Below are 55,855 nucleotides of genomic sequence, written 5' to 3' on the forward strand. Positions count from 1 at the left end.
CTGAGCGGCGATCGCCGAGTTCGACCGGCCCTCGGCCATCAGCTGAAGCACGTCACGTTCCCGCTCGGTCAGGGCGCTCACCGTACCCCTGGCATCGCTGCGGCGCAGCAGCCGGACGATGACCTCCGGATCGAGCACGGTCCCACCACCAGCCACCCGCCGGACCGTGTCAAGGAACTGCTCGGCGTCGAAGACCCGATCCTTGAGCAGATAACCGATCCCGCCGGCGCCGTCATCCAGCAACTCGCGGGCGTAGAGCTGCTCGACGTACTGCGACAGGAGCAGAATCGGCAGGCCAGGATGGCGGCCCCGGGCGGCGAGCGCCGCCCGCAGCCCCTCGTCGGTGAACGACGGCGGCAACCGGACGTCGACGACCGCCACCTCGGGAGGATCGCCGAGCAGCAGGTCAAGAAGCTCAGGGCCGTTGTCCACCGCGTCGACCTCGAACCCGTGCTCCCGCAGCAGCCGGGCCAGCCCGTCCCGCAGCAGAAACAGATCCTCCGCGATCACGACCCGCACGGAACCTCCAATTCGACCACCGTCGGGCCGCCCGCCGGGCTGTCCACCCGCAGCGTCCCGTCAAAGGCCGCCAGCCGCCGTTGCACCCCGCGCAACCCGCTCCCTCGATGCAGGTCCGCGCCACCGCAGCCGTCGTCGCGGACCCGGACACGCAACAGCCCTCCGCCCAGTGCGATGGCGACGTCGACCCGACCCGCCCCGGAGTGCTTAGCCGCGTTGGCCAACAACTCGTTCACGGCGAAATAGACCGCCGACTCCAGCGGCGGCGGCAACCGGTGCGCCAACCGGGCATCGACCTCAACGTCCAGGGGAGTGTCGAGGGCGAGCGCCCGCACCGCATCCGGAAGACCACGATCGGCGAGCACCGGCGGGTGGATACCCCGGACAAGGTCGCGCAGCTCCCGCAACGCCTTCGACGAGTTCTGGCGCACCTCCGCGACCAGGGCGCGCGCCGCCTCGGGATCACGCTCGATCAGCCGCTCGGCGTTGCTCAGGCTCATGCCCATGGCGACCAGCCGGGCCTGCGCGCCGTCGTGCAGATCCCGCTCGATACGGCGCAGCTCGGCAGCCGAACTGTCCACCGCCGCAGCCCGGGTCCCGGCCAACTGCTCGACCCGGCGGGTCAGCTCCTCGGTCCGGTCCACGGTGAGCAACGCCCGGGTCAGCCGGGCATGCACCCGCAGCAGCCACGGTCCGTACCAGAGCCCGAACACGGTGACCGCCACTGCGATCGGCACCGCCAGCAACGCCCGGGCCCACGTGTTGACGTGGACGACCATGTACCAGTTGCTCCCGCCGGCGCGGTCGATCGGCTGCCAGACGAACGGCTGCACCAGCGCGCCGAAGACACCGTAGACGACGAGCGAGAACGGGACACCAGCGACGAACGCGCCAGCGATCGGATCGATCAGGGACCAGCGGTACTCGTACCAGAACTCGCGGTCGGTGAGGGTTTGCCAGCACCAGCGGACCCGCCCCAGCAGCCCAGCGGGCACAGCCGGCCGGGCCGGCCCGAGGCGGACCACCGCCACCGCGGACCACCGCCCGGCATACCGGCGAGCGCGTTCGGCCAGGCCGGACAGCCAGAACACCGAGGGCGGGAAGAGATACAGCCCGATGCCGAGCGGGATCAGCATGGCGGTGGCCGCGACCACGCAGGCGGCGACCGCCTCGACCAGTGCCAGGCCCACCAGCAGGAGGCCACGCCCGGGAGCGGCGAGCCGGGCGCGCCAGCCAACACGCTCCACGGCAAGGATGTCGTTCACGCCCGGTCTCCTCCCACGACTCCGGTGAGCGCGATGCCCCGCCGCGCGGCAACGAGGAGCACGCCGCACACCGTAAGCACGCACGCCGCGGCGAGGGACACCTGGACGGCGGCGCCGTCGGAGTCGCCGGTCAGGAGCAGCATGCCGATGTTGACGAGCATATGGAAGCCGCCGGCGATGATCAAAACTCCGTCGCGGGACCGCTCCTGCAGCACGGCCAGCATGATCGAAAGCGCGACCGCCATGGCCAGGAACCCGGCGGTGAACACCAACCCCCGACCGAACACCTGGACGTGCCACACCCCCCACAGCAACCCCACCAGGGTGCCCGAGGAGACCACCCCGAAGCGGGCCCGCAAATACGGCTGGAGGAAACACCGCCAGCCGAACTCCTCGCCACAGGCACCGATCAGTTGCGCGGCCAGAATCAGCCAGAACGGATACGGCAGCTGCCCCGGCAGGACGCCGTGCCGCGAGACACCGGCCAGGCCGGTGATGCCCACGAACCCGGCGAAGATCACCACCGCCAGCACGACGAGGACGCCCAACCGGACCAGCACCGGCCGGGACAGGCCGAACCGGGTGGCCAGCGGAGGCCGCCAACGCCGCCAGAGCAGCAACACCGCCAGCACACCGACAGTAGGGCCGAACTGGTTGAGCTGAACGATCAACGGATCGATCGCCAGGGTGGGCTGCACCAGCCCGAACAGCCCCGCAGCCACGCAGGTCACCAGGTAGAACCAGAAAACCACCAACAACATCCGAGGGCGCGCCGCATCCGGTCGGGACTCCGGGTACGCCAGAGAGGACGCCGTCGTCGTTCGCTCATCGATCATGCCTCGACGATGCCGGCCAGGCCCGCTCTACGCGCTGCACCCAGCCACCCGTTTCCACTGCACTTTTCTGCACCTCGGCCTGAAGCGGGCGATGCCGCCCACGCCATCCCGTCCCCGTCGCGCGGTCGGCCCGTCCCAGTGAAACGTCAGGGCCGGCCCAAGACAGTGAGAACTCAGCGCATCAGCTCTTCTCACCATCTTGAGCCGGGTCCAGGTTCGTCGTCCGACACCCGAGATGCCGGCCGCTACCGTCGACGGCGAGAAGACCGGCGAGCCGCAACGACCCCACCGGCCCGGGCAAGGGCCGACAATGGTGATCTCACAAGGCGGTACAAAGGATGCCGTTGAGGGTGAACGCGGTAGGAAGGACGTTCGGCCCGCTGTACGCGCCGACGAAGCCGATGCTGGTGCTACCCCCACCACCGGCGATCTGCCGGCTGTCGTCGTTGTTGGTGACCCGCACCGTGTTGCCGACCTGTTCCCAGTTGGCGCTCCAGCCGGAGCTCACCTGCTGCCAGGTGGTCGGCCACGTCCAGGTGAGCGTCCAGCCGTTGATGGGGCTTGCCCCGTTGTTGATGATGTCGACAGCACCGATGTAGCCGTTGCCCCAGTCCGTGCTGTCGGTGAAGCGGACGCTGCACACGCTGGTCGCCGGACTGCCGGTGGCGAAGGTGAGCGGCGGGGAGGCCCAGGAGACCCGGCCCGCGGTGTCCCGGGCCAGCACATTGACCGTGTACCTGCTGCCCGGGTTGAGGTTACCCACCGTGAACGTGGTACCGGTCGTCTCGCCGAGCTGCTCGCTGATCGCCCCGTTCTGCCGGTACACCTCGTACTTGGCGATCGGGCTGCCGCCCGCAGCAGCCACGGGCCAGGAGATCGTCGCCCGCCGGTCGGTCACGCCGCTCGCGGTGGGCTGGCCCGGCGCACCGGGCTGACCGGCCACCACGCCGGCCGGGCGCACCACGAGCGTGGTCAGCGAGTACGGCGGCAGGATACGGCTGGTCGCGGTGCCGGTCTGGCTGGTGGCGATGGAGGTGGCGCCGTTCGTGTGGGTGTAGACCGTCGGCGTGGCGGCCGACGGAGTGAACCCGGCATAGTCGATGGCGACCGGGTAGGCGTTGTCCGGGTCCTTGTTCACCAAAAGCACCGCGAGCTCCCCGTTGCCCCGCCGGACGGCGTGCGCGGTGACCAGCGGCTGGTCGGTGCCGGCGCGGATGAACTGGTCGCCGGCCCGGGCGAAGAGGTTCATCATCGACAGCCCGTGGTACGGCGCGAACGGCGTGTTCAACGGCGGTTCACAGACCGTGCCGTCCGAGGTGCAGCCGCCGCTGGAAAGTATGCCGAAGTCGCCGTAGTCAGTCTGTCCCGCCACGGCCGACACCGCGCCGATGCCGTTGTGGACATTCCACCAGTGGACCGTGAAGGCGCCGTTCTCCAGCAGCCCGCTGTACGCGTCGGCCAGGAAGAGTGCGCCCGGCTGGGTGGTTCGGCCGGCGTCGACGTTCAACTCGGTGAAGCTGATGCCGATGCGCGCCGCATTCGCCCCGGCGTACCGGCTGAGCTGCTGCCGGAGAAGGTACATCGCGTCACCGATATGGCTGGTCCGGGCCAGCGACTCGGCGGCGCTGCCACCCGGGTACCAGTGCACGTCGACAAAATCGATCTTCGGGCCGGCGAGGGAGAGGACCGTCTGGTTCCACGGGCCCGGATCACTGCCGGCGGTCAGACCGTCCGGCCAGTTCGCCGGCATGGTCAGCACCGCGCCGACCTTGATCGTCGGGTCGACCGCCTTCATCGCGTCGGCGTACTCGACGACCAGCTTCGCGTACTGGGTCGCGCTCTTGTCCGGGTGGTCGTCGGCCTCCCAGGCTGCGCCGTAGTGGCCGTTGCCGTAGTTCTCGTTGCCAACCGTCCAGTACTTCGCGCCGTAGCGCTTCGTCAGGTTGGCGTACCGCACCCACTCCGCGGCCTCGGCCGGCGTCCCGGTGCCGTAGTTCGCGATGATCATCGGCTGGGCGCCGACCCGACGCACCGCCGCCATGAAGGTGTCGAAGTCGGTGCCAGGGGCGACGTACCCGCCGGGCGCGGTGTGGTCCCGCCAGTGGTAGATGTCGGCGTACGAGCCGCCCGGGTACCGCATCATCTGGACGCCGGCGCCCCGCAACAGGTCCGACGTCTCGGCGCTGCCGAGGTGCTGGTCCCAGATGGCGTGGTTGATGCCGAGCGCGGTGTCCGGCACGGTCGCCAGCCCCGCCCGCGCGTTCACGGTCACGGTCGCCGTGGTGGTCGCCGCCCCGGCACTCGCCGGGTGGATCCCGGACAGCGCACCGGTGGCGAGCAGCAGGCTCGCCGCGAGCGACGTCCAGCGACGCCGACCGCGACCCGCTGGCCCGGCGCCCCCTCGATATTCGTACATGCTGGGGTTTCTCATGACTGTTCCTTCACGACAGAGATACGCCCAGCCGGGACGGGGTGGTTCGCGCCGAACGGCGCGGCGACGCGGCGGGGCGGACCAGGGACGGACTTCTCCTGTGCTCGCCGTCCCCCGGGTAGCTGTTCCCGGTTGCCCATTGGACGGCGGTCAGCCCCGCGCGCGAGAGCTCATCGACGTACAACAATCCCACGAGGCTCCCGGAGTTCTCAAGAGCGCGCGGGCGAGACCGGGGAGACCCGACGTACGTGATGCGACGGCTGGGCCAGGAGCGAGGTGGACCGCCAGCGGGGAATCGAAGCGCTCGCGTGGATCCGCCGTGGCGGCCACGGAGGATCCACAGGGTGCCGAGTGTCGACGGCCGCCACAGTCGATACGCAGGTCACAGCCACTATCGACGGCGATTCGATAATGTACATTATGTCAAGTAGAACGGAGTAAGTCCTCCCTCGCCGATCGATGCGCACACCCCCGCCAGACACAGCCGGCTCTCTGATCTTCAACGGATGGCGGTCGACCCGTGAGGCAATGCAGTGGGTCCCGGCGGCGGTGGATGCCGCCGGGTGCGCGACATGGAGTGGATCATCCAGATCGTCCGCCCCGACAAGACCTGGCGATCCCGGCAGGCTTCGCGGTCGCCGGTTACGCGATACGGAGCGGCGGCGCCTTGGTTTTCGATGCCAGCCGGCCTCATGTCGACTCCCTGCGGGCGCGGCAGTCTCCGACTCTTCCCCACCCCCACGCTGCCGCAGACGTGAAATTCATGCATAATATGCCTTATGCATGACAAACCGGACGAGTTGGTAGGACGACTGATCGAGGAGTTCCTGACCGCCCGGGCCACCCGCAAGCCCTCCCCCCACACCCTCGCGGCGTACCGGCGGGACCTGCTCACGGTCGCCCAGCTCGCGGCCGAGCACGCCACCCCTCCCCTCCCCCTCGACGAGCTGGAGATCACCGCGCTCTCCCCCCGGGTCATGCGTGCGGCGTTCGCCCGGTTCGCCGCTCCCCGCGCCGCCGCCTCGGTCCACCGTGCCTGGTCCACCTGGAACAGCTTCTTCACCTTTCTGGTCGCCGAGGGTGTCGTACCGGGGAATCCGATGCCGGCGGTGGGGCGGCCCCGCGCGCCCCTCCCCCAGCCCAAGCCGCTGCGTGGCGAGGACACCCCGGAGGAGCTGCTGGCCGCGGTCGCCCGCGCGGACGGCCGGCAGCGTGACCCGTGGCCGGAGCGCGACCTGGCGGTGCTGGCGCTGGCGCTCTGCGCGGGGCTGCGCCTGTCCGAGCTGCTGGCGTTGCGGGTGGCGTCGCTGGCCGGCCGCGACGGCGAGCGACGGGTGGACGTCGCAGGCAAGGGCGGGCGGCCTCGGACGGTGCCGATCGAGGTGGGTGTGGACCGGGTGCTGGTGGATTATCTCGACAGCTGCCGTCGCCGGTTCGGGGCGCGCAGCGTGCGGCCGGACTCGCCGTTGCTGGTGGATCGGCGGGGTGAGCCGTTGCGCCGGGGTGGTCTGCAGTATCTGGTGGAGTCCTGCTATCGGCGGGCGGGTATCGGTGACCGGGTGCCGCGTGGGGCGCGGCTGCACGCGTTGCGGCACACGTTCGCGACCCGGCTGGCGGAGGACGGGGCGAGCGCGGCGGAGATCATGCGGTTGCTGGGGCACGCGTCGTTGGCGTCGTCGCAGACGTACATCGAGGTGACGGCGGGTCAGCAGCGGGCGGCGGTGCGGTCCAACCGAACCAATCGGGTGTTGGCGGAGTTGCTGGGGCCTGGTGTGGTTGGTCCGGGCCGTTAACGATTCGTGGCTTCCGGGAACTTGCGCCCTCGGTGGTCGGCTCGATGTCAAGCTCTGAGAGTGCGCGACCGCCGACTGGTTCGAGGGTGGGGCAGCGGCCGGATGTGAGGTGTCCGGCCGCCGGGTCGGGCTGGGTCTGGGCTGGTGCCGTCGGCAGGGGTCGTGATGGGTGGGCGACGGCTGCCGCGGGTTGGTCGTGGGAGGCGTGGGCGCGGGGCGGGTTCGCGCGGGTTGGGGTTCCGGTCGCTGGGTCCGGGTCTGGTGTCAGGGGCCGCGGATACCGATCCGACCACGGTGGGGACGTTGGTCGTGGTCGGGGCGAGCACGATGTTCGGGCTGGCGTGGCTGTCCTTGTTGATGATGCCGGCGCTGGTGGTGGTGCAGGTTCTGGCCACGCGGGTGGGTGTGCTGTCCGGGCGTGATCTTCAGCGGGCGGTGCGTGACGGGTACGGCCGGGTGGCGAGTGTCGCGCTGTTGGTTTCCGTGTTGGCGGTCAATGTGGTGACGATCGCGGCGGATGTCGCGGCCGGGGCGGCGGCGATCGGGCTGTTGGTCGGGGTGGAGTCGCGTTGGCTGGTTCCGGGTTTTGCCGCGGGGGTGCTCGCTCTGCTGTTGTGGGGCAAGTACGACGAGGTCGAGCGGGTGCTGAAGCTGGTGATGCTGGGGCTGCTCGCGTACGGGGTGGCGGCGGTTCTGGCGCGGCCGGACTGGTTGGCGGTGGCGCGGGGCAGTCTGGTTCCGGTGGTGCCGTTCACCCGGGAGCACCTGGCTGGGATGTTGGCGATTTTGGGTACCACGTTGACCAGCTACATGTATGTGTGGCAGACGGTGGAGCAGGTTGAGGAGCCGTGTGCGCGGCGGGAGCTGCGGTATCGCGAGTTCGACGCGTTGGTGGGTGGCGGCCTGGCGGCGGTGATCTTCTGGTGCATCCTGGTTGCCAGTGGTGCCACGTTGGGTGCGCACCATGAGCATGTGGAAACGGCTGAGCAGGCCGCGCAGGCGCTTCGCCCGTTGGCGGGGCCGTTGGCGGGTGCGGTGTTCGCGGGTGGGTTGTTGGCCTCCGCGATCATCGCGACGCCGGTGATCGCGGCGAGTGGTGGGTACGTGACCGCCAGTGCTTTCGGTTGGTCGCGGGGGTTGAGTCGTACGCCTCGGCAGGCGCCGCGTTTCTATGCGGTGGTGGTCGTGCAGACGTTGGCGGGTGTGGCGCTGGCGGCGACGGGGATCGGTCCGATCCGGTTGTTGTTCGTGGCGAGTCTGTTCGGCGGGATCGCGACTCCGTTGGGGTTGGTTCTGTTGGTGTTGGCGGCGGGGAATCCGAGGTTGGTGGGTCTGACTCGGATTCATGTGGGTCTGCGGGTGGCGGGTTGGGTGATCGCGGCGGTGGTTGCCGTGGTCAGCGTGGTGTTTCTGGCTCAGCAGGTGCATCTGCTTCCGGGTTGACGGCGGCCGTGCGGCGGGGTGCCGGCGGATCGAGGCGGTGGCGGATGCGTTCGCGTGGCGGGTTGTGGCAGGCTGTGCGGGAACGCGACTGGCGGCACGGGGATGGCTGTAACCATCGGGGAGCTCGTCGCGGGGGTCGACCGCCTGGGCCTCCGTGGGCGGGGTGTGGCATGTCTTCTTCGGGTGCGTCGGCTCGACTGCTGCCGGGTGGGCCGGTGGCGGAGCGGGTGTTGGCGGAGGTCGCCGGGGATGTGGCGGCGCTGCGCGCGGCGGGGGTGACGCCGGCGTTGGCGACGGTGCTGGTGGGTGACGACGACGCGAGCGCGGGATATATCCGGATCAAGCAGCGGCAGGCGGCGGAGTTGGGGTTTGTCTCTCCGCATGTGCATCTTCCGGCGTCGGCGTCGCAGGCGGATCTGCACGCGGTGTTGGCGGACTTCAACGCCGACAAGGGTGTGCACGGGGTGTTGGTGCAGTATCCGATCCCGGGGCATCTGGACTACGACCGGGCGCTTGCGGTGTTGGACCCGGACAAGGACGTGGACGGGATGCATCCGGTGAACATGGGTCGGCTGGCGTTGGGTTTGCCGGGTCCGTTGCCGTGTACGCCGGCGGGGATCGAGGCGTTGTTGGCGTTCCATGGGGTGCCGGTGTCGGGTCGTGAGGTGGTGATCCTGGGGCGGGGTGCCACGTTGGGTCGGCCGTTGGCGATGTTGTTGGCGCAGAAGCGGCCGACGGCGAACGCGGCGGTGACGGTGGTGCACACCGGGGTGGCGGACTGGCCGCGGTACACGCGGCGGGCGGAGATTCTGGTGGCGGCGGCGGGGGTGCCGGGGATCGTGCGTCCGGAGCATGTGCGGCCGGGTGCGGTGGTCGTCGGTGGTGGGGTGCGGTACGAGGGTCGGCGGCTGTTGCCGGATGTGGACGAGTCGTGCGCGGAGGTGGCGGGGGCGATCACGCCGCGGGTCGGTGGGGTGGGTCCGACGACGGTGGCGATGTTGTTCCGTAACGCGGTGCGGGCGGCGCGGTGGGCGTCGGGGTTGGGCTGAGCCGGGTCGGTGGAGAGGGCCGGTCGATGGGGGTCAGTGGGGCGGGCCGAGGTCGACGATGAGGGGCCGGTGGTCGGAGATGGTGGACAGCGGCGTGGCGACGGCGGTGACGGGTGGCAGCCGGTCGAGGCCGCGCCGGTCGGCGAGGATGTGGTCGAGTTGGACGCGGGGCTGGCCGGCCGGGTAGGTGGGGCGTCGGCCGAGGGGCCGCCAGCGGGTCAGCAGGGCGGCGGGGCCGGCGGGCAGGTTGAGGTCGCCGAGGAGGATCCGTGGGGCGGGCAGGGCGCGCAGGGCGCGTATGACGCGGCGTAGTTGGAGGAGGTTCCAGCCGGGGACGAAGGACAGGTGGGTGGCGGCGACGGTGAGTGGCCCGTGTGGGGTGTCGAGGACGGCGGCGAGGACGACGCGGGGTTCGTCGTGCAGCAGGACGAGTCCGCCGCGGGGGCCGGGGACGTAGACCGGGGAGCGTACGGGGGCGGGGCGGAGTCGGGTGACCTGCCAGGAGCGGACGGGGTGGCGGCTGACCAGGCCGATGCCGTAGCAGGGTTCGCCGTGGCCGTCGTCGTCGTGGGTGAGCGGCCGGAGCTGTCCGCCGGGGGTGCCGACGACGGCGGCGGCGAAGCGGTGTTCGGGGGCGTCGAGGGCGCGGGCGGCGATGGCGGTGAGGTCGAGGTTGCCGCTGCGGGATTGGTCGCGGTCGACTTCCTGGAGGGCGAGGATGTCGGCGTCGAGTGCGGTGACGGCGGCGGCGAGCCGGTCGGGTTCGACGAGTCCGTCGGTGAGGGACCGGCCGTGCAGCAGGTTGAAGGTGGCCAGGCGCACCGGTTCAGCCTACGTCCGCGTGGCAGGCTTGCCGGGTGCTGAAGGCGTTGGTCTGTTCGGTGCTGGTGTTTGTGGCGGTGGCGTCGGCGGGTTTGTGGTTGCGGCGGCGTCGGGGTCGTTGACCTGCGGTGAGGCTGGCCACAACCGTTCTTGTCGCGGCGGTGGTGGTGGGCAGAATGCCGCGCGTGGATCTTGTTTCGTTGACCACCTTGTTGAGTGCGGCCGCGGTGGCGGGCTGGGTGGATGCGGTGGTGGGCGGTGGGGGCCTGTTGTTGCTGCCGGCGTTGCTGGTGGCGGCGCCGGGGGTGCCGGTGGCCACGGCGTTGGGGACGAACAAGTTGGCCGCGATCTTCGGTACGTCGACGGCGGCGGTGACGTATGCGCGCCGGACGAAGCTGGACTGGGCGGTGGCGGGGCCGTCGGCGGGGTTGGCGGTGTTGACCGCGGGGCTGGGTGCGGCGTTGGCGGGGGCGGTGCCGGCGGGGGCGTACCGGCCGGTGGTGTTGGTGGTGCTGGTGTCGGTGGCGGTGTTCGTGTTGACGCGGCCGCGGTTGGGTGTGGTGGCGTTGCCGCAGCGTCGTACGCCGGTGCGGGTGGTGGCGGCGGTGGCGGTGGCCGGGTTGGGGATCGCTCTGTATGACGGGTTGATCGGGCCGGGTACGGGCACGTTTCTGGTGTTGGTGTTCACCGCGTTGGTGGGGGCGGATTTCGTGCACGGGTCGGCGATGGCGAAGGTGGTCAACGCGGGCACGAATCTGGGGGCGTTGGTGGTGTTCGCGGCGACCGGGCACGTGTGGTGGCTGTTGGGGGCGGCGATGGCGGTGTGCAACGTGGTGGGCGCGGCGTTGGGCGCGCGGATGGCGTTGCGCCGTGGTGCGGGTTTCGTGCGGGTGGTGCTGCTGGTCGTGGTGTTGGCGTTGGTGGGCAGGTTGGGTTACGACCAGTGGGTGGCCGGCTGACCGGCCCGGGCGGGGCCGGGCCGGTCAGCGGGGCCGGTTTCAGGCGTGCCGGACGATGTCGTCGTAGTCGAGGCGGGGTAGGCGGGGGAACCAGGCGTCCGGGCCGGGCTTGCCGAGGTTGACCACGAGCAGGGATCGCCAGCTGGTGTCGGCGAAGAACTCCTTGTCGATGCCGGCGGCGTCGAAGCCGGCCATCGGCCCGGCGGCCAGGCCGGCGGCGCGAACGGCGAGCAGCCAGTAGGCGATCTGCAGGGTGGCGTTGAAGCGGGCCATGTGTTCGCGGCCGGCGGGGTCGTCGGCGAGGGCGTCGCGCATCTGCGGGCGGATCGGGAAGACCCGTGGGATGAGTTCGTGGAAGTCGGTGTCGGCGGCGAGGACGGCGACAACGGGTGCGGTGGCGGTCTTGGCGCGGTTGCCGTCGTTCATGTGGGTGAGCAGCCGCTCGCGGGGTTCGCCGTGGTGGACGTAGAGCACCCGCAGGGGCTGGGTGTTGGCGGCGGTGGGCGGGTACTTGGCGAGTTCGTGGATGGCGCGTAGTTGTTCCTCGGTGACGGGCTCGTCGGTGAAGGTGTTCGCGGTGCGGGCGTCGGTGAAAAGGAGGGCCTGCGCGTCGGGGTGCAGGGCGATCAGGTCGTTCATGTGGTTCCTCGCTCGTGGCTAACTGCTCTGTTGAGGACAGCAGCTAGCTTTTTAGTAGTGCCTCGGATGTCAGGGTAGCCCCGTATCCTGAAGGGGTGACAGTCAGGCCGGAAGTGAGCCGCACGCCACGGGCGTGCGACGGGGGCCTCGCCCGCGCCTTCGCGTTCCTCGGCAAGCGGTGGAACGGCGTGCTGCTGGGCACCCTCGCCAACGGCCCCGCCGGGTTCGCCGAGCTGGGTCGTGCGCTGCCGGGCATCAGCGAGTCGGTGCTGTCGGACCGGCTCGGCGAGCTGTGCCGGGTGGGCCTGGTCTCCCGCACGGTGCGGGAGGGGCCGCCGCTCGGGGTGAGCTACCAGCTCACCGACCGGGGGTCCGCGCTGCTGCCGGCCCTGGACGCGCTCGCCCGCTGGGCCCACGAGAACCTGCCCGCTTAGGCGGGACGCGGCGACGGCTGCTGACCGCCGGCATGTGATCATCGGCGGATGCCTGTCCGCGCCGAACACGACCGGGCCGTCCTGGCCGAGCTGCTGGGCCGCGACCCGGTGCTGCACGCGTACCAGCTGGGCGACCTGGACGACTTCTTCTGGCCGTACACGTCGTGGTTCCGGCGCGGCGACCGGGTGGCGTTGCTCTACCACGGTGTCGAGCTGCCGACGCTGCTGGCGTTCGCCTCGCCGCAGGACGTCGGCGAGCTGGCCGCGCTGTTGGAGGAGCTCGCGCCGGTGTTGCCGGCCCGGCTGTGGGCGCACCTCTCCCCCGGCCTGGAGGCCACCGTGGCGCGCTGGTACGAGGTGTCCGACGGCGCCGGGCACCATCGGATGGCGTTGACCGACCCGGCCCGGCTGGCCACGGTCGCCCCCGCCGGCGAGACGCTCGACCGCGCCGACCTGCCGGCGCTGCTCGACCTGTACGCCGCCGCGTACCCGGGCAACTGGTTCGACCCGCGGATGCTGGACACCGGCCAGTACGTGGGCATCCGGGACGGCGGCGACCTGGTCGCGGTGGCCGGGGTGCACGTTTGGTCCCCCACCTGGCGGGTGGCCGCCCTGGGCAACGTCACCACCCACCCGCGCCTGCGTGGCCGAGGGCTGGCCGCGGCGGCCGTGGCGGCACTCTGCGCCCGGCTGCGCGCCGACGTCGACCACGTGACGCTCAACGTCCGGGCCGACAACGCCGCCGCCGTACGCCTCTACGAGCGGCTCGGCTTCACCCGGGCCGCCGACTTCACCGAGTGCGCGCTGCTCCGCCGTCGGTGACCGCCGCCGGCGTCCACCGGTTCCTGTGAGAGCGGGGTCGGCCCGCCGGTCCAGCCGGTCCGGCCGCCGCCCTGGATCACCAACTCGACGCTGACGCTGGCCGCCGAGCGCCCGCCCCGGCTTGCGAAGTGACCCGGTGAGCGGGCGCGGGGGTGGCCGGCCGGACCGGTCACCCCCGCGTCGTCACAGTCGCCGGCCGGGCGAGTCGAACCGGCCCGCGCGGATCTCCCGCAGGGCCCGGCGGCGGGTGTCGCCGCGCAGCGTGTCGACGTACAGGCGGCCGTGCAGGTGGTCGGTCTCGTGTTGCAGGGCGCGGGCCAGGAAGCCGCTGCCGGCGATGGTCAGCGGCTGGCCGTGCTGGTCGAAGCCGTGCGCGGTGGCGTGCATCGCGCGCGGGGTCGGGAAGTACAGGCCGGGGATGGACAGGCAACCCTCGTCGTCGTCCTGGCGTTCCTCGGACAGCTCCAGGGTCGGGTTGATCAGGTGGCCGCGGTGGCCGTCGGCGTCGTAGACGAACACCTGCGCGCTCACCCCGATCTGGGGCGCGGCCACCCCGGCGCGGCCGGGCGCGCCGAGCAGCGTGTCCATCAGGTCCTGCACCAGGGCGCGCAGGTCGGCGTCGAAGCTGGTCACCGGCTCGCACGGGGTGCGCAGCACGGCGTCGCCGATGATCCGGATCGGGCGCATAGTCATGCCCGGAAGGCTATCCGGCCGTTACCCGCGGTGGCGTCGGCACCCGCCGGTAAGGCGGCGGCGGAATCAGCGCGCGCGGCGGGGCGCCAGGCCGGTGTCGGCGATCCGGTCGCGCAGCGGGCGGCGGCGCAGCGCCGCGAGGACCGCGCGCAGTTCGTCCGCGAGGGGCACGGGCAGTTCGGCGTCGAGCCGCCGCATGGCGGTGGCGGTGGCCGCCCACTCGGCCTCGACGACGGGCAGCAGTGCCCGCGCCCGGTCGGTGAGGGTGACGATGCGCTGCCGGCCGTCGGTGCCGGGGGTGAGGGTGACCAGGCCGGCGCGGCTCATCTGGGCGACGGTCTGGCTGGCCGCGGAGTGGGTGACCCCGATCCGGGTGGCGAGGTCGCGGATGGGCAGCGGACCGTCGGCGACCAGCACCCGCACCAGCGGCGAATACCGGGGCCGGTAGTCGGCCAGGTCGAGGTCGGTGTAGACGGCGGCGACGTCGCCGTCGAGCAGGTCCAGTACGTGGCGCAGCAGGGTGCCCAGCGCCTCGCGGTCGGGGGTGGCGGTCACGTCCGCTAATGTAACAGCGCTGTTGCTTCTGGGGTGTGGGAGGGAAGCGGGATGTATCCACCGATCGAGCCGTACGCGCACGGGCTGCTCGACGTCGGCGACGGTCAGCACGTGTACTGGGAGACCTGCGGCAACCCGGACGGGCGTCCCGCCCTGGTGGTGCACGGCGGCCCCGGCTCCGGCGCCACCCCGTCGTGGCGGCGGCTGTTCGACCCGACCGCCTACCGGATCATCCTGTTCGACCAGCGCGGCTGCGGTCGCAGCACCCCGCACGCCAGCGACCCGGCGGTGGATCTGTCGGTCAACACCACCGCCCACCTGCTCGCCGACATGGAACGGTTGCGCGAGCACCTCGGCGTCGACCGGTGGCTGCTCTGCGGCGCCTCCTGGGGTTCCTCGCTGTCCCTGGCGTACGCCCAGCGCCACCCGGAACGGGTCACCGCGCTGGTGCTGTTCAGCGTCGTCGCCAACACCCGCCGCGAGATCGACTGGGTGACCCGCGACATGGGCCGGATCTTCCCGCAGGAGTGGGCCCGGTTCCGCGACGGCGTGCCCGAGGCGGAGCGGGACGGCGACCTGTCCGCCGCGTACGCCCGGCTGGTCAACGACCCGGACCCGGCCGTACGGGAGCGGGCCGAGCGTGACTGGTGCGCCTGGGAGGACGTGCACGTGTCCCTGGCCGGCGGGTTCGAGCCCAGCCCCCGCTACGCCGACCCGGTGTTCCGGGCGTGCTTCGTGCGGATCGTGACCCACTACTGGAGCAACCTCGGGTTCCTGCCCGACGGGCAGTTGCTGCGCGACGCCGGGAAGCTGGCCGGCATCCCCGGCGTGCTGGTGCAGGGCCGCCTCGACGTGAGCGGCCCGCCGGACATCGCCTGGCAGCTCACCCGCGACTGGCCGGACGCCCGGCTGGAGATCGTCGAGAGCGGCGGCCACGGCAGCGGCCACGGGGTGGGCGAACGGGTGATCGCGGCCCTGGACGCCTTCGCCCACGCCTGACCGCGGCCGGCGCCGCGCCCGGCCATGCCTTGATCGACTCCGTGTGCGGCAAGTGATGGTCTCGGCGAGGCTGGATGCCGCCGTGTGCCGCGCATGGAGTCGATCACCGCCGGGTGGACGGCGGGGGTCAGCCGGCGGCGAGCAGGGCGCGCACCGGGGCGGCCTTCGCCGCCGCCTCGGCGACCTCGGCGGCCGGATCACTGCCCCAGGTGATGCCACCACCGGCCCACAGGTGCAGCCGGTCGCCGTCGGCCGCGGCGGTGCGGATGGTCAACCCCAGGTCGAGGCGGCCGGGCCCGACCCAGCCCAGCGCGCCCATGCCGGCGCCCCGACCGACCGGCTCCAGGGCCGCGATCCGGTCCAGCGCGGCCAGCTTGGGCGCACCGGTCACCGACCCGCCGGGGCACACCGCCCGCAGCAGTTCGGCCAGGCCCAGCCCCTCGGCGGGGGCCGCCGACACCGTCGACTCCGCCTGCCACAGGTCACACCACCGGCGTACGGCGAACAGCTCGTCCACCCGCACCGAGCCGGTGCGGGCCACCCGGGCCAGGTCGTTGCGTTCCAGGTCGACGATCATGATGTGTTCGGCGCGTTCCTTCGCGGAGGCGAGCAGTTCCCGCCGCCCGGCAGGGGTGGCCGCCCGGGTGCCCTTGATCGGCCGGGTGACCAGGCGACCGTCCTCGAGGGCGATCAGTGTCTCCGGTGAGGCGCAGCCGATCGCCCAGCCCGCGCCGGTCAGGGTGCCGCCGTAGCGGGCGCCGGGCAGGGCGGCCAGCCGGGCGAGCGCCGGCCGCGGGTCCCCGACGTACGGCGCGGCGGCGTGGCCGACCAGGTTGACCTGGTAGACGTCGCCACGACCGATGGCGGCGCGCACGGCGGCCACCGCGTCGGCGTGCTGTCGGGGGGTCCAACTGTCCCGCCAGTCGCCCAGCCGCCAGCCGCTGTCGGCGGGGCCCTGCGGCGCGGGCGGCCGGTCGGTGTGGCCGTAGACGACCACCACCAGGTCGGGCAGGGCCGGCGCCGGGGTGGGGGCGCCGGGCGGGCCGCCGGCGGCCCGCGCCCCGGCGGCTGCGGACAGGTACAGGGCGGCCCCGCAGACCCCGGACGGGTCGTGGACGGCCGGGCGGGCCAGGTCGTCCAGGGCGATCCCGTGCGCGGCGAGGAACTCCTGCGCCAGTGCGGCCGGGTCGCCGCCGTCGGCGGGCCGCCACTGCAGCCGCGCCCGTTCCACGAGCCGTTCCCGGCAGCCGTCGGGGGCGCCGGGAACGTCGATCACCTTCCGTGGGAGCGCTTCCACGCCGTCTGGCCCATCCTCGCTCATCCGTTCAGCCGTTTTAGGGTGAACAAGACGGAAGCCTGCTCGATAGCGCGCGCTTCCGCTTGGTACTGTGCGTCACTGGTCATGTGAACCATGACACAGCGCCCCCACAGCTCGGAGAACCCGATGTGCCAGCACCAGCCCACCTGCCCCTCCGCCGACGCGACTGACCGCGAAGCCGCCCGCGTCCTCGCCTGCTTTCCTGAGCAGGGCTGGAGCCTGCTCTGCAACGGCGTCATCGTCTTCGAGGACACCGGCGAGCTGCTCCCCGACGGCAGCACCATCGCCCCGCACCGCGGCCCCGCCCGACACGCCCTCGTCGCCTGATCGCCACCACGCTGCGTGATCGCAGCGCGGTGGCGTCGCCCCAGGCCGGCGCCCCTGCCGCCGGCCGGCGCCCGGCCAGGCCGACGCCCGGCCGGGGCACCCGCGCCTCAATCCTCGAACGCCTCCGGTGACGGGCACGAGCAGACCAGGTTCCGGTCGCCGTACGCCCCGTCGATGCGCCGCACCGGCGGCCAGTACCGCCCCGCCCGGTCCACCCCGGCCGGATACGCCCCCACCGACCGCGGATACGGGTACGGCCACTCGTCGGCGGAGACCATCGCCGCGGTGTGCGGGGCGTTGCACAGCGGGTTGTTCCCCGCCGGCCACTCACCCGAGGCCACCTTGTCGATCTCCGCCCGGATCGCGATCATCGCGTCGCAGAACCGGTCCAGTTCGGCCAGGTCCTCACTCTCGGTAGGCTCCACCATCAGCGTCCCCGCCACCGGGAACGACATCGTCGGCGCGTGGAAGCCGTAGTCGATCAGCCGCTTCGCCACGTCGTCGACGCTCACCCCGGTCGCCCTGCTCAACGGCCGCAGATCCAGGATGCACTCGTGCGCCACCAGGCCCTTGTTGCCGGCGTACAGCACCGGGAAGTGGTCGCGCAGCCGTGCCGCCACGTAGTTCGCCGCCAGCACCGCCGTCCCGGTGGCCCGGGCCAGCCCCTCGGCGCCCATCATCCGCAGGTACGCCCACGGGATCGGCAGAATCCCCGCCGAACCGTGGTTCGCCGCGGAGATCGCCGGCCGGCCGTCGGACCGGGCACCGGCCGGGTCGCCGGGCAGGAACGGCGCCAGATGCGCCCGCACCGCCACCGGGCCCACCCCCGGCCCGCCCCCGCCGTGCGGGATGCAGAACGTCTTGTGCAGGTTCAGGTGCGACAGGTCCGCGCCGAACCGTCCCGGCTTGGCGAACCCGACCAGCGCGTTGAGGTTCGCCCCGTCGACGTACACCTGGCCGCCGGCGTCGTGCACCTTCGCGCACAGCGACGCGATGCCCGTCTCGTACACGCCGTGCGTCGACGGGTACGTCACCATGATCGCCGCCAGGTCGTCCCGATGCTTGTCGATCTTCGTGTCGAGGTCGACCAGGTCGACGTTGCCGTCCGCGTCGCAGCCGACCACGACCACCCGCATGCCGGCCATCACCGCCGACGCCGCGTTCGTGCCGTGCGCCGACGACGGGATCAGGCACACGTCCCGATGCCCCTCACCGCGCTGCCGGTGATACGCCCGGATGGCCAACAGCCCGGCCAGCTCCCCCTGCGAGCCGGCGTTGGGCTGCACGCTGACCGCGTCGTACCCGGTCACCTCCGCCAGCCAGTCCTCCAACTGGCCGATCAGCTCCCGGTAGCCGGCGGTCTGCTCCGGCGGCGCGAACGGGTGCAGGTGGGCGAACTCCGGCCAGGTGATCGCCTCCATCTCGGTGGTGGCGTTCAGCTTCATCGTGCACGACCCCAGCGGGATCATGCCCCGGTCCAGGGCGTAGTCGAAGTCGGCCAGCCGCCGCAGGTAGCGCAGCATCGCCGTCTCCGAGCGGTGACGGTGGAACACCGGGTGGGTGAGGAAGTCCGACGTGCGGCGAAGATCGGCCGGCAGCACCTCGTCGGCCGCCCCGTCGAAGTGCGGCACACCGAAGGCCGCCCACACCGCCGCCAGGTGCGCCTGTGTGGTCGTCTCGTCGCAGGAGATCCCCACCCGGTCGGCGTCGACCAGCCGCAGGTTCACGTTGCGTCGCGCGGCGGCGGCCACCACCTCGGCGGCCCGCCCCGGCACCGTCACGGTGAGCGTGTCGAAGAACGCCACGTCCGCGACGGTCACCCCACCGGCGCGCAGCCCGGCCGCGAGCCGCGCCGCCATGCCGTGGGTACGCCGGGCGATCGCCCGCAGCCCGTCCGGGCCGTGGTAGACCGCGTACATGCCGGCCATCACCGCCAGCAGCACCTGCGCGGTGCAGATGTTGCTGGTCGCCTTCTCCCGGCGGATGTGCTGCTCGCGGGTCTGCAACGCCAGCCGGTACGCCGGGTTGCCGTCCGCGTCCTTCGACACCCCGACGAGGCGACCGGGCAGCATCCGCTCCAGGCCCGCCCGCACCGCCAGGTAACCGGCGTGCGGCCCGCCGAAGCCCATCGGCACACCGAAGCGCTGGGTGGTGCCGGCGGCGATGTCGGCGCCGACCTCGCCGGGCGGGCGCAGCAGCGTCAACGCCAGCAGGTCCGCGGCCACGCACACCAGCGCCCCGACCCGGTGGGCCGCCTCGACCAGGCTCGCCTGGTCACGGACCGCCCCGGACGCGCCCGGATACTGCAGGTGCAGGCCGAAGAACTCGGCGGGCAACTCGTCGCGCCCGAGGTCGAGCACCCGCACGTCGATGCCGAGCGGCTCGGCCCGGCTGGTGATCACCGCGATGGTCTGCGGCAGCGCGTCGGCGTCCACCACGTACACCGGGCTCTTGCTCCTGGACGCGCGCCGGGCGAGGGTCATCGCCTCGGCCGCCGCGGTGCCCTCATCGAGCATGGAGGCGTTGGCGGTGGCGAGCCCGGTCAGGTCGGTGACCATCGTCTGGAAGTTCAGCAGCGCCTCCAGCCGGCCCTGGCTGATCTCCGGCTGATACGGCGTGTACGCGGTGTACCAGGCCGGGTTCTCCAGCACGTTACGCCGGATCACCGCCGGGGTGTGCGTACCGTGGTAGCCCAGGCCGATCATCGACACGGCGACGGTGTTGCGGGCCGCCAGGGCACGCAGCTCGGCGATCGCCTCCCGCTCACTGGCCGGCGCCGGCAGGTCCAGGGCGCCGTGCCAGCGGATCACCTCCGGGATCGCGGCGTCCATCAGCTCGTCGACGGAGCTGTAGCCGACGGTTTCCAGCATCCGGCGCTCGTCACCCGGGTCGGGACCGATATGCCGGTCGGCGAACTGCTCTGCGGTCATGCGCTGCGCTCCTTGTCGGGGCGAGGTCGACAGGTCGGCCTCCCCCTGAGTCGCGCACACGCGCTCCACAGTGCCTGCCCACGCGGTCCTTTTGCCTGAGAGGTTCCGGGGAGGAATCTGCCCCTTCGGCGCCGTCCGGGGTGTTTCCGGATGGTCTCTCCCGCGTGGGTGGTACCGGCATGGTCAACGCTACCAGCGGCCGTGTTTCCGGCTCACGTCCTCCCCGCCCGCAGCCTGCTACACCGCTGCGGTCTTCCCGGCGACGACCCCGCCGGTTGCGGTCGGGCCGGTGACCCGGTCGACGCCGATGGTTGCGGCCGGGCCAGTGACCCGGTCGACCAGGGCGGGCAGCACCTCACCCAGCGGCCCGTCCACCGTCACGGTGGCGTGCCCGTCACCACGGGTGGGCCCCTGGTTGACGATGGCGACCGGAATGCCGAGTTTCGCCGCCCGGATCACGAACCGGCGCCCCGACATGACCGCCAACGACGAGCCGAGCACCAGCACCGCCCGGGCCCGCTCGACCAGGGCGAAACAGTCAGCCACGCGGGGCGCGGGCACCGTCTCGCCGAAGAACACCACGTCCGGCTTCAGCATGCCGGTGCCGCAGATGCCGCAGTCGACGGTCCGGAACCCGGCGACGACCTCGTCGGGCAGGTCGACGTCGCCGTCGGGATTGACCCGGGCCACCTGCGCGACGAAGCCCGGATTGGCCTCGCGCAGCCGCCGGTCCAGCTCCTCCCGGGAGGTCAGGTTGCCGCAGTCCAGGCACACCACCTCGTCGAGACGGCCGTGCAGCTCGATCACCCCGGTGCTGCCGGCCGCAGTGTGCAACCCGTCGACGTTCTGCGTGATGACCCCGCCGACCAGCCCGGCGTGCTGCAGCCACGCGACCGCCCGGTGCCCCGCGTTCGGGGCGGCCCGGGCGATCAGCCGCCAACCCAGGTGGCTGCGCGCCCAGTAGCGCCGCCGCGCGTCCGGGTCCCCGGTGAACGCCTGGAACGTCATGGGGGTGTGCCGGCGCGCCGCGCCACTGGGCCCACGGTAGTCCGGGATACCCGACTCGGTGGACAACCCGGCGCCGCTGAGCACCACCACATCCCCGGCGGCCACCAGCCGGGTCAACGCGTCGAAGGTCTGCGTCACCCGTCCATGCTGCCTCAACCGTCACCCGGCGACGACCAGGGCGGCACATGCGGGGGGACGCGCTCGCCCGCCCCACGGCCTGCCCGGCGGCTAGGTTGAGAACATGCGAGTCGTCATCGCCGGAGGCCACGGCAAGATCGCCAAGCTGTTGGAGCGGGAACTCGCCGGGCGCGGCGACAGCGCCGTCGGGCTGATCCGTAACCCCGACCACGCCGCCGCGCTGCACGCCGCCGGCGCCGAACCGGTCGTGGCCGACCTGGAACACACCGGCGTCGACACCGTCGCCGCCCACCTGGCCGGCGCGGACGCGGTGGTGTTCGCCGCCGGGGCCGGTCCGGGCAGCGGCGCCGCCCGCAAGGACACCGTCGACCGGGCGGGCGCCGTGCTGCTCGCCGACGCCGCCCAACGCGCCGGCGTCCGCCGCTACCTGCTGGTCTCCTCGATGGGCGTGGACGCCCCACCCCGGCCCGGCAGCGACGAGGCGTGGGTGGCGTACCTGCGGGCCAAGAAGGCCGCCGAGGCGGAGATCACCGGCCGGGACCTCGAGGCGACCGTGCTACGCCCCGGGCGGCTCACCGACGACCAGCCCGTCGGGCGGATCACCCTCGCCCGGCACGTCGGGCCCGGCGAGGTCACCCGCGCCGACGTGGCCCGCGTCCTGCTCGCGCTGCTCTACGAGCCGGCCACCGCCGGGCTGACCCTGGAACTCGTCGGCGGGGAGACGCCGATCGCCGACGCGATCCGGGCGGTCGCCGCCGGCTGACCCGTCAACCGGCCGCCGCCGACCAACTGGCCTCGTCGCGTACCCCCCACCGCCACATCGCCGCCAGCACCGGCCGCAGCGAGACGCCACGGCCGGTCAGCGCGTACTCGACACGCGCCGGCGTGCCGGGCTGCTCGTCGCGGCGCACGATGATCATGGCGTTCCACCGGCCGCCCACAATCTCCAACGTGCGCGACAGCGGGCAGTCCCCCGCGACAAGGTCCCGGGAGCGCCAGTCCGGCACGTCCATACCGCCTCTGCCCGGCACGGCCTCGATCACCGCCTCGTCACCCTGGCGCCCGGCCGCCCGACCGCCGTCGCGCCGACCGGGTGACCGCAGCCACCCGAGCCGCGGCCCCGGTTGCGTGTCGGCCCGCCGGTCCACTGACCGGCGGGCCGAATCGTGATCAGCGCTGGGTCCGGGGCGCCACGGCGACCCGCACCCGCCCACCGTCGACCGCCGGCGCCCCTGCGGCGGCGCCCCCGGCCGCACCGCTGGCGCCCACCGCCACGCCGGCGGTGACCTCCGCCGCGATCCGCTCCATCGTCCGCGCCAACTTTTCACTGCCGTCATCGAGATGCCGGGCCGCGGCCTGCATGTGCGAGATCATCATCTCGCCGAAGATCCGCAGCGCCTCCCGGGTGGCCACCGAATCGTCGAAGTTCACGCCCGAGCTGCTGCGATACTCCGCCACCGCCCGCTCGGCCTCCCGCTTCGCCTCCTCCGCCGCAGCGCGCATGTAGCTCTCGTACTGCATCCGGGCGTACTCGGCCACCCGCTGGGCGTAATCGTGCGCCTGGGCGATGATCTGCTCGGCCTCCCGCTGCGCCGCCGACAGCAGGTTGACCTCCTTCGCCGCCGGCAGCTTCGCCGCCGTGCTGGTACTCGGAAGCACCCCGTGCCGGTGCAGCTCCAGATGATCGTTGAGCCGCTCGTTCTCCGCCCGCAGATTCGCCACCTGCGCCGCCAGCCGATCCAGCTCGTCGGCCACCTGCACGCGGAACCGGTCCACATCCGTCGGGTCGTAGCCCCGGCGGGCGAACGCCGCCGCGTCGAACTCCCACCGCCGCACCCGGTCCGAGGTCATCCGGACCTGGACACGGGAGACCTGGCCCCCGTCGTACCCGCTGATCGGGGTCGCGCTCACCGGGCTCCCCTTTCGTTCGCGACTGCGGGGCTCGCAAGCTCACTCCTCGCGCTCACCGGGCTCCCCTTTCGTTCGCGACTGCGGGGCTCGCAAGCTCACTCCTCGCGCTCACCGGACACCTCCGGAATCGTCAGGGGCGGTCGCCGCCCGCCACGTCGGCCCGTACCAGTGCTTGCCGAAACCCTCATGGTGCAGCTGGCCGGCGTGGTAACCCGCCCCGGCCAACATCCCCACCGAATGACTCACCATTTCGTCCGAGCCACAGAGGTAGACGTGCCGGGACCGCCAGTCCCCGTCGGCCAGCGCCCGGTCCACCACGTGCGTGAACTCCCCGGGCCGCTGGAAGTCCGCGCCCACCACGTAGGTGACCGTCAGCCACGGGCACGACGCCGCCAACTTGTCGATGGCATCGTTGTCGTAGAACTCGGCGCGTGAACGGGCCCCCAGGTACAGGTCGACCCGGCGGCGGGCACCCTCCGCCTCGACCTGCTCCACCAGCGACTTGATCGGCGCCCAGCCGGTGCCACTGGCCAACAGCAGCAGATCCGACGACCCGGCTGGCCACAACGTCAACCGGTCCCCCACCGGCGCGGCCAGGTGGACCTGGTCACCCACCGCGCAGCCGTACACCAGACGCGACGACACCGCGCCGCCCGGTGCCGCCCGCACGTGCAACTCCAGCGTGCCGTCCGCGCGCGGCGCGTTCGCCGGCGAGTAGTACCGCCACGCCCGCACCGCCGGATGCGACACCCCGATCGACTGCCCCGGCGTGAACGGCAGCAGGTACTGCGGGCGCAACGTCAGCACCGCCAGGTCGAACGCCCGCCGCTCGTGCCCGAGGATCTCGGCCACCCACCACGGCGGCTTCTCCGATTCGGCGGCCTGCGCGGCGTCGATCATCACCTGCGACACCAGCCCGTACGCCGCCGTCCAGTCCTGGGCCAGCTCGTCGGTCCACGCCTCGCCGAGGAAGTGCCGCAGCGTCGCCACCAGCGCCTCACCGACCGCCGGGTAGTGCTCGGCGCGCACCGCGAACTTGCGGTGGTCGGCGCCGAGATCCTGCAGGAACCCGACCAGGCTGTCGACCCGGTCCACGTGGGACACGATGTGCCCCAACGCGGTCACCAACCGGTCCCGCTGCCCGGCCATGTTCGTGGGAAACATCTGCCTGGTCTCCGGATGGGCCAGGAACAACGCCGAGTAGAAATAGAGCGGCACCTGGTCACCGTGCGCGGCAACCAGGGACCAGCTCTGCTTCAGCCGTGCCGCGTCCACGCTCAGGCGTCCGTCCCGCCGCTTTGGGACACCACCTGATCCCGCACCTTCTCCAGCACGGCCCGCACGTCCACGATGATGTCGGTCGGCACACCCAGCTCCGTCAGCGTCGTGGTCAGGTGCTCACCGACCATCCTGTAGTGCGCCACCGAGATGTTCAGCGGCTGGTGCGCCTCGGCCAGCTCCCGGCCGGCGTACTCGTTCGGCCCGCCGAGCACCACGGTCAACATCAGCGCCAGGTGCCGCCGCTGCTCCGCCATGTTGACGTCGGCGAAGTAGCCGGCCAGTTCCGGGTCGGCGAGCACCTTGTCGTAGAACAACGCCACCGCCGCCTTGACCGAAGCGGCGCCACCGATCCGCTCGTAGTGGGAGGGCGCGGTCTGTTCAGTAACCGTCACGGTCGTTCCTTCCAGCACACGGGGCCGCGCCGAATGGCGCGGAGGGGCCAACCGGTCAGCTGACTGGGGTTGCCGTAACGTCGTCGCCAGCACGACCGTGTGGGACCATAGCGCGCTATCCGGACAAGGTCACGCCCGGCCTATCAGTTTTCTGACATCAACCGTCCGGTCAGCACGCCCGTCATTGAGGTTGGGGGACCATCTCGTCAGATCGTGCGCTGAGCCTTCGTCGGCACCGGTGGGCAGCTGACGGAGCAGCCCTGCTGTCCGTGGCAAACGGACGGTGCCCGCCGTCGTGCGGCTGCTGACCGGCAAGGCCCGCGCGGTCCTCACCTGGCCCCGCATGCGCTACGAGACACGGTGTTCCCGTCACCAACCGCCGCGATAGCCGGGCAGGCAGACAACCCTGCCCGGCTATCGCGCTCGCCCGCTCCTGCGATCAGGCCCGCGCCCTGCCGGACGAGCACACCGCCGCGCGGGCTCGGTGCCGGCCGGGATCGCAGGAGTACCGCCACTACACCCCGACCCACCTCGGTGAGGACGCCTCGCTGACGACGTTCACTGCGTTCCGAGGTCGTACGCGCTGCCGTCAGCGACGGCCCGGAGTTTGTCCGGGTTGGCCACGTTGTGGATGGCGGTGATACGACCGTCGGCGTCGAAGTCGAAGGTGACGGTGGCGATCACGCGTCCCAGCCCGCTGAACAGGATGCCCGGCCCACCGTTGATCTCGACGAGTTCGGCTGTCCTGTCGGCAGGCTCGACGCCCTGGTAGGTGACGGTGCCGATGGCCGCGAACCAGGCGGCCACCGTCGCCGCGCCCACAACCGGGCGCAGGGCCTGGCGGACCTTGCCGCCACCGTCGGTCCACAGGGTGACGTCCGGGGACAATAGTTCCATCAGGGCGTTGACGTCCCCGCCGGTCGCGGCGGCGAAAAACCGCTCGGTGGCCTCGCGCTGCCGCGACCGGTCGGCGGCGAAGCGCGGCCGCCGGGCCCGCACATGCTCGCGGGCTCGGTGCGCGGCCTGCCGCACCGCGACTTCGGAACGCTCCACCGCCTCGGCGATCTCGGCGTGGCTGAAGTCGAAGACCTCCCTCAGCACGAACACCGCGCGCTCCAGCGGGCTGAGCGTCTCCAGCACCACCAGCATGGCCATCGACACCGACTCGGCGTCCGTGACGACCTCGGCGGCATCCCCGCCGGTGAGGATGGGCTCTGGCAGCCACGGCCCCACATAGGTCTCCCGCTTGTGCTGGGTGGAGCGCAGCCGTTCCAGCGCCAGGTTCGAGACGATCCGCGTCAGATACGCCTTGGGGTCGGCCACCTGCGAGCGGTCCGCGGCAGACCACTTGATCCAGGCGTCCTGGACCGCGTCCTCGGCATCGGCCGCGCTGCCCAGGAGGCGGTAGGCCACGGAGAACAGCAGCCGCCGGTGCTCGTGGAAGACCTGCTGGCCGGGTTGAGCGGACAGGCCGGTCACTTGGCCCCCCGGACACTGGTGAAGCGGCCCCCGCGGGGCCAGAACGCACCCGAGGCGGGCATCTTCTTCATACGGCCGTACGTCGGCCAGGGCGATGAGGTCACCGTCTCCTTGTACCGGACGGCCGCACGGCCGGTCAGACAGAACCGACGTGGACTGTCATCGGGCCGGGTGAACTGCACCACGGCATCACCGCGTCCCAGGCTCACCGGCGTGTGGTAGTAGCCGAAGCGGAACGGCTTGGGCTGCCTGCCCCTGAGCACCCGGTCGATCGACAGCGCGGCGTGCACCCCGGTCGGCATACCGCCCTGGCAGGTGCCGTGCATGACGCCGTACCCCTGGCGAATCGCGGCCGCATCGCCGATCGCGTACACGTCAGGGTGGGACACCGACCGCAGCGCGGCGTCGGTGACGATGCGTCCACGCTCATCGACGGCCAGCCCGGCGGCGGCCGCCAGCGGCGACACCCGTAGCCCGCTCGTCCACAGGACCGCGTCGGCGGCGACGCACTCCCCGCCCGCCAGTTCCACCGCGTCGGGCAGCACCTTCACCACCTCGACGCCGGCACGCACCTGGACACCCAGCCGGTCGAGCGCGCCGCGCAGGTACGCCCGGGCCTTCGGGTTCATGGCCGCACCGGGCTCCTGCCTGCCCAGCAGCACCACGCTCAGCCGCGGGTGCCGCTCGGCGATCTCCGCGGCCGACTCGATGCCGGTCAGCCCGCTGCCCGCGACCACCACCGTGCCGCTGCCCAGCCGCGCCAGCCGGTCGGCCAGCAACTCGGCGTCCTGGGCGCTGCTCAGGGTGTACGCGTGGTCCTCGACCCCCGGCACCGCCGAGGTCTCTGCGACGCCGCCGAGCCCGTACACCAGCGTGTCGTAGGGAAGCACCCGGTCGTCGTCGATCCGCACGGTCTTCGCGTCCGCGTCCACCGCCGTCACCCAGCCGCGCACGAACCGCGCGCCCGTGCCCTCCAACAGCTCCGGGACGCTCAGCTCGGCGAGCCGCTGCCCGGTCGCCGTCATGTGCAGCCGCATGCGCTCGGTGAACCGCTCCTGCGCGTTCACCACGGTCACCCGCACCCCTTCGCGCCGCTTCGCCCGGGCCGCGAGCTGAACGGCCGCGGCCATGCCCGCGTATCCCGCCCCCAGGATCACCACGTGGTGCGGGGTCGCCGTGCCGGTCTCCTGCCGTGCGTTCATAGTTCCGTCCTCCTCGGCTCGCCTGTTGACGCCCACCAGATGGGAGCAGGCGGCCTGAACGTGACACGGGCCGAACGTGACGCACGACACAGGCTGAATCGGGCCGTCGACGGTGGGCCCGGCACTCATGTGTCCTCGGCGGTGCCCTGCCCCGTCATCCGCGCGGATCGTCCACAAGAACCTCCCGGGTCGCCGCCCCCCGGACCGGTTCACGTGACGCACTCCACCATGGACGGGCCCACCCCCGCGCGTCCACCACCCAGGCGGGCGCTCCCGACCAGCGGAACCACCACCCGCAACCGGCCACCACCCAGGCGCCGCACGCCAGCAGCCGGTCCCGCACCGGAGCGCCAGAGCACCACACCAAAAGATCGCGCCGGGGCCTCAGCCGCGACGCGATCTTCGAAAAACGCCCTGGGGGGCGACTCAGCCCGCCCGACGGCGCGCCCGACGCGCCGCCAACTCGTCCCCCACCGACTCCGGCGGATCCACCGCCGGCGGCGGGCCACCTGCCGGCTCCGCCGGCAGGTGGGACAACGAACCCTGAATCTCCTTGAACGCGCCGCCGATCGCGATGCCGAACACCCCCTGGCCGCCCTGCAACAGGTCGACCACCTCCTCCGGCGACCGGCACTCGAACACCGTCGTGCCGTCGGAGATCAACGTGATGCCCGCCAGGTCCTCCACCCCACGCGACCGCAGCGCCTCGATCGCCTTCCGGATGTTCTGCAACGACACCCCGGCGTCCAACAGCCGCTTCACGACCTTCAACACCACCAGGTCACGGAACGAATACAGCCGGGAGGTCCCCGACCCAGACGCGTCCCGCACGCTCGGCACGACAAGACCCGTCCGCGCCCAGTAGTCCAACTGCCGGTAGCTGATGCCCACCGCGTGGCACGCCGTCACACCCCGGTAGCCGACCTCGCCGTCACCGCCCGGCTCAGGCCCCACCACACCCGCCTGCTGCTCCGTACTCGGACCAGGATCCTGCGGCTCGTGCATCCGGACAACCTCCCCGCCCGTGCGGCGACACGTCATCTCCCCGTACGTGCACCCCTCGACACCGCAACCCTATCGCCGCGAACCGGAGTTACCACGGAGGACGCACCGCGACACGCCGCACAGACACAGGGGAAGACAACCCACAGCAGCGAGCCGTCACCCACCGTGACGCCCGCTGCCGCTCCACACCGACCACCCCGGCCGGCCACCACTCAGCCCGCGAAGTCCTCCGGCCGCACCTGGTCCAAGAACTCCCGGAACTTCTCCACCTCGTCCTCCTGCTCGTCCGGGATCACGATCCCCGCCTCGCTGAGGACCTGCTCGGCACAACGAATCGGCGCCCCGACCCGCAACGCCAACGCGATGGAATCGCTCGGCCGCGCCGACACCCGCACGCCGTCACCGATCAACAGATCGGCGTAGAAGACGTTCTCCTTCAACTCGACGATCTCCACCGCCCGCAACGGCGCCTGCAACGCCGCCAGCACATCCCGCAGCAGATCGTGTGTCAACGGCCGCGCCGGCTTGACCCCCTGCTGCTCGTAGGCAATCGCCGTCGCCTCGACCGCGCCGATCCAGATCGGCAGATAGCGATCCCCCTCGACCTCCCGCAGCAGGACGATCGGCTGGTTGCTGGGCAGCTCCACCCGAACTCCGACCACGCTCAGCTCGCGCACCGCCGCCTCCGTGTCGTTGTCACCTACGCCCGCACCCGCGCCCTTCCCTGCACGGTACACGGACCGCGACACGAGATCCCCATGCGCTACGTGCACCACGCCTCGCAGGAAGGGGTTACCCCGGCAAGCCTACGACACGCTTCCCGAGACAGATCTTTCCGCGCCCACCGACGGCGAAGGCCGGGCACCCACGGCACCCGGCCCTCCACACCTCACCGGCCCAACGTCGACCGCAACCCCACTCGCACCAACGCCGCGTGCAACTGCTGCGACAACGCCACCAGCTCCCGCGCCGTCTCCGCCGCCCGAGCCCGCGCCGCCGGATCACTCTGCCGCGCCAACGGAGCCACCAACTGCGCGAACAGACCGACCTCCCGATCCGCCGCCGTCCGATACCCCCGCAGATGCCGCGGCTCCAACCCGTACGCCGCCAACCCCGCCACCGCCGACGCGATAATCAACGCATCCGCGTCGTACCAGCCCGGCGGATCCGACACCAACACACCGAGCCGCTCCAACTCGCCCAACGTCGACTCGGCGAGCCCACTACGAGCCAGCAGATCCGCCCGCCCCAGCCGAACCTCGGCCGACTCGACGGGCTCCGCCACCTCACGGCCCGGCACCTCACCACCGGGACCGACCGCCACCAACGTCGGCCGCTGCCGACCCGGCGCCGCACCCGACGCATCCCACTCCGCCAACTGGTCACGGATCACCCGCAACGGCAGATACTGGTCCCGCTGCGCGGTCAACACGAACCGCAACCGCGCCACATCGTCCCAGCTGTACTTCCGATACCCCGCCGGCGTCCGCTGCGGCTCCACCAGGCCCTCGGCCTCCAGAAACCGCAACTTCGAGATGGTGACGTCCGGGAACTCCACCCGCAACTGCGCCAACACCTCACCGATGCTCATCAGCGCGGTGGAACGCGCCGCCCCGGGCGGCGTCGAAGCCGCAGGCTCGTTCACCCCCGGCCGGCCTCCTCCGGACGCGGACCGGCGATGAACACCACCCGGAACTTGCCGATCTGCACCTCGTCGCCATTGCTCAACGTGGCCGCCTCGACCCGCTCCCGGTTCACGTACGTGCCGTTCAAACTACCCACGTCCCGCACCGTGAACGTGCCACCGTCACGATGGAACTCGGCGTGCCGCCGAGAAACCGTCACGTCATCGAGGAAAATGTCACTGTCCGGATGCCGGCCGCTGGTCGTCACATCGTGGTCCAACAGGAACCGGGCACCCGCGTTCGGACCCCGACGAACCACCAGCAGCGCCATCCCCGGCGGCAACGAACCGGACATCCGGCTCGGCACCACATCGGTGTCCGGCCCCTCCAGCACTTCGTCGAGCGAACCGAGATTGAGCGTCGAAGTGACGTCGAGTGGGGGGAACTCGTCGTCTGGCCGCGTCATGGGGACCACCTCACGGATCTGTTTCGGTCGGCGTCGGGTAATGGCGGGTCTGGCCGCCGGGCAGTCACACACCCGGCGGCTGGCTCCCCGTGCCCGGGAAGGCGCACTCCACAACGCTCAACTATTGGGTTCTCGGTCGACTGGGCGAGCCTAGCCAGCGCCGAAAAACAGGGCAACCGGACGCGCGGAGACAAGCCCGCCGCCCGGAACGACACAATCAGCTCTCAGTGAGCTCGCGGTACGCACCAGCGGTCAACAAACCCTCGACCGCCGCCGGATCATCCGGAGTGATCTCCACCAGCCAACCCGCACCATACGGATCCGTGTTGATCGCCTCAGGGGTGTCGGCCAACGCCTCGTTGCGCGCCGCCACCGTGCCACTCACCGGGGCGTAGATCTCCGACACGCTCTTGGTCGACTCGATCTCACCAAACGACTCGCCCGCGGCCACCACCGCGCCCACGTCCGGCAACTGAACGAACACGATGTCACCCAGCGCGTCCTGCGCGAAGTGCGTGATACCGACCCGGACGGCACCGCCGTCCCCGCCGACCACCCACTCGTGCTCGGCGGTGTACCGCAGATCCTCAGGAATCACCAGCTGCATCCTTCATCCATCCGTGCACCGGGGGAAACCGGCGCGGCCGCGACCGGTCAGGAAACCGGCCGGGCGTGTTCCAGCTTGATCGGCGCGTGCAACTGCGACACCTCCACAGCCTCACGATCCTCAACGATCACGTTACCGCCGTCATCCGCCACCGCTGCGACCACCCCGCCAGGGATGTTCAACGCCGTACGCATCGTCGCCGAATCACCGATCACCAGAATCGTGTACGGGCCAGTCAACCGCCGCCCGTCCACCATCAGGCCACCGCCCTGCGCGTCCACGAAATACGTCGACGCGATGACCCGCACCGCCGTGCCGTCCGACCCGACGATCTGCATCGCCTCCGCGCCCGCGCCCCGCAACTCCTGCACCGCGTCCAGCATCCGCGCCCACGAGATCGCCTTGTCGCCACCCTCGAACCGCACCGACAAACCCGGCCCCACCGCCGGCAACGTACCCGCCAGGATGCCCAGCTCGTCCGCCCGCCGCGTCGCCTCGTCCAACGCCGCCTGCCGGCCCTGCTCACCCGAGCGCAACTGCCGCTGGCTGTCCTCCAACGCCGCGATGTCCTGCCGCAGCCGGCGCTCCCGCGAATCCAGATCCGACGAGATCCGGACCAGGTCCTCCTCGCGCGTCGCCGCCAGACCCGAATCCGTCGACGTCGTCTTCAGCTGCACCACCAGCGTGAACCCCAGCAACGCCACCAGCACGGCGATCATCGCGCCCGCCGACGTCAACCGCCGCGACGGCGGGGCCGCCGACGCGCTCGGCTCATCCTCCGCCGGCGGCACGTCCGCCTCCCGCTCGGCCGGCGTCAACGGGCTCAACTCGTCCGGATCGGGCGCGTCCGGCCGCGGATCCGGCTCACCCGCCGGACCCGAGGGCCGCGCCGGCTCCGCCGGCTCCGGCCAACCGGTCCCCGTCTCCCTGTGCTCCTCGCTCATCGCCACAAACCTACGCCCGGAACAGGTGCCGGCGGATCGCCGCCACGTTTCCGAAGATGCGCACGCCAAGCACGACCACCACACCGGTGGAAAGCTGACCGCCCACCCCCAGCTGGTCACCCAGATACACGATCAGCGCCGCCACCAGCACGTTCGAAATGAACGACACCACGAACTGCTTGTCGTCGAAGATCCGGTCCAGCTTCGCCCGAACCCCGCCGAACACCGCGTCGAGCGCCGCCACCACCGCGATCGGCAGGTACGGCTGCAACGCCGCGGGCACCGTGGGGTCCAGATACACCCCGAGCACCACACCGACGAGCAACGCCAGCACCGCGATCATCGAACACCTCCGGAGGGGCTGGGAGACGTCCCCGAGCGGGACGGCCCGGGACTGGAAGAACCGGCGACACCCGAACCCGACGGCGCCGGACTCGAACTCACCGAGGGCTCGGCGTAGCGTAGCCGCGGCTGCGGGGCGGCCGGCAGGATGAGACCCTTCGCCTTCTTCACCCCGAACGACAACCCGGTACCCCTCGCGACGTTACGCATCAGATCCGCCGCCCGACTGTTGTCGAACCGGTCCCGCATCGACCCCGGCCCGATCGCCGACACCTCGTACGGGCTCGTCACCGGGCGGTAGTCCACCAGGATCGCCTCACCCGCCTGACGGATCGTCGACGTGGCCGTCAACCGCTGCCCGTTGATCGCGATCGCCTCCGCGCCCGCCGCCCACAGGTCGTTCGCCACCTTCTGCAGGTCCGAGTACAACACCTGGGACGGACCGACATCCGCGCCGGTCACCGCGTTCTTGTCACGCGGCGCGTCGGCCAACCGCACCACCACACCGTCGCCACGCACCCGGCCCAGGCCGGTGCCGGCCTCCAGGTTCCGCAGCCGGTACGCCTGCGAACCGCCCAACGCCGCGTCCCGCTGCCGCCCGACCTCCTCGCGCAACCGGTCCGCCTGGGCGGTCAACCGGTCCGTCTCCGCCTCCCGTTGCTTGATCTCGGCGATCAACCCGGCCCGCGCCTTAGCCCGGCTCGGCTCCTCCGCCATCGTCTCCCGGTACGCCACCGTGAACAGGAACCCGATCACCGCGAGCACCACCAGGCTGACCGGACGCGACAGCAGACGCCGCCACCGCGACGGCGGCACCTGCCGGCGGCGCTCCGCCGCGGCGGCGTAGCCCGGATCGAGGGGGTTGCGGAACAACTCGGTGAGGAAATCCGGCGCGTACGAGCGCGCCGACGGGTCCCGGCTCTTGCCCCCGGACGCCGTGGTCACGCCGCCGCTCCCGCGCGGCCCGCCCGCATCGCCCGAACCAGCCGGCTGGCCTGCAGCACGTACATCGCGCCGGCCACCCAGTAGAGCACCAGACCCCACCAGGCCAGCCCCCAGCCGATCGCCGCGGTCGCCGTGGCGATCGGCGGCGACGCGGCGGCCAGCAGCAGGATCGGGAACGCGGCCAGCAGCAGGAAGGTGGCCGTCTTGCCGACGTAGTGCACCGGCGGCGGCCCGTATCCGTAGCGGCGCAACACCCCGAGCGAGCCGAGCAGGAGCAGCTCGCGGGCCAGCAGCGCCGCGGTGAACTGCCACGGCACCACCTCGCGTGCGGTGAACGCCAGCAACGTGGCCAGGATGTAGAGCCGGTCGGCGAGCGGATCGAGCAGCTCGCCGAGGCGGCTGACCTGGTGCAGCCGGCGGGCCAGCCAACCGTCCACCCAGTCGCTGGTGCCGCCGATGGCCAGCACGACGATCGCCGCCACGTCCGCGCGAGCGACCAGGAAGAGGTAGAGGAAGAGCGGTACGCCGACGAGCCGGACGAAACTGATCAGGTTCGGCACGGTGAGGACGCGGTCCCCCACGACCGCCGTCGAACCGGGAGCCGGGTGCTCCGATGGAGCCGGCCGACGCGACACCGAACCCTCCCTTCGCAGCACGGCCCGGCGGCCGACCACGATCGGCCGCTCCGATTCCGGACGTGCGCGTTGCCGGCCGGTCAGCGCCGGCGCCCTTTGCGATCCCGGGCTGGGACCTCCCCGATGCGGCCCACGATCGCGTCGATCATGAGCCGGCCAGTTGCGCTGCCACTATATCGGGCCGCCGCGCCGCGCTCGGGTCGCCGGTTTCGCTGGCGCTGTCGGTTTGTCATTCGTGCGGTGTCCCACCACCCCTAGGGCGTCCTAGGACGCTAGTTAACCGCCGAGAGAAGATCCGGTGGACGGCCAGGTCAGGCCGGCTTCGTCGCCACCACGCCGTAGAAGGCGTCCGGCACCGGGGCGGGCTCACCCGGCGCGCGCCACTCGGCGACCGGCACCACACCATCCACGCTGGGCCGCCACCGGCCCAGCAGCGACGGAAACGCCGCGGGCGGGCGCATCCGGAACGCGGGCCCCATCATCGCCAGCGCCGCCGGGTACGCGGCCAGCTCCTCGCTGTCGAAGTCGATGGCCAGGAAGCTGCCCGGCGCCACCGCCTCGTACAGCTCGTCGAGCGTACGGGCGAGGGTGGCGTCGTCCAGAAAGGCGGCCAGCCCGAGGAAGACGACCCCGACGGGTCTCCTCCCCCACCCCGGCACGAACCGGTGCAGCTGCGCCGGGTCGATCGTGCCGATGTCGGTGGCGTCGCCGTAGCCGTAGCCGGCGCGGTCGCTGCCCGCGAGCAGGCGCTGGCCGAGCCGGATGGTCACCGGGTCGACGTCGGTGTAGAGCACGGTGGCGTCCGGGACCACCTCGTGCACGTTGCCCCGGCTCGGCACGCCCGCACCGAAGACCAGAAAGCCGTCCACGCCGGCCTCGGCGATCGACCGGACCGCCCGGCCGAGGAAGTCCCGCAACGCGCGGAAGATCGCCGCGCAGGGCCCGTACGCCCCCTCGAACGCACGGGCCGCGGCCACGTCCACGGGAAAGTGGTGCTCGCCGCCGAGCCAAAAGTCGATCATGCGGGCGGTGCTCGGCTGGTCGGGTTCGGCCATCGACGAGGCTCCCTTCCATTGGCGGTGGCGGACAGCGTACCCACGAGCCGGCTCCGGTGGTATCGCCCCGCCGACACCCCGCTGGCCGCGATACTGGCCGCGCGGGCGTCGGCGGCGGGAGGTGCAACATGAACTCGGCGAACGGCGCGGCCGTGGTGGTCGGCGTGGACGGCTCGGAGTCGGCGCTGCGGGCCGTACGACTCGCGGCGGCCGAGGCCGTCCGACGCCAGCGACCGCTGCGGGTGGTGCACGGATTCATCTGGCCGCTGCTGCGCGTACGCGGTTCCGCGCCGGTCGGGGCGCCACCCGGCGCCGGCCTGCGGCACCAGGCCGAGGAACTGGTCGCCGCGGCGGTCGCCGAGGCCCAGGACGCCGCCCCCGGGCTGCGGGTCTCCGGCGAGATCATCGACGGGGAGGCGGCGGCGGTGCTGCTCGGCGAGACCCCCACCGCCACCATGATCGTGCTCGGCGACCGTGGCCTCGGCGGGTTCGCCGCCCTGGTGGTCGGCTCGGTGGCCGTCCAGGTCGCCCAGCACGCCGACTGCCCGGTGCTGGTGGCCCGCGGCACGCAGCGCACGACCGGCCCGGTGGTGGTCGGGGTGGACGGGTCCGTGCTGTCCCGGGCCGCGGTCGAGTTCGCCGCCGAGGAGGCGACGGTCCGCGGCGCCCCCCTACACGCCGTGCACGCCTACACCCATCCCACCTCCAGCGGGCCCGGCGACATGCAACCGCTGGTCTACGAGGAGAGCCGGCTGCGCGACGAGGAGGACCGCATCCTGGTCGAGTCGCTCGCCGGGCTGACCGACCGTTACCCGCGGGTGCCGCTGACCCGGGAGGTGGTACACGGCCGGCCGGTCGCCGTGCTGAGCGAGGCCGCCCGCACCGCCCAACTGGTGGTCGTGGGTGGGCGGGGCCGGGGCGAGCTGAGCGGGCTGTTGCTGGGGTCCGTGAGCCAGGGAGTGCTGCACCACGCCGACTGTCCGGTCGCCGTGGTGCGCTCCCCGGAGTGAACGGTTGGCGCCGCCGTCGGCGGGTAGACGGTCCGCGGAGCCACAGCGACCGGAGGAGGCAGGGATGCCAGGACCACGGCCGGGCAGCAACGCGTACGACAAGGAACGGGCACGGTTGCGCGATCTGATCGAGAACTCCGGGCGGGCCGCCGACCAGGAGGCGAACCAGGTCGCGAACCGGATCCTCCAGGACGACCGCGGCCAGCGGGGCGTCGTGCGGGGCGAACGGACGTTCGGCCCGAAGGGCGAACGCGAACCGGGCGACCCGAAGTGAGGACCGCGCCCGTGGTCGACGGCGCCATCGCCGGCGCCGTCGGCACCGCCGCGTTGAACATCGTCACCTACCTGGACATCACGACCCGGGGGCGCCCGGCGAGCAGCACGCCGGACGAGACCGCCGGGCGGCTCGCCGACGAGGCGCACATCAACCTGGGGCCGGAAAAGAAGGCGGCCAACCGGCGGTCGGGCATCGGGGCCATCATCGGATACGCCACCGGCATCGCCGCCGGGGCCGCTTTCGGTGTGTTGGCAGCCCGGCGGCGCATCCCGCTGCCGGCGGCCGCGGCCATGCTCGGGGGCGGGGTGATGGCGACCTCCGGCGGGTCACTCGCCGTGCTGGGCGTCAGCGATCCCCGCACCTGGCGAACCGTCGACTGGGTCTCGGACATCGTGCCGCACGTCGCGTACGGAATGGCGGCCGCAGCCACCTGGCGGAGGCTGCGGCCGCCGTCACGGCGGGGCCGTTAGCGGCCCTGCCGGCCGCTCTCGTCGTCGGCCACCGGCTCCCCCGCCGGGCCGTACGGCGACACCTGCCCCTTCGGGACCGGCCGGCCGACGTCAGCGTTGGACGTTCCCTTGTTGCGCGGATGCCCGCTCACCTGGAACCCCTCGCGGCTGTCCTGGCTGGTCGCGCCCTTGTCGTTGCGGCGGAGTTCCTCCTGCTGCGGCTTGACCACAAGTCTCTCCCTCCCCGTGGAGCGCACGGCCGTGGGGCCGCGCACGACATCCGGGTACCCGTTTCCCGCCGGACGCATTCCGGGCCCGGCCGGACGTCTGCCCCGGCCGGCCACGGGTAACCCGACGGGATGCCGAACGATCGGAACGTGGCCCGGACGCTGCTGGACCGGCAGGGCCGCACATACGCCGAGGAGGCGGGGATCAGCCTCGCCGACCGGCCCGGACCGCTCTACCAACTGCTGGTGCTCACCACGTTGCTGAGCACCCGGATCCGGGCCGGGGTGGCGCTCGCGGCGGCCCGGGAACTCTTCTCCGCCGGCTACCGCACCCCGCAGGCGATGGAGGCCGCGAGCTGGCAGGACCGGGTCGACGCCCTCGGCCGCGGCCACTACCGGCGCTACGACGAACGCACCGCCACCATGCTGGGCACCGGCGCGCGGCTCTGCCTGGACCGGTGGCACGGGGACCTGCGCCGGATGCACCGGGAGGCGGACGGCGATCGGACGGCGCTGCGCCGGCTGCTCGTCGAGTTCCCCGGCATCGGCCCGACCGGCGCCGACATCTTCCTGCGCGAGGCACAGACGGTCTGGCCGGACCTACGCCCGTACGCCGACCGTCGAACGCTCAGCGGGGCCCGGCGGCTGGGCCTGCCGGCCAGCCCGGGCGGACTGGCCGGTCTGGTGGGCGAGGCCGACTTCGGGCGACTCGCGTCGGCGCTGGTGCGGGTGGCGCTCGGCGAGGAGCCGGCGGACGAGGTCACCGCCGCGGCCCGCTGAGCCGGACCCGGCCTCCAGTCAGCCGGCGGGCGTCACTTCGCCGGGCCGGGTCGGGTCACGTACCAGACCAGTCCCGCGACGAGCAGGGCGAGCAGCACGACGCCGCCGGAGACGCCGCTGCCCTCACCCCCGCTGCTGCGGTGGCCGCTGGCACCGAAGTAGATCACCGCCAGCCCGGCGAGCACCGCGATGAACGTCCGCAATCCTCGTTCCCTCACGTCCCGGACCGTACGTCCCGTCGGTGCCGGTCAGTGCCGTTTCGGCCCGACGTTCCCCCGTCCGGGGCCACGGGCACCGGCGCCCCCTCACTGCTCCGGGCAGCCCGCGGCGGGGCCACGCAGGCGCACCCGGCGGACCGCCCGGTCGGCCACCTCGACCACCTCGATGGTGAGCCCGGGCAGCCGTATCCGCTCGCCGGGGCTGGACGGGAGCCGGCCCAGACCGGCCAGGACCAGACCGGCGACCGTGGCGTACTCGCGGGACAGCGGGAAGGTCAGCCGTACGCCCGCGTCGGGCAGGTCGTGCAGCGGGAAGTCACCGGGCAGCAGCAGCGCGCCGTCCGGCTCCCGTTCCACCCGGCGCACATACCGGTCGGTCTCGTCGTACACCTCGCCGACGACCTCCTCCAGCAGGTCCTCCATGGTGACCAGGCCGTCGATGCCGCCGTACTCGTCGACGACGAGGGCGAGCTGCTCGTGGCATTGGCGTAGCTGGCGGATCGCGTCGGCGACCGGCAGGGTGCCGGGCAGCAGCAGCGGCGGCCGGGACCGCTCGCCGGTCGAGGCCCCGTCGCCGTCCACCAGGTCGCGGATGTGCACCACCCCGCACACGTCGTCCAGACCACCCGGGCCGGTGACCGGCGCACGGGAGCGCCCGGCGGCGGCGAGCCGGCGCATCGCCTCCGCGGCCGGCAGCGATGCCGGCAGGACCGTCACGTCGCGGCGCGCGACGAGGATCTCCCGCAGGTTACGGCCGGCGATCTCGAACGCCCCGGCCAGGATCTCCCGCTGCTGTGCCGACAGCCCCCGCTGGCTGGCCAGCATCTCCCGCAGCTCCTCCTCGGTCACCTCCGGCCGGCTCGCCCGTGGATCCCCGCCGGCGAGCCGGACCAGCAGGTCGGTGGTGCGGCTGAGCAGCCACACCGCCGGGCGGGACAGCGCGGCCAGCAGGTCCAGCGGCGCGGCCGCGAGCAGCGCCCAGCGTTCCGCCGCCTGCATCGCCAGCCGCTTCGGGGCCAACTCGCCGACGACCAGCGTGACGAAGGTCAGCACGATGGTCACCAGCAGCACCGCGGCCGGATGCGCCGCCCGGCCGAGGAAGCCCAGCAGGCCGACCAGCGGCCCCGCCAGGGACACCGCGGCGGCCGCCGAGGCGAGGAACCCGGCGAGGGTGATGCCGAGCTGGGCCGTGGCCAGATAGCGGTTCGGTTCCCGGGTCAGCCGCACCAGCCGCGCCCCGACGCGCCCCGACCGGCCCAGCCGCCGCAACTGCCCCTCACGAAGCGTCACCAGGGCCATCTCGCTGCCGGCGAGCGCCGCGTTGACCAGCACCAGGACCAGTACGAGGATGAGCTGTCCCGCCATCCGTGCCCCTCCCTCCCCGCCCGACGCCTCAGTCCTGCTCCAGGTCGTCCAGGGAGATCGCGTGGGTCATCAGCCAACGCGCCAGCGCGGCCATCCCGAACAGCCACAGCGGCGCCGACTCGGTGGTGCCGTTCGTGGCGAAGACGGCGAACCGCAGGTCGGGTGCCCGGTACGCCTCGATCCGCCACTTGTGGTTCTTGTCCCGCCAGACCGCCGAAGGGTCCATGGCGTCACCGTAGGTGACGAGAGGCCCGCACCGGTGCCGCTTGGCCCACCCCGCGACTGCTCACCGGCCGGGTGGCGCGACCACCTCGCGGGCGTCGTCGGGCAGCCGGCGGGTGGCGCCGCGCCGGTCCAGCAGCTCCAGCAGCGGCACCGCCACCCGGCGGGTGGTGTCCAGGGCCTGCCGGGCGGCGCTGAGCGTGAACGGCTGCGGCAACCGGGCCAGCACCCGGAGCGCGTCGTCGAGCGCGCCCGGCAGCAGCACCACATTCTCGGCCAGCTTCAGCAGGGCGCCCGCCCGCACGGCCGCGCCGATCTCCCGCGGGCCGAGGCCGAGGTCGGCGAGGCGGCGCGCCTCCGGCGCCTGGAACGGGCGTTCGACGTACTCGGCGCGCACCCGCTCGACCGCGCGGGCCACCGGTGCGGGCAGCGCGTCGGCCGTGGCGGCGGTGACCCGGCCGGCGTGCAGCCGCAGCGGCGGGCGCAGCAGCGCCGTCACCAGGGCACGGTCGGGCAGGTCGAGGCGGCGGCGCAGCACGTCGACCGGCACGCCGGGTTCCAGCGGGTGCTCGCGGCCGTACCGGGCTACCTCCTCGCCCAGGCGTACGCCCAGGGCCCGCCAGTGCTCCGGATCGGCCAGCCAGTCCCCGGCCACCGGGGCGATGGTCACCGGCACCCCCATCCGGGTCAGCTCACCGGCCCGGACCAGGCGCCGGCGGCGCAGTTCCCCGGCCAGGTCGGGACGGCCGGCCAGCCCGGCCAGCACGGCGGCCCGGGCGACGGCCGCCCCACGTCGGCCCAGCGGCGGCGGGTCCACGTCCAGCACGGTCACCCCGCCGGCGACGTGGTGCCGGCCGGGGTCACGCAGCAACGCCCGGTCCCCGATCAGCAGCGGCAGCGGGCGGGCCAGGCGCAGCCGGGCGGTGTCCGGCCCGAGCGGGCGCACCCGGGCGGGCACGGCGGCGGAGCCGACGTGCAGGGTGAGCGCGGCCGGCAGGTCGGCGGCCGGGTCGCCGGCGAGCCGCACGTCGAGCAGGTCGGTGCGGTGGAACCGTCCGGGGCTGAGCAGCGCGTCGCCGCGGGTGAGCCGGTCGCGCGGCACCCCGCGTAGGTTCACGGCGACCCGGGCCACCGCGTCGACCCGGTCGTGGGCGGCGTTGAGCGAATGCAGGCCGCGAACCCGGACCGGTTCACCGGTGGCGGCGAGCTCGAGCTGGTCACCGACGTGCAGCCGGCCGGCGCCAAGGGTGCCGGTGACCACCGTGCCGCTGCCGCGGATGGTGAACGAGCGGTCCACCCAGAGTCGGACCGGGGCCTCCAGTGCCGGGGCGGGCAGCCGGGCGACCAGGCGGTCCAGGGCGGCCCGCAGCTCGGGCAGCCCGGCGCCGGTGGTACCGCTGACCGCCACCGCCTCCACCTCGCCGACGGCGGTGGCGGCGATCTCCTTGCGGGCCCGGGCCAGGGCCGGCCCCGGATCGGCCAGGTCCGCGCGGGTCACCGCCAGCAGCCCGTACGACACCCCCAGCGCGTCCAGCGCGGCCAGATGCTCGGCGGACTGCGGCATCCAGCCCTCGTCGGCACCGACGACGAACAGCGCGGCGGGGACCGGGCCGACGCCGGCGAGCATGTTCGGCACGAACCGTTCGTGCCCGGGCACGTCGACGAAGGCGACGGTCCCACCGGAGGGCAGGGTGGTCCAGGCGAAACCGAGGTCGATGGTCATGCCCCGGCGGCGTTCCTCCGCCCACCGGTCGGGCTCCATCCCGGTCAGCGCCCGGACCAGGGTGGACTTGCCGTGGTCGACGTGTCCGGCGGTGGCGACGACCCACACGCTCAGTCACCCGCCCGCAGGACCGCCGCCCGGATGGTCCCGTCGGCGTCGGCCGGTACGCAGCGCAGGTCCAGCAGGAGCCGGCCGCGCAGCACCCGGCCGAGCACCGACGGCTCGCCGGTGCGCAGCGGCTCGGCGTACCGCTCGGGCAGGCTCAGCGCCCACGAGTCCAGTTCCACCCCGGGGGCCCCACCGCCGCCGACCACCGCGACGCTGGGCACCACCTCGGCCTTGCAGCCGTCCTCGCCGAGCCGGTCGCGCAGCCGTTCCACCCGGTCGCGCAGCGTGGCCGGGTCCGCGTGCAGCGCCTCCCGGGTCGGGGTGGTCGGGGCGTGCAGGGTGGCGGCGAGCGCGGCCAGGGTCAGCTTGTCCACCCGCAGCGCCCGGGCCAGCGGGTGCCGGCGCAGTCGTTCGACCAGGTCGGCCGCGCCGAGCAGCAGGCCGGCCTGCGGGCCGCCGAGCAGCTTGTCGCCGCTGGCGGTGACCAGGTGGGCGCCGGCGCGCAGGGTGGTGGCGGCGTCCGGCTCGGCGGGCAGCAGCGGATCGGGGGCGAGCAGCCCGGAGCCGATGTCGGCGACCACGGGCACGCCGAGGGTGGCCAGGTCCCTTACCGGCACGGCCGAGGTGAAGCCGGTGACCACGAAGTTCGACGGGTGCACCTTGAGCACGAACCCGGTACGGGGGCCGACGGCGGCGGCGTAGTCGGCGAGCGTGGTGCGGTTGGTGGTGCCGACCTCGCGGAGCCGGGCGCCGGTGCTCTCCAGCAGGTCGGGCAGGCGGAACCCGTCGCCGATCTCGACGAGTTCGCCGCGGCTGACCACGATCTCCCGGCCGGCGGCGAGGGCGGTGGCGGCGAGCACCAGGGCGGCGGCGCCGTTGTTGACCACGTGCACGGCCGGCGCGTCGGGCACGGCCGCGGCGAGCGCGTCGAGGGCGTCGCGGCCGCGCCGGACCCGACGCCCGGTCCGCAGGTCCAGTTCCACGTCGGTGTGCCCGGCGGCGGCGACGAGGGCCGCGACGGCGGCAGCGGAGAGCGGGGCGCGGCCGAGGTTGGTGTGCAGCACCACGCCGGTGGCGTTGAGCACCGTACGGGGCGCCGGCGCGGGCAGCTCGGCCAGCGCGGCGTCGCGTACCTGATCGGGGGTGATCTCGCCGGAGCGGGCGTGCTGCTGGGCTCGGACGATCGCGGCCTTGACCCGGTCACGGCCGAGCGTGCCGGCGGCGGCGGCCAGGGCCGGGTCGGCGAGCAACGCGTCGGTACGCGGCACGCGCCGCCGCGGATCGGCGTCACGCATGCGGTCATCCCCCTTGCCTGCCGCGCGGAGGCGGAACCTGGCAAGCCTCGCCGGCGGCAGTGGTGTTCCTTGGGCTGCTTGGCGGAGACGGACGGGAATCGAACCCGCCTGGCCCGGGTCCCGGACCACACCGGTTTTGAAGACCGGGAGGGGCACCAGCCGCCTGAACGCCTCCACGCAGCAGTCAACCACAACGCCGCGCCGCCCGTGCGGTGAGGTGTCAGTCCTGCTCGGACGCGCGTCGGTCGACGCGTTCCCGCTGCGGCACGACGGTGTACCTGGGATCCCTCGCCGAGGCGACTCCGCCGTGGAAGATGCCGAACCGGGTGCAGAGGGCGGCGGCGAGCAGCGCGCCGCCGGAGAGGGCGGACAGCGTCCGGTTGCGGCGGCCGAGCAGCGCACCCGTCACCCCGGCGGCGGTCAGCGCCCGACCGGCCCGTAGCAGCCTGCCGGCGGTACCGGTCGCGTAGGGCTCGCTGAGCAGGCCGAGCCGGTTCTCCACCCGGTGCGCCCCCCACAGCTCCAGGGCCGCCCCCGCGACGGCGAACCGCCGGGCCGGGCCGGCCTGCGCGGTGGGCGCCGCCAGTAGCCCCACGCCCGCGCCGCTGGCCAGGGCGCTGCCCGCGAAGATGGCCGGCAGTTCCGGGTACGCCTCGTGCCAGGACGGCACTGCCGTGTCGGCCAGCAACACCCCGGTGTACGTGGCCAGGGCCGGAGCGGTGGCGGCGGCGACCAGCCCGGCGGCGTGCCCGGCCGGGGGCAGCAGCCGACGGCCGAGGCCGAGCAGCCCACGCTCAGGCAGCCACGGGGCGGCCTCGGCGACCGCCGCGAGCCCGGCGGCCGGCCCGAAAGCGGTGAGGATCCAGGTGCCCACGGACATCGGCGAGGTCAGCTTCGCCACCCGCAGCATGTGGTGGAACCGGCTCGGCTTGCCGAGATCGTTGACCAGGAAGTACGTGCTCGCGGTGACCCCCACCAGCGAGGCGACCCGCCCGGCACGGCGCAGCGCCGGGCGCCCGGTGAGCTGCCCGCCGGCGGCGAGCAGCGACGACCCGGCGGCGAGCCCACCGGTGAACAGGTACGCGGCGATGTCCCACTTCCACACCGGCGGTTTGAGGATGGGCCGGCCGTAGTAGGAGGTGAACTCGGCCGGCGGCACGTTCAACGGCTCGCCGCCGCCGGCACGGCCACCGCGACGGCGGCGCGGCTCGGCCTCGCGCGACGGGCCGGGCTCGGCCTCGGCCCGGGCCACGTCCGCGCCGGTGGCCCGGCCGCCACGCGCCCCCGGTCCGGCCCCGCCGGGCAGTGGGACGCGGGAAGCCGTCACCTTCGGACCGTGGTCGGCGCGCGAGCCCGGCCCGCCGAGACGGTTCGGACCCTCGACGGCCAGCCGCTCGCGGAAGCGGCGGAACAGGGCGCCGACCGGGGCACGATCCGGACTCACGACGAACCTCCGACGAACGCGGCGACGGCGGCCGCCGCCATGGCCAGGGCGGCCAGCCCGGCCCGCTTCCACATCTTCGGCAGGTCCCTGGTGGTGACCACCGGGTCCGGCGGCAGGCCGTACACCTCGGGCTCGTCGAGCAGGAGGAAGAACGCGCCGTCCCCACCGACGCCGTCGGTCGGGTCGTGGCCGTAGAGGCGGGCCTCCGGAACCCCCCGCTCGTGCAGGGTGGCGACCCGCCCGGCGGCGCGTTCGCGCAGCTCGTCGAGGGGGCCGTACTGGATGGACTCGGTCGGGCAGGCCTGCGCGCAGGCCGGGGTCAGGCCGGCGCCGAGCCGGTCGTAGCAGAGCGTGCACTTCCACGCCCGCCCGTCGCCCCGGCGCTGGTCGATGACCCCGTACGGGCAGGCGGAGATGCAGTAGCCGCAGCCGTTGCAGATGTCCTCCTGCACGACGACGGTGCCGAACTCGGTGCGGAACAGCGCTCCGGTGGGGCAGACGTCCAGGCAGGCGGCGTGGGTGCAGTGCTTGCACACGTTCGACATCATCAGCCAGCGGAAGTCGGTGCGGGACTCCACACCGGTGGCCCGCCCGGGCGGCTGGGAGCCGGGCATGCCCAGGAACTCCGGGCCGGCGGCCATCCGAGCCGCCGCCTCCGGCTGCCCCGCGGGCACGCCCGGGTCGGTGCCGGTCTCGTTCACCGTGTCGGACGCCGCGGCGGCGCTGGCCGGGCTGGCCGCCGGGCCGGTCGGGTCCCCCGCGAAGGGCTGGGCACGGTGCCCGGCGGGGCGCGGCTGCTCGATGAAGGCCACGTGCCGCCACGAGTTGGCGGTCAACGCGCCGGTGTTGTCGTACGACATGCCGAGCAGGTCGAAGCCGGAGGCGGGGACGTCGTTCCACTCCTTGCAGGCGACCTCGCACGCCTTGCAGCCGATGCAGACGCTGGTGTCGGTGAAGAAGCCCATCCGGGGCGGGGCGTCGGTCCACCCGGCGTCCGGGGCGGGGTCGAGCGGCCCGTAGAGGCTGTTCCCCTCCCGCAGCGTCATTCGTACCCTCCGTCCGTGGCGGCCTCGGTGGTGACGATCGGGGTCCCGTGCTCCCAGGTCAGGCCGGCGCGCCGCTGGTACTCCCCGACCAGGTCGAGCAGGGCCGGCCCGGTGGGCCGCCGGCCGGGTCGGATGTCGCAGGTGCCGATCTTGCTCTCCTGGATCAGCACGTTCGGGTCCAGGGTGATCCCGAACAGGTCGTTGACCGAGTCGCCGGTCACGAACCCCTCCCGGCCGAAGTGGTACGGCAGCCAGACCTGGTGGATCAGCCGCCCCTCCACGCGCAGCGGGGTGAGCCGGTCGGTGACCAGCACCTTGGCCTCGATCGCCGCCCGACCGGTGATCAGGTGCGCCCAGCCCAGGTGCGCCAGCCCGACCTTTGCGGCCAACTCCGGCGACACCTCCACGAACATCTCCGGCTGCAACTCGGACAGCGGCCGGACGAAGCGGCTCATGCCGCCGGCGGTGTGGTGCTCGGTGAGCCGGCTGACCGTGAAGACGTACGGGAAGACCTCACTGTGCCGCTCCGGTGGGCTCGGGTTGATCCGGTTCACCGGGTGCGAGTAGACCTTGCGGGTCGGGTTCGCCTGCTGGCCGTACATCGGGTTGCGCATCGGCGACTCGGCGGGCTCGTAGTGCGTCGGCAGCGGCCCGTCGAGGACCCCGGTCGGCGCGTAGAGCCAGCCCTTGCCGTCGCCCTGCATGACGAACGCGTCGTCCCCGGCCAGCGCCTCGGTGCCCGAGGCACCCTCCGGCGGCCGATAGGTCGGTGGCTTGGTCTTCTCGAAGTCGGGCACGTCGTACCCGGTCCACTCCCCCTGGTCTTCGTCCCACCAGACGTACTTCTTCCGCTCACTCCACGGCCGCCCCTGCCGGTCCGCGGAGGCCCGGTTGTAGAGGGTGCGCCGGTTCGCGGGCCAGGCCCAGCCCCACTCGGCGGCGACCCAGTCCTGCTCGTGCCGGGACTTGCGCCGGGCCGCCTGGTTCACCCCGTCGGCGTAGACGCCGGAGTAGATCCAGCAGCCGATGGCGGTCGACCCGTCGTCGCGGGCCTCGGCGAACCCGCCCAGCGGGCGGCCGGTACGCACGTCGAAGCCGTTGATCTCGCGCAGCACCGCCTCGGCGCTCGGCTCCGCCTCCGGCCCGTGTGTCGGGTAGTCCCAGGCGAGGTCGAGCAGCGCCCGGTCGCGCGGCTTGTCGGAGCCGGCCAGCTTCTCCCGCAGCTTGCGGCCGAGGTGGTAGAAGAACCACAGTTCGGAGCGGCAGTCGCCCGGCGGGTCCAGGGCCTTCTCCCGCCACTGCAGCAGCCGCTGTGTCTGGGTGAAGGTGCCCTCCTTCTCCACGTGCGACGCGGCGGGCAGGAAGAAGATCTCGGTGCGACACTCCTCCGGCACGATCTCGCCGGTCTCCACCTCCGGGCCGTTCTTCCAGAACGTGGCGCTCTCGATCATGAACAGGTCCCGGACGACCAGCCAGTCGAGGTTGGCCATGCCCAGGCGCTGGGCCCGGCCGTGCGCGGAGCCGACCGCCGGGTTCTGGCCGAGCAGGAAGTAGCCCTTCACCTTGCCGTCGATCATGTTCAACACCTGCTGGTACGTCCCGTGATCGCCGGTCATCCGGGGCAGGTAGTCGTAGCAGAAGTCGTTCTCCGGCGTCGCCGCGTCCCCCCAGTACGCCTTGAGCAGGCTCGCCGCGAAGGCCTGCGCGTTGCCCCAGAAGCCCTTCTGGCCGGGGTTGCGGATGCCGTCCACCCACCGGTCGAAGGTCGGGTGCTCGGCGTGGTGCGGCATCGGCAGGTAGCCCGGCAGCAGGTTGAACAGCGTCGGGATGTCCGTCGACCCCTGGATGCTGGCATGTCCGCGCAGCGCCAGGATCCCACCGCCGGGCCGGCCGATGTTGCCCAGCAGAAGCTGGATGATCGCCCCGGTTCGGATGTACTGCACGCCGACGCTGTGCTGGGTCCAGCCCACCGAGTAGACCAGCGCGCCGGTGCGCTCCCGGCCCGAGTTCTCCGTCCAGGCGCGGGCGAGTTCCAGGAACTTCTCCTGCGGAACGCCGCAGACCCGCTCGACCATCTCCGGCGTGTACCGGGAGAAGTGCCGCTTGAGGATCTGGTAGACGCAGCGGGGGTGCTGCAGGGTTTCGTCCCGCTCGGTCCGGGCCCGCACGGGCGGCCCGTGCGACTCGTGCCGCAGCCCGGCCGCCGTCTCCCGCTCCGTGCCGTCGGCCGGCGTGCCGCCGTTACGCTCCTGCCCCTGGTACTGCCAGCTCTTCTGGTCGTACGCGAGGCTGTCGACGTTGAAGCCGGAGAAGAGACCGTCGAGGTCCTCCGTGTCGACGAACGCCTCGCTGACGATGGTCGCCGCGTTGGTGTACGCCAGCACGTACTCCCGGAAGTCCAGCTCGTTCTCCAGGATGTACCGCACCACGCCGCCGAGCAGCGCGATGTCCGTGCCCGCCCGGATCGGCAGGTACGTGTCGGCGAGCGCGCTCGTACGGGTGAACCGCGGGTCGACGTGGAAGACCCTCGCGCCGCGCTTCTTGGCCTCCATCACCCACTGGAATCCCACCGGGTGCGCCTCGGCCATGTTGGAACCCTGGATGACGATGACGTCAGCGTTGACGAGGTCCTGCTGGAAGTCCGTCGCCCCGCCGCGACCGAAGCTGGTCCCCAGACCGGGGACGGTGGCGGAGTGTCAAATCCGGGCCTGGTTCTCGATCTGGAGCGCCCCCATCGCCGTGAAAAGCTTCTTGATGAGGTAGTTCTCCTCGTTGTCGAGGGTCGCCCCGCCCAGGCTGGAGATGCCCAGCGTCCGGTTCAGCGGCCGGCCCTCGTCGTCGACGTCCTCCCAGGTCTCGTCGCGTGCGGCGAGGACCCGGTCGGCGATCATGTCGAGCGCGACGTCCAGGTCCAGGTCTTCCCACTCCGTCGCGTACGGCCGGCGGTAGCGGACCTTGGTCTGCCGCAGCGGGCTGGTCACCAGGCTCTTGCTGGCCGAGCCCTTCGGGCAGAGCCGACCACGCGAGATCGGGCTGTCCGGATCGCCCTCGATCTGGGTGACCCGGCCGTCCTTGACGAAGACCCGCTGCCCGCAGCCCACCGCACAGTACGGGCAGACGGATCGGGCCATGCTGTCCGCGGTCTCGGTGCGCGCGGTCAGTGCCGCCGAGCGGGCGGACTGGGCCGCCGCGCCCCGGCCGAGCGGGTCGGTGCCGGTGAGCTGCCGGTAGACCGGCCAGCCTTCGATGAACGTCTTCAGGCCCACTGGGACACCCCCTTCCCGCCGACGGAAGCTGACCACCTGAACCTTAGGCCAGCCGCCGCGAGCCCGCGACACAAGCCGCCGGATCAATTCGGCCAACGAAAGGCCAGGCGGCCCTCGGGCGAAGACAGCGCCGCCCCGGCCGGATGGCCGGGGCGGCGCTGGGCGTCGGTGTGCAGGTCGCCTCTCGGCGAGTGGCGCGACGCGGCTCCAGCCGGACGGTATTCCGCGAAGGCAATTTGGGTGAGGCCCGGGGACACTGGACACACCGACGCTCTGCACAACGGTACGGGGGCCGGCTGTCTTCCGCCGCTTCCGGTGATCGCCGTCACTCCGTTGTCGTTGACCCCGGACGCATCGCTGGCCGGCACCCCGGTTCGGGGTGCCGGCCAGCGGCGTTCATGTGTTCGTGTTCTGTGGTTGTCAGCTGTTCCAGTACTGGGCGACCAGGTCAGCGGCCTGCTGCTCCCACTGGGCGTAGGCATCCGGGTACGCCGACACCTGCACCGTCTGCGCGGCCTTGGTCAGCGGCATGTCCTGCCACCCGTCAACCTGCTTCAGACCCTTCAGGAACGCCGTCGTCGAGTACTCCGGATCGGTGATCTGCTCCGGCGAACCCCAACCACTGGACGGACGCTGCTGGAACAGACCCAGCGAGTCATGGTCATTGGCGTCGCCGAGGTGGCCCAGGTTCTCCAGCTTCGACTCCTGCAGACTCGTGGCGATCGACACCACCGCGGCCCGCTCCGGCATCCCGGCCTTCTTCGTCGCCGCGATGATCGCCTTCACGTTGCCGGTCTGCTCGTCGTTCAGACCGATCCTCGACTGCGCGCCCTGCACACCATGCGGGATCAGCTTGCCGCTGTCCGGCTTGTCGGCCTGCACGACGGCCGGGTTGGCGTGCACCGGCTCAGCCGCGTGAGCCGCGATCGGACCAGCGAACACACCACCGATGAAAGCCAGACCAGCAACACCAAGAACGCTCTTACGCAGCATCGTGTTCATGACAAAGCTCCATTCGGGGGTTGGCGCACACCCGCCGACAAAAGGGGGACGGCAAATTCTGTGTGCGCAAGCACCGTCAGGCGCTCAAAGCAAGGGGGGGAAAGTCATCGACCGGAACGCTCACGGGGCGAGGGGATCGCCTCTTCGCGGCGCCGGGACCATGTACAACGACCGACCACCCGGCATCATTCCCGGGGACCGGGGCCCGGGGGCTCACCCAAGCGGGCGGCCACTCCCCGAGGCAGGGTCTTCCTCGGCCGTGCACCCGGGTTCAACGACCCCCGACCCCCGACCATTCCGGCCTCAGGGATGCCACCCCACACTCCCGAACCGGATATCCAGCACAAAACGCGACACCGAGTGATCGTGAAACTCCGTGATCCACTCCATGTGCCGCAAACGGTGGTCACCGGCCCCGCTGAGACCACCACATACCGCACACGGAGTCGACCAAGGCTCGTCGGGGCCGGGCGGGCAGGCCGGGAGGAGGCCAGCTACACCCAGAGACAATCGGAGCAGGGTGATCCACTCCATGTGCCGCAAACGGTGGTCATTGGCCTCGCTGAGACCACCACATACCGCACACGGAGTCGACCAATGCCGGATCTGAGGCGGACGGGGCTCGGAAGGGCGGCATCCGGCACCCGCCGAGAACCCACATCCCGCGCGCAGAATCGGAGTCGGCCCAAGGTCAAACCGGGGCAGCGCGGAGGCTCGGAGGCGCCACTCCGCGCGAGGCGCAGCCAAGATGCGCACTACGGCCGCCAGGCGTGGGACGAGGGCTCAACTTCCCGGAAAGTGGTCCCCCGCTCACGCCCCGCGCACCGTGCCGCGCAAGCCGCGCACAGGCCGGCAGCGGCGAGCGGGCCGCGAACCTCGCGGGCGCAGGGGACGCAACGGACGTGGCAGGGGTTACCCTGACAGCATGGCGGCCACCACCAGTGCGTACCTCGCCCGGCCCGGGCGTCCCGCCGTGGTGGCCCGTACCCTCGCCGAGCTCACCGGCCCCACCCGGGGCATCGTCGAGCTGCCGGTACGCCTGATGTGGAGCAGCGAACGCGCCTTCGACCTCGATGACCCGGACGACCTGCTCTGGATGTACGAGAACGTGCTGCGGGAGACCAACCGGGTCGACGATCTGCGCGACCTGATCGACGGGCGGACACTGCGCCGGGTGTGGCGGCGGCTGAACCTGCCGCGGGGGGTACGCCTGGCGTGGGAGAGCCGGCACCGGGGCCTGCGTACCGCGTGAGCCATCTGCACGACTTCTACCGGGACGTGGCCCGGGTGGCCCTGGCCGCCGCCGGCCCGCACCGGTTCGTGCTCGGCGGCGGGGTGGCCTGGGCGGCGCACGGCCTGGTTACCCGGCCGACCGAGGACGTCGACCTCTTCGCCGACGTGGAGGGCGCCGCCGCCGCGGCGGCGGCCGAGGTGCGGGCCGCACTGGAGCTGGCCGGATACCAGGTCGTCGACGCGGACCCGGACAGCGAGCTGGCGGAGCTGTTCGACGGCTTCGACCGGGATCTGCGGGACTTCGTGGTGAGCCGGGACGGCCGACAGATCCGGCTCAGCCTGGCCCGGCTCGACCGGTATCGCAGCCCGGTGGTGATGGACCTCGGCCCGGTGATGGACGTCCGCGATCTGATCGCCAACAAGACCGCCGCGCTGGTCAACCGGCGGGAGGTGCGGGACTACATCGACGTCTCCGCCGCGCTCGGCCGGTACGAGGTGGCTGAGTTGCTGGCGCTGGCCCGCCAGGTGGACCCGGCGCTGGACATGGCGGACATCCGGGCGGCGGGAGGCTACCTGGACCAGCTCCCCGACCGGCGCTTCGCCCGTTACGGGCTCGACGCGGATCAGGTCGCCGAGGTCCGCCGCCGGATGGCCGCCTGGCCCCGCTGACCGGAGGGCGCCGGACGACGCCCGGGGCGGTCGTCATCGGGTCAGCTTGCCGCCGGTGACGCCGAGGATCTCCCCGGTGACGTAGCTGGACTCCTGCGAGGCGAAGAAGACGTACGCGGGGGCGAGTTCGGCGGGCTGGCCGGGGCGGCCCAGCGGCACCTCGGTGCCGAACTCCTTCACCTTCTCCTCGGGCATGGTGGCCGGGATCAGCGGCGTCCAGATCGGGCCGGGTGCGACGGCGTTGACCCGGATTCCCTGGTCGGCCAGGTCCAGCGCGAGCGCCTTGGTGAAGTTGACGATCGCCGCCTTGGTGGTGGCGTAGTCGAGCAGTTGCGGCGACGGGTTGAAGGCCTGGATCGATGAGGTGTTGATGATCACCGACCCCTCGCCCAGGTGCGGCACGGCCAGCTTGCAGAGCCAGAACATGGCGTACACGTTGGTCTTGAACACCCGGTCGAACTGTTCGGTGGTGACGCCGGCGAGGCCCTTGTCCTGGGCCATCTGGAAGGCCGCGTTGTTCACCAGGATGTCGATGCCGCCGAGGTCGCCCAGCGCCCGGTCGATCAACTGCCGGCAGTGGCTCTCGTCGGTGAGGTCGGTACGCACCGCGATGCCCTTGCGGCCGGCCTGCTCGATCAGCCGGACGGTGTCCCGGGCGTCGGCCTCCTCCTGCTCGCCGAGGTAGGAGACGAGCACGTCGGCCCCCTCCCGGGCGTACGCGATGGCGACCGCGCGGCCGATGCCGGAGTCGCCCCCGGTGATGACGGCCCGCTTTCCGGCGAGCCGGTCGCTGCCGCGGTAGGACTCCTCGCCGTGATCCGGCTTCGGTCCCATCCGCTGCACGGAACCCGGCACCGGTTGCTGCTGCGCGGGCTGTCCCTGCTGCTGGCCGTACTGGCGGCTGGGGTCCTGCTGGGTGTACTGGTCCTCGCTCACCGGCTCCTCCTCGTGCCGCTTCATCCCCTCGCGTCCAGTACCGCCCTACCCCCGCAGCCATGGCGGAAACGACGTGCGGGTGGCCCGGGTGTTACAGCCAGTCGACGGCTGGTGCCGATGAGGTGAAACACCTCGGGGCGATGTGGCGACTGTGACAGCAGGTGGTTATGGTGCGCAACGGCGCCTACGAGGCGCGTCAACCCCCATGGAAAGGCACCTCATGACCTCCTCCTCCGGCGCCTCACGCCGTCAGGTGCTGGCCGTCGCGGCGGCCGCCGCGACCGCTCCCCTGCTCGCCGGCTCCCCCGCGCAGGCGGGCGAGGCGAAGGGCAACGCCCCCAAGATCTGGGACCTGACCGTCCTCGGCACCTCCGACACCCACGGCAACGTCTACAACTGGGACTACTACAAGGACGCCGAGTACGACGACAGCCAGCACAACGACGTCGGCGTCGCGAAGCTGGCCACCCTGGTCAACCAGATCCGCGACGAGCGCAGGGGCAAGGCGACCCTGGTACTCGACGCCGGCGACACCATCCAGGGCACCCCGCTGGCCACGTACTACGCCAAGCAGGAGCCGATCACCGTCACCGGTGAGACGCACCCGATGGCCAACGCGATGAACGTGCTGAACTACGACGCCGTCACGCTGGGTAACCACGAGTTCAACTACGGCCTGCCGCTGCTGGCCAGGTGGATCGAGCAGCTCGGTTTCCCGGCTCTCGCCGCCAACGCGATCAACGAGAAGACCGGCAAGCCGGCCTACCTGCCGTACGTGATCAAGCCGGTCAACCTCGGCGGGCATGGCGCGCCGGCGCTGAACGTCGGCATCCTCGGCCTGACCAACCCCGGCGTGGCCATCTGGGACAAGGGCAACGTCGAGGGCAAGCTGGTCTTCGCCGGCATGGTCGAGACCGCCGCCAAGTGGGTGCCGATCATGCGGGAGCGCGGCGCCGACCTGGTCATCATCTCCGCCCACGGCGGCGACAGCGGCACCTCCAGCTACGGGCCGGAGCTGCCGAACGAGAACCCGGTCGCGATGATCGCCGAGCAGGTGCCGGGCATCGACGCGATCCTCTTCGGACACGCGCACAACGAGGTCCGGGAGAAGTTCGTCACCAACACCCGGACCGGCGAGCAGGTGCTGACCTCGGAGCCGTCGAAGTGGGGCCAGCGGCTGACCCGGATGGACTTCACCCTGACCCGGGAGAAGGGCCGCTGGAAGGTCGTCGCCAAGGGCGCCACCATGCTGAACACGAACACCGTGGTCGAGGATCCGGCGGTGCTCGCGGCCGTGCGCGGCCAGCACGCCAAGACGGTCGACTACGTCAACCAGGTCGTCGCGCGGTCCACCGTGGAGCTCTCCGCCGCCGAGTCGCGGTACCAGGACACCCCGATCCTGGACTTCATCAACCAGGTCCAGACCGACGTGGTGACCGCAGCGCTCGCCGGCACCGCGTACGCCGGGCTGCCGGTGCTGTCGATCGCGGCGCCGTTCAGCCGTACCGCGGTGTTCCCCGCCGGGGACGTGCGGATCCGCGACGTCGCGGGCCTCTACGTGTACGACAACACCCTCGAGGCGGTCGTGATGACCGGCGCCGAGGTGAAGGAGTACCTGGAGTACTCGGCGAAGTACTTCGTGACGCTGCCGGTCGGCGCCGCCGTCAACCCGGCGACCATCGCCGACCCGGCCGTGCCGGACTACAACTACGACACGATCTCGGGTGTCGACTACGACATCGACATCTCGAAGCCGGTCGGCCAGCGGATCACCCGCCTGGTCCTGCCGGGCACCGACACCCCGGTCCCCGCCGACGCCCAGTTCGTGGTCGCGGTGAACAACTACCGGCGCAGCGGTGGCGGCAACTTCCCCGGGATCGTGAAGACCCAGGTCTACAACGAGCAGCAGGAGATCCGGCAGCTGCTCATCGAGTGGGCACAGGCCAAGGGCGTCATCGACCCGGCCGACTTCTTCGTGCCGAACTGGAAGCTGGTCCGCGAGGGCGTGCCGGTCTTCTGACGCGTACCGGTCCGGCGGGCCGTGGGGTGGGTGCCACCCCCGGCCCGTCGGCCGTTTCCGGGCTCAGCCCGGACTGTTGCGCAGTGCCCACTCCTCGGGCCCGCCGGCCGGCTCCGGGCGGTCCCGCCGGGCGTCGGTCTCCGTCAACGCCATTCGGTCCTCGGGAGGCACCGCCGGCGGCAGTTCGCCGAAGCGAACGTGCCGAAGGAACGCGTACTCCTCGTCGGTGAACGACTCGTTCGGCTCGCTCATGACCGCATTGTGCGCCCGGTCGCACAACGCCCGCATCAACCTGGACGGCACGGGTAAGCCGCCGCGACGGACTGTCGAGACGAGGTGGAGGACAACCATGCGCGCGGTGCGGATGACCGCCCCCGGGGTGCTGGAGCAGACGGAGGTGCCCACCCCGGCGGCTGGACCGGGCGAGGTGCTGCTACGCGTCGGCGCGGTCGGCGCCTGCCACTCCGACCTGCACATCCTCGACGCGCCGGCGGGGATGTACCCCACCCCGATGACGCTGGGCCACGAGATCGCGGGCACCGTCGACCAGGTCGGCCCCGGGGTCTCCGGCTGGTCCCCCGGGGACCGGACCGCGGTGTACGGGATCATCGGCTGCGGCCGCTGCCGCGCCTGCCTGCGTGGGCTGGAGAACCAGTGCCGGGTCGTACCGGTGGGCGGCATCGGGCTCAGCCGTGACGGCGGGCTGGCCGAGTACGTGGTGGTGCCCGCGTCCCGGCTGCTGCACGTCGGGGACCTGGACCTGAGCCAGGCGGCGCCGCTCACCGACGCGGGGCTCACCCCGTACCACGCCATCGAGCTGGCGCGACCGAAGCTGCGCCCGGGCACCACCTGCGTGGTGATCGGGATCGGCGGACTGGGCCACATGGCGGTGCAGATCCTGGTGGCCACCACGGCGGTACGGATCATCGCCGTGGACACCAGCGTGGCGGCGCTGGACCTGGCGAGCCGGTTGGGCGCGCACGAGGTGGTGCAGGCCGGGCCGGACGCCGTGGAACGGATCCGGGCACTGGTGGGGCCGCCGCCGGACGGGGCGGACGTGGTGCTCGACTTCGTCGGGGCGGACCCCACCCTGACCACCGCCCGGCAGGTGGTCGCCACCGGCGGCAAGCTGCTGCTGGTCGGCCTCGCCGGGGGCACGCTCCCGGTCCGGCCGGTGGCCGACGAGCCACCGACCGTACCGCTGGAGACCGACGTCATGGTGCCGTTCTGGGGTACCCGGGCCGAGCTTCAGGAGGTGATCGCCCTGGGGCGGGCCGGGCAGTTGCACGCCGACGTGCAGACCTTTCCCCTCGATCGGGCGCCGGAGGCGTACGAGACGCTGCGCCGGGGGAGATCCACGGACGGGCGGTCATCGTGCCCTGATCGGCCGCTCAGGGCGACCCGTTCTGCCGCATCGGCGGCAGCCGGTCCAACATGGCCATACCCGCCCGGACCGGTCGTCGGGCCAGGGCCCGGTCGAAGCTGGTCCGGCCCTGGCAGAACCGGACGAACATCCGCCAGCCGGGTGGGGTGGCCAGCATCGCGTGGAACACGTCGGGCCGGCGCTCGAAGACCTCCAGCAGCCGGTGCCCCGCCCGCATCTCGGGCACCAGCCGCCGATTGACCTCGCGCTCGTACGCCGCCGGGTCGCCACCGGCCACCGCCTCGCCGGCCAGCCGGCCCGAACGCAGGGCGA

General features: G+C 72.4%; 55 protein-coding genes, 1 tRNA gene, 2 pseudogenes and 2 riboswitches (2 of these 60 only partly in view). Of the genes and pseudogenes, 17 read left to right on the forward strand and 41 right to left on the reverse strand.

Features of this window, described 5'->3' with window-relative positions; genetic code table 11:
- The 4 genes from GA0070604_RS15960 to GA0070604_RS15975 all read right to left on the reverse strand — a co-directional run.
- Positions 1–519, reverse strand: partial view of a LuxR C-terminal-related transcriptional regulator gene (locus GA0070604_RS15960; protein ID WP_091118659.1) — the 5' portion only. Its footprint begins 123 nt before the window's first position; the window shows 519 of its 642 coding nt (coding positions 1–519); it begins with the start codon at positions 517–519; the stop codon falls past the left edge of the window.
- On the reverse strand, positions 507–1,784 hold the full coding sequence (locus GA0070604_RS15965; protein WP_208602075.1) for a sensor histidine kinase: 1,278 nt from the start codon (positions 1,782–1,784) through the stop codon (positions 507–509). Before GA0070604_RS15965 ends, GA0070604_RS15960 begins: the two co-directional genes overlap by 13 nt.
- Positions 1,781–2,536, reverse strand: a complete 756-nt coding sequence (locus tag GA0070604_RS15970; protein WP_167363487.1) for a CPBP family intramembrane glutamic endopeptidase — start codon at positions 2,534–2,536, stop codon at positions 1,781–1,783. Before GA0070604_RS15970 ends, GA0070604_RS15965 begins: the two co-directional genes overlap by 4 nt.
- 403 nt (positions 2,537–2,939) lie before the next feature.
- A complete protein-coding gene (locus tag GA0070604_RS15975) occupies positions 2,940–5,051 on the reverse strand; it encodes a cellulose binding domain-containing protein (protein WP_244161928.1) in 2,112 nt (703 codons plus the stop codon).
- A 779-nt stretch (positions 5,052–5,830) separates the two neighbouring features.
- Here GA0070604_RS15975 and GA0070604_RS15980 point away from each other — a divergent pair.
- The 3 genes from GA0070604_RS15980 (at position 5,831) to GA0070604_RS15990 (ending at position 9,336) form a co-directional block, all read left to right on the forward strand.
- The gene (locus tag GA0070604_RS15980) at positions 5,831–6,844 is read left to right on the forward strand and encodes a tyrosine-type recombinase/integrase (protein ID WP_091118662.1); all 1,014 of its coding nucleotides are present in this window, start codon (positions 5,831–5,833) and stop codon (positions 6,842–6,844) included.
- A 165-nt stretch (positions 6,845–7,009) separates the two neighbouring features.
- On the forward strand, positions 7,010–8,287 hold the full coding sequence (locus GA0070604_RS15985) for an NRAMP family divalent metal transporter (RefSeq protein ID WP_141721307.1): 1,278 nt from the start codon (positions 7,010–7,012) through the stop codon (positions 8,285–8,287).
- A gap of 74 nt (positions 8,288–8,361) precedes the next feature.
- Positions 8,362–8,444, forward strand: a riboswitch (ZMP/ZTP riboswitch).
- Positions 8,445–8,457: 13 nt separating this feature from the next.
- Positions 8,458–9,336 carry a bifunctional 5,10-methylenetetrahydrofolate dehydrogenase/5,10-methenyltetrahydrofolate cyclohydrolase gene (locus tag GA0070604_RS15990; RefSeq protein ID WP_091118664.1) on the forward strand — a complete coding sequence of 293 codons (879 nt, stop codon included), beginning with the start codon at positions 8,458–8,460 and terminating at the stop codon, positions 9,334–9,336.
- Positions 9,337–9,369: 33 nt separating this feature from the next.
- Here GA0070604_RS15990 and GA0070604_RS15995 read toward each other — a convergent pair whose 3' ends face one another.
- Complete coding sequence (locus tag GA0070604_RS15995) at positions 9,370–10,158, reverse strand: endonuclease/exonuclease/phosphatase family protein (RefSeq protein ID WP_091118665.1); 789 nt, start codon at positions 10,156–10,158, stop codon at positions 9,370–9,372.
- Positions 10,159–10,343: 185 nt separating this feature from the next.
- Here GA0070604_RS15995 and GA0070604_RS16000 point away from each other — a divergent pair, with 185 nt between their 5' ends.
- The gene (locus GA0070604_RS16000) at positions 10,344–11,117 is read left to right on the forward strand and encodes a sulfite exporter TauE/SafE family protein (protein ID WP_091127171.1); all 774 of its coding nucleotides are present in this window, start codon (positions 10,344–10,346) and stop codon (positions 11,115–11,117) included.
- A 39-nt stretch (positions 11,118–11,156) separates the two neighbouring features.
- Here GA0070604_RS16000 and GA0070604_RS16005 read toward each other — a convergent pair whose 3' ends face one another.
- Positions 11,157–11,756, reverse strand: a complete 600-nt coding sequence (locus GA0070604_RS16005; protein WP_091118666.1) for a malonic semialdehyde reductase — start codon at positions 11,754–11,756, stop codon at positions 11,157–11,159.
- 95 nt (positions 11,757–11,851) lie between these two features.
- Here GA0070604_RS16005 and GA0070604_RS16010 point away from each other — a divergent pair, with 95 nt between their 5' ends.
- Both GA0070604_RS16010 and GA0070604_RS16015 read left to right on the forward strand, forming a co-directional pair.
- Positions 11,852–12,190 carry a winged helix-turn-helix transcriptional regulator gene (locus GA0070604_RS16010; RefSeq protein ID WP_091118667.1) on the forward strand — a complete coding sequence of 113 codons (339 nt, stop codon included), beginning with the start codon at positions 11,852–11,854 and terminating at the stop codon, positions 12,188–12,190.
- 48 nt (positions 12,191–12,238) lie between these two features.
- Complete coding sequence (locus GA0070604_RS16015; RefSeq protein ID WP_091118668.1) at positions 12,239–13,012, forward strand: GNAT family N-acetyltransferase; 774 nt, start codon at positions 12,239–12,241, stop codon at positions 13,010–13,012.
- A 183-nt stretch (positions 13,013–13,195) separates the two neighbouring features.
- Here GA0070604_RS16015 and def read toward each other — a convergent pair whose 3' ends face one another.
- Positions 13,196–13,705, reverse strand: coding sequence for a peptide deformylase (gene def, locus GA0070604_RS16020; RefSeq protein ID WP_091118669.1), 510 nt, complete (start codon positions 13,703–13,705; stop codon positions 13,196–13,198).
- A gap of 66 nt (positions 13,706–13,771) precedes the next feature.
- Complete coding sequence (locus GA0070604_RS16025) at positions 13,772–14,260, reverse strand: MarR family winged helix-turn-helix transcriptional regulator (RefSeq protein WP_208602077.1); 489 nt, start codon at positions 14,258–14,260, stop codon at positions 13,772–13,774.
- Between the two features lie 51 nt (positions 14,261–14,311).
- Here GA0070604_RS16025 and pip point away from each other — a divergent pair, with 51 nt between their 5' ends.
- Positions 14,312–15,259: a prolyl aminopeptidase gene (gene pip / locus GA0070604_RS16030; RefSeq protein WP_091118670.1), complete on the forward strand. Its 948-nt coding sequence runs from the start codon at positions 14,312–14,314 to the stop codon at positions 15,257–15,259.
- 127 nt (positions 15,260–15,386) lie between these two features.
- Here pip and GA0070604_RS16035 read toward each other — a convergent pair whose 3' ends face one another.
- Positions 15,387–16,580: a chorismate-binding protein gene (locus GA0070604_RS16035; RefSeq protein ID WP_091118671.1), complete on the reverse strand. Its 1,194-nt coding sequence runs from the start codon at positions 16,578–16,580 to the stop codon at positions 15,387–15,389.
- Positions 16,581–16,703: 123 nt separating this feature from the next.
- Here GA0070604_RS16035 and GA0070604_RS16040 point away from each other — a divergent pair, with 123 nt between their 5' ends.
- The gene (locus tag GA0070604_RS16040; protein WP_091118672.1) at positions 16,704–16,904 is read left to right on the forward strand and encodes a DUF5999 family protein; all 201 of its coding nucleotides are present in this window, start codon (positions 16,704–16,706) and stop codon (positions 16,902–16,904) included.
- Positions 16,905–17,011: 107 nt separating this feature from the next.
- Here the strand turns inward: GA0070604_RS16040 and gcvP are convergent, their stop codons facing one another.
- Positions 17,012–19,834, reverse strand: coding sequence for an aminomethyl-transferring glycine dehydrogenase (gene gcvP, locus GA0070604_RS16045; protein ID WP_091118673.1), 2,823 nt, complete (start codon positions 19,832–19,834; stop codon positions 17,012–17,014).
- A 73-nt stretch (positions 19,835–19,907) separates the two neighbouring features.
- Positions 19,908–20,007, reverse strand: a riboswitch (glycine riboswitch).
- A 64-nt stretch (positions 20,008–20,071) separates the two neighbouring features.
- Positions 20,072–20,980: an NAD-dependent protein deacetylase gene (locus tag GA0070604_RS16050; RefSeq protein ID WP_091118674.1), complete on the reverse strand. Its 909-nt coding sequence runs from the start codon at positions 20,978–20,980 to the stop codon at positions 20,072–20,074.
- Positions 20,981–21,083: 103 nt separating this feature from the next.
- Between GA0070604_RS16050 and GA0070604_RS16055 the strand changes: the two genes are divergently transcribed.
- The gene (locus GA0070604_RS16055; RefSeq protein WP_091118675.1) at positions 21,084–21,743 is read left to right on the forward strand and encodes an SDR family oxidoreductase; all 660 of its coding nucleotides are present in this window, start codon (positions 21,084–21,086) and stop codon (positions 21,741–21,743) included.
- Positions 21,744–21,747: 4 nt separating this feature from the next.
- Here GA0070604_RS16055 and GA0070604_RS16060 read toward each other — a convergent pair whose 3' ends face one another.
- From GA0070604_RS16060 to GA0070604_RS16135, 16 genes are all read right to left on the reverse strand, one after another.
- The gene (locus tag GA0070604_RS16060; protein WP_244161929.1) at positions 21,748–22,023 is read right to left on the reverse strand and encodes a winged helix-turn-helix transcriptional regulator; all 276 of its coding nucleotides are present in this window, start codon (positions 22,021–22,023) and stop codon (positions 21,748–21,750) included.
- 127 nt (positions 22,024–22,150) lie between these two features.
- Entirely contained in the window at positions 22,151–22,891 is a 741-nt protein-coding gene (locus GA0070604_RS16065; RefSeq protein ID WP_244161930.1) for a DivIVA domain-containing protein, read from the reverse strand.
- Between the two features lie 108 nt (positions 22,892–22,999).
- On the reverse strand, positions 23,000–24,166 hold the full coding sequence (locus GA0070604_RS16070; RefSeq protein WP_091118677.1) for a globin domain-containing protein: 1,167 nt from the start codon (positions 24,164–24,166) through the stop codon (positions 23,000–23,002).
- Positions 24,167–24,168: 2 nt separating this feature from the next.
- Positions 24,169–24,564, reverse strand: a complete 396-nt coding sequence (locus tag GA0070604_RS16075) for a group I truncated hemoglobin (RefSeq protein WP_091118678.1) — start codon at positions 24,562–24,564, stop codon at positions 24,169–24,171.
- Between the two features lie 558 nt (positions 24,565–25,122).
- Positions 25,123–26,043 carry an RNA polymerase sigma-70 factor gene (locus GA0070604_RS16080; RefSeq protein ID WP_091118679.1) on the reverse strand — a complete coding sequence of 307 codons (921 nt, stop codon included), beginning with the start codon at positions 26,041–26,043 and terminating at the stop codon, positions 25,123–25,125.
- Positions 26,040–27,245, reverse strand: coding sequence for an NAD(P)/FAD-dependent oxidoreductase (locus tag GA0070604_RS16085; RefSeq protein WP_091118680.1), 1,206 nt, complete (start codon positions 27,243–27,245; stop codon positions 26,040–26,042). Before GA0070604_RS16085 ends, GA0070604_RS16080 begins: the two co-directional genes overlap by 4 nt.
- A 426-nt stretch (positions 27,246–27,671) precedes the next feature.
- Positions 27,672–28,250, reverse strand: coding sequence for a MerR family transcriptional regulator (locus GA0070604_RS16090; RefSeq protein WP_244161931.1), 579 nt, complete (start codon positions 28,248–28,250; stop codon positions 27,672–27,674).
- A gap of 212 nt (positions 28,251–28,462) precedes the next feature.
- Positions 28,463–28,927, reverse strand: a complete 465-nt coding sequence (locus tag GA0070604_RS16095) for a bifunctional nuclease family protein (protein WP_091118682.1) — start codon at positions 28,925–28,927, stop codon at positions 28,463–28,465.
- A 212-nt stretch (positions 28,928–29,139) separates the two neighbouring features.
- Positions 29,140–29,841, reverse strand: a complete 702-nt coding sequence (gene ftsR / locus GA0070604_RS16100) for a transcriptional regulator FtsR (RefSeq protein WP_208602290.1) — start codon at positions 29,839–29,841, stop codon at positions 29,140–29,142.
- Positions 29,842–29,891: 50 nt separating this feature from the next.
- Positions 29,892–30,341, reverse strand: a complete 450-nt coding sequence (odhI, locus tag GA0070604_RS16105; protein ID WP_046570336.1) for an oxoglutarate dehydrogenase inhibitor Odhl — start codon at positions 30,339–30,341, stop codon at positions 29,892–29,894.
- A gap of 217 nt (positions 30,342–30,558) precedes the next feature.
- The gene (gene gcvH, locus GA0070604_RS16110) at positions 30,559–30,939 is read right to left on the reverse strand and encodes a glycine cleavage system protein GcvH (RefSeq protein ID WP_091127173.1); all 381 of its coding nucleotides are present in this window, start codon (positions 30,937–30,939) and stop codon (positions 30,559–30,561) included.
- Positions 30,940–30,995: 56 nt separating this feature from the next.
- A complete protein-coding gene (locus GA0070604_RS16115; protein ID WP_091118684.1) occupies positions 30,996–31,892 on the reverse strand; it encodes a DUF881 domain-containing protein in 897 nt (298 codons plus the stop codon).
- A 10-nt stretch (positions 31,893–31,902) separates the two neighbouring features.
- On the reverse strand, positions 31,903–32,235 hold the full coding sequence (locus tag GA0070604_RS16120; RefSeq protein WP_091118685.1) for a small basic family protein: 333 nt from the start codon (positions 32,233–32,235) through the stop codon (positions 31,903–31,905).
- Positions 32,232–33,179, reverse strand: a complete 948-nt coding sequence (locus GA0070604_RS16125; RefSeq protein WP_091118686.1) for a DUF881 domain-containing protein — start codon at positions 33,177–33,179, stop codon at positions 32,232–32,234. Before GA0070604_RS16125 ends, GA0070604_RS16120 begins: the two co-directional genes overlap by 4 nt.
- Positions 33,176–33,814, reverse strand: coding sequence for a cardiolipin synthase ClsA (gene clsA / locus GA0070604_RS16130; protein ID WP_091127174.1), 639 nt, complete (start codon positions 33,812–33,814; stop codon positions 33,176–33,178). The genes GA0070604_RS16125 and clsA overlap by 4 nt, the downstream gene beginning before the upstream one ends.
- A 311-nt stretch (positions 33,815–34,125) precedes the next feature.
- Positions 34,126–34,869, reverse strand: coding sequence for an SAM-dependent methyltransferase (locus tag GA0070604_RS16135; RefSeq protein WP_091118687.1), 744 nt, complete (start codon positions 34,867–34,869; stop codon positions 34,126–34,128).
- 128 nt (positions 34,870–34,997) lie between these two features.
- Between GA0070604_RS16135 and GA0070604_RS16140 the strand changes: the two genes are divergently transcribed.
- From GA0070604_RS16140 to GA0070604_RS16150, 3 genes are all read left to right on the forward strand, one after another.
- Positions 34,998–35,879: a universal stress protein gene (locus GA0070604_RS16140; RefSeq protein ID WP_091118688.1), complete on the forward strand. Its 882-nt coding sequence runs from the start codon at positions 34,998–35,000 to the stop codon at positions 35,877–35,879.
- A 64-nt stretch (positions 35,880–35,943) separates the two neighbouring features.
- The gene (locus tag GA0070604_RS16145; RefSeq protein WP_091118689.1) at positions 35,944–36,153 is read left to right on the forward strand and encodes a phosphatidylethanolamine-binding protein; all 210 of its coding nucleotides are present in this window, start codon (positions 35,944–35,946) and stop codon (positions 36,151–36,153) included.
- Entirely contained in the window at positions 36,150–36,626 is a 477-nt protein-coding gene (locus GA0070604_RS16150; RefSeq protein WP_091118690.1) for a hypothetical protein, read from the forward strand. The genes GA0070604_RS16145 and GA0070604_RS16150 overlap by 4 nt, the downstream gene beginning before the upstream one ends.
- On the opposite strand, the gene GA0070604_RS16155 is transcribed toward GA0070604_RS16150, so the two are convergent.
- The gene (locus GA0070604_RS16155) at positions 36,623–36,835 is read right to left on the reverse strand and encodes a hypothetical protein (RefSeq protein WP_091118691.1); all 213 of its coding nucleotides are present in this window, start codon (positions 36,833–36,835) and stop codon (positions 36,623–36,625) included. The genes GA0070604_RS16150 and GA0070604_RS16155 overlap by 4 nt on opposite strands.
- A gap of 129 nt (positions 36,836–36,964) precedes the next feature.
- Between GA0070604_RS16155 and GA0070604_RS16160 the strand changes: the two genes are divergently transcribed.
- The gene (locus GA0070604_RS16160) at positions 36,965–37,612 is read left to right on the forward strand and encodes a hypothetical protein (protein ID WP_091118692.1); all 648 of its coding nucleotides are present in this window, start codon (positions 36,965–36,967) and stop codon (positions 37,610–37,612) included.
- Between the two features lie 32 nt (positions 37,613–37,644).
- On the opposite strand, the gene GA0070604_RS16165 is transcribed toward GA0070604_RS16160, so the two are convergent.
- From GA0070604_RS16165 to GA0070604_RS16210, 10 genes and pseudogenes are all read right to left on the reverse strand, one after another.
- The gene (locus tag GA0070604_RS16165; RefSeq protein WP_091118693.1) at positions 37,645–37,830 is read right to left on the reverse strand and encodes a hypothetical protein; all 186 of its coding nucleotides are present in this window, start codon (positions 37,828–37,830) and stop codon (positions 37,645–37,647) included.
- An 87-nt stretch (positions 37,831–37,917) separates the two neighbouring features.
- Complete coding sequence (locus tag GA0070604_RS16170; protein WP_091118694.1) at positions 37,918–39,195, reverse strand: hemolysin family protein; 1,278 nt, start codon at positions 39,193–39,195, stop codon at positions 37,918–37,920.
- 28 nt (positions 39,196–39,223) lie between these two features.
- Complete coding sequence (locus GA0070604_RS16175; protein ID WP_091118695.1) at positions 39,224–39,421, reverse strand: hypothetical protein; 198 nt, start codon at positions 39,419–39,421, stop codon at positions 39,224–39,226.
- Between the two features lie 60 nt (positions 39,422–39,481).
- Positions 39,482–41,248 carry a selenocysteine-specific translation elongation factor gene (gene selB, locus GA0070604_RS16180; protein WP_091118696.1) on the reverse strand — a complete coding sequence of 589 codons (1,767 nt, stop codon included), beginning with the start codon at positions 41,246–41,248 and terminating at the stop codon, positions 39,482–39,484.
- Between the two features lie 2 nt (positions 41,249–41,250).
- The gene (selA, locus tag GA0070604_RS16185; protein ID WP_091118697.1) at positions 41,251–42,543 is read right to left on the reverse strand and encodes an L-seryl-tRNA(Sec) selenium transferase; all 1,293 of its coding nucleotides are present in this window, start codon (positions 42,541–42,543) and stop codon (positions 41,251–41,253) included.
- A gap of 79 nt (positions 42,544–42,622) precedes the next feature.
- A tRNA-Sec gene (locus GA0070604_RS32470) sits at positions 42,623–42,718 on the reverse strand.
- Between the two features lie 45 nt (positions 42,719–42,763).
- Complete coding sequence (nrfD, locus tag GA0070604_RS16190) at positions 42,764–43,987, reverse strand: NrfD/PsrC family molybdoenzyme membrane anchor subunit (protein WP_244162208.1); 1,224 nt, start codon at positions 43,985–43,987, stop codon at positions 42,764–42,766.
- On the reverse strand, positions 43,984–45,033 hold the full coding sequence (locus tag GA0070604_RS16195; RefSeq protein WP_377592975.1) for a 4Fe-4S dicluster domain-containing protein: 1,050 nt from the start codon (positions 45,031–45,033) through the stop codon (positions 43,984–43,986). The genes nrfD and GA0070604_RS16195 overlap by 4 nt, the downstream gene beginning before the upstream one ends.
- Before the next feature lie 17 nt (positions 45,034–45,050).
- Positions 45,051–48,299, reverse strand: a pseudogene (gene fdh, locus GA0070604_RS16200) (formate dehydrogenase); the annotation flags it as partial.
- 420 nt (positions 48,300–48,719) lie between these two features.
- Positions 48,720–49,301, reverse strand: a complete 582-nt coding sequence (locus GA0070604_RS16210; RefSeq protein ID WP_091118700.1) for a hypothetical protein — start codon at positions 49,299–49,301, stop codon at positions 48,720–48,722.
- A gap of 925 nt (positions 49,302–50,226) precedes the next feature.
- Between GA0070604_RS16210 and GA0070604_RS16215 the strand changes: the two genes are divergently transcribed.
- Entirely contained in the window at positions 50,227–50,553 is a 327-nt protein-coding gene (locus GA0070604_RS16215; RefSeq protein WP_091118701.1) for a hypothetical protein, read from the forward strand.
- Complete coding sequence (locus tag GA0070604_RS16220) at positions 50,550–51,203, forward strand: nucleotidyl transferase AbiEii/AbiGii toxin family protein (protein WP_091118702.1); 654 nt, start codon at positions 50,550–50,552, stop codon at positions 51,201–51,203. The genes GA0070604_RS16215 and GA0070604_RS16220 overlap by 4 nt, the downstream gene beginning before the upstream one ends.
- Before the next feature lie 33 nt (positions 51,204–51,236).
- Here the strand turns inward: GA0070604_RS16220 and GA0070604_RS16225 are convergent, their stop codons facing one another.
- A complete protein-coding gene (locus tag GA0070604_RS16225) occupies positions 51,237–52,139 on the reverse strand; it encodes an SDR family oxidoreductase (protein WP_091127177.1) in 903 nt (300 codons plus the stop codon).
- A 220-nt stretch (positions 52,140–52,359) separates the two neighbouring features.
- On the opposite strand from GA0070604_RS16225, the gene GA0070604_RS16230 reads away from it, so the two are divergent.
- Positions 52,360–54,159: a bifunctional metallophosphatase/5'-nucleotidase gene (locus tag GA0070604_RS16230; RefSeq protein WP_091118703.1), complete on the forward strand. Its 1,800-nt coding sequence runs from the start codon at positions 52,360–52,362 to the stop codon at positions 54,157–54,159.
- Between the two features lie 63 nt (positions 54,160–54,222).
- On the opposite strand, the gene GA0070604_RS16235 is transcribed toward GA0070604_RS16230, so the two are convergent.
- Positions 54,223–54,411: a hypothetical protein gene (locus tag GA0070604_RS16235; RefSeq protein WP_244161932.1), complete on the reverse strand. Its 189-nt coding sequence runs from the start codon at positions 54,409–54,411 to the stop codon at positions 54,223–54,225.
- A gap of 112 nt (positions 54,412–54,523) precedes the next feature.
- On the opposite strand from GA0070604_RS16235, the pseudogene GA0070604_RS16240 reads away from it, so the two are divergent.
- Positions 54,524–55,459 (forward strand): annotated as a pseudogene (locus tag GA0070604_RS16240) (alcohol dehydrogenase catalytic domain-containing protein); the annotation flags it as partial.
- Positions 55,460–55,550: 91 nt separating this feature from the next.
- On the opposite strand, the gene GA0070604_RS16245 reads toward GA0070604_RS16240, so the two are convergent.
- A protein-coding gene (locus GA0070604_RS16245; protein ID WP_091118705.1) for a geranylgeranyl reductase family protein crosses the window boundary here: on the reverse strand, positions 55,551–55,855 show its final stretch. It continues 841 nt past the right edge of the window; the window shows 305 of its 1,146 coding nt (coding positions 842–1,146); its start codon lies beyond the right edge, outside the window — the gene reads right to left on this strand; the stop codon is at positions 55,551–55,553.

The sequence above is a fragment of the Micromonospora eburnea genome, assembly GCF_900090225.1.
GTDB classification, from domain to species: Bacteria; Actinomycetota; Actinomycetes; order Mycobacteriales; family Micromonosporaceae; genus Micromonospora; species Micromonospora eburnea.

What these genes read in the sequence shown, in the direction of transcription:
- GA0070604_RS15975 (WP_244161928.1), bottom strand. Translation starts at nt 5,051, where the DNA reads ATGAGAAACCCCAGCATGTACGAATATCGAGGGGGCGCCGGGCCAGCG.
- GA0070604_RS15980 (WP_091118662.1), top strand. Translation starts at nt 5,831, where the DNA reads ATGCATGACAAACCGGACGAGTTGGTAGGACGACTGATCGAGGAGTTC.
- GA0070604_RS15985 (WP_141721307.1), top strand. Translation starts at nt 7,010, where the DNA reads ATGGGTGGGCGACGGCTGCCGCGGGTTGGTCGTGGGAGGCGTGGGCGC.
- GA0070604_RS15990 (WP_091118664.1), top strand. Translation starts at nt 8,458, where the DNA reads ATGTCTTCTTCGGGTGCGTCGGCTCGACTGCTGCCGGGTGGGCCGGTG.
- GA0070604_RS16005 (WP_091118666.1), bottom strand. Translation starts at nt 11,756, where the DNA reads ATGAACGACCTGATCGCCCTGCACCCCGACGCGCAGGCCCTCCTTTTC.
- GA0070604_RS16015 (WP_091118668.1), top strand. Translation starts at nt 12,239, where the DNA reads ATGCCTGTCCGCGCCGAACACGACCGGGCCGTCCTGGCCGAGCTGCTG.
- def (WP_091118669.1), bottom strand. Translation starts at nt 13,705, where the DNA reads ATGACTATGCGCCCGATCCGGATCATCGGCGACGCCGTGCTGCGCACC.
- pip (WP_091118670.1), top strand. Translation starts at nt 14,312, where the DNA reads ATGTATCCACCGATCGAGCCGTACGCGCACGGGCTGCTCGACGTCGGC.
- GA0070604_RS16035 (WP_091118671.1), bottom strand. Translation starts at nt 16,580, where the DNA reads ATGAGCGAGGATGGGCCAGACGGCGTGGAAGCGCTCCCACGGAAGGTG.
- GA0070604_RS16040 (WP_091118672.1), top strand. Translation starts at nt 16,704, where the DNA reads ATGTGCCAGCACCAGCCCACCTGCCCCTCCGCCGACGCGACTGACCGC.
- gcvP (WP_091118673.1), bottom strand. Translation starts at nt 19,834, where the DNA reads ATGACCGCAGAGCAGTTCGCCGACCGGCATATCGGTCCCGACCCGGGT.
- GA0070604_RS16055 (WP_091118675.1), top strand. Translation starts at nt 21,084, where the DNA reads ATGCGAGTCGTCATCGCCGGAGGCCACGGCAAGATCGCCAAGCTGTTG.
- GA0070604_RS16085 (WP_091118680.1), bottom strand. Translation starts at nt 27,245, where the DNA reads ATGAACGCACGGCAGGAGACCGGCACGGCGACCCCGCACCACGTGGTG.
- GA0070604_RS16090 (WP_244161931.1), bottom strand. Translation starts at nt 28,250, where the DNA reads ATGCACGAGCCGCAGGATCCTGGTCCGAGTACGGAGCAGCAGGCGGGT.
- ftsR (WP_208602290.1), bottom strand. Translation starts at nt 29,841, where the DNA reads ATGAGCATCGGTGAGGTGTTGGCGCAGTTGCGGGTGGAGTTCCCGGAC.
- odhI (WP_046570336.1), bottom strand. Translation starts at nt 30,341, where the DNA reads ATGACGCGGCCAGACGACGAGTTCCCCCCACTCGACGTCACTTCGACG.
- GA0070604_RS16115 (WP_091118684.1), bottom strand. Translation starts at nt 31,892, where the DNA reads ATGAGCGAGGAGCACAGGGAGACGGGGACCGGTTGGCCGGAGCCGGCG.
- GA0070604_RS16120 (WP_091118685.1), bottom strand. Translation starts at nt 32,235, where the DNA reads ATGATCGCGGTGCTGGCGTTGCTCGTCGGTGTGGTGCTCGGGGTGTAT.
- GA0070604_RS16135 (WP_091118687.1), bottom strand. Translation starts at nt 34,869, where the DNA reads ATGGCCGAACCCGACCAGCCGAGCACCGCCCGCATGATCGACTTTTGG.
- GA0070604_RS16140 (WP_091118688.1), top strand. Translation starts at nt 34,998, where the DNA reads ATGAACTCGGCGAACGGCGCGGCCGTGGTGGTCGGCGTGGACGGCTCG.
- GA0070604_RS16145 (WP_091118689.1), top strand. Translation starts at nt 35,944, where the DNA reads ATGCCAGGACCACGGCCGGGCAGCAACGCGTACGACAAGGAACGGGCA.
- GA0070604_RS16160 (WP_091118692.1), top strand. Translation starts at nt 36,965, where the DNA reads ATGCCGAACGATCGGAACGTGGCCCGGACGCTGCTGGACCGGCAGGGC.
- GA0070604_RS16170 (WP_091118694.1), bottom strand. Translation starts at nt 39,195, where the DNA reads ATGGCGGGACAGCTCATCCTCGTACTGGTCCTGGTGCTGGTCAACGCG.
- GA0070604_RS16175 (WP_091118695.1), bottom strand. Translation starts at nt 39,421, where the DNA reads ATGGACCCTTCGGCGGTCTGGCGGGACAAGAACCACAAGTGGCGGATC.
- selA (WP_091118697.1), bottom strand. Translation starts at nt 42,543, where the DNA reads ATGCGTGACGCCGATCCGCGGCGGCGCGTGCCGCGTACCGACGCGTTG.
- GA0070604_RS16195 (WP_377592975.1), bottom strand. Translation starts at nt 45,033, where the DNA reads ATGACGCTGCGGGAGGGGAACAGCCTCTACGGGCCGCTCGACCCCGCC.
- GA0070604_RS16210 (WP_091118700.1), bottom strand. Translation starts at nt 49,301, where the DNA reads ATGAACACGATGCTGCGTAAGAGCGTTCTTGGTGTTGCTGGTCTGGCT.
- GA0070604_RS16215 (WP_091118701.1), top strand. Translation starts at nt 50,227, where the DNA reads ATGGCGGCCACCACCAGTGCGTACCTCGCCCGGCCCGGGCGTCCCGCC.
- GA0070604_RS16230 (WP_091118703.1), top strand. Translation starts at nt 52,360, where the DNA reads ATGACCTCCTCCTCCGGCGCCTCACGCCGTCAGGTGCTGGCCGTCGCG.
- GA0070604_RS16235 (WP_244161932.1), bottom strand. Translation starts at nt 54,411, where the DNA reads ATGAGCGAGCCGAACGAGTCGTTCACCGACGAGGAGTACGCGTTCCTT.